The organism is Aureitalea marina (assembly GCF_002943755.1).
GTDB classification, from domain to species: Bacteria; Bacteroidota; Bacteroidia; order Flavobacteriales; family Flavobacteriaceae; genus Aureitalea; species Aureitalea marina.
Genome location: NZ_MQUB01000001.1, coordinates 57672 through 115342 on the forward strand (window position 1 = coordinate 57672; position 57671 = coordinate 115342).

General features: G+C 45.5%; 57 protein-coding genes and 1 tRNA gene (2 of these 58 cut by a window edge). 15 read left to right on the forward strand and 43 right to left on the reverse strand.

Going from position 1 to position 57671, the window contains the following annotated elements; genetic code table 11:
* Positions 1-1006, reverse strand: the 5' portion of a protein-coding gene (gene mptB, locus BST85_RS00295) for a polyprenol phosphomannose-dependent alpha 1,6 mannosyltransferase MptB (RefSeq protein ID WP_342750369.1). It extends 323 nt beyond the left edge of the window; only the first 1006 of its 1329 coding nucleotides appear in the window; the start codon lies at positions 1004-1006; its stop codon lies off the left edge, out of view.
* A 77-nt stretch (positions 1007-1083) separates the two neighbouring features.
* Entirely contained in the window at positions 1084-2193 is a 1110-nt protein-coding gene (locus BST85_RS00300; protein WP_104811430.1) for a TolB family protein, read from the reverse strand.
* A 30-nt stretch (positions 2194-2223) separates the two neighbouring features.
* Here BST85_RS00300 and BST85_RS00305 point away from each other — a divergent pair, with 30 nt between their 5' ends.
* Positions 2224-3444, forward strand: coding sequence for a M28 family peptidase (locus BST85_RS00305; RefSeq protein WP_104811431.1), 1221 nt, complete (start codon positions 2224-2226; stop codon positions 3442-3444).
* Here the strand turns inward: BST85_RS00305 and BST85_RS00310 are convergent.
* The 7 genes from BST85_RS00310 to BST85_RS00340 are packed head-to-tail and all read right to left on the reverse strand — an operon-like array spanning position 3441 to position 11404.
* Complete coding sequence (locus BST85_RS00310) at positions 3441-4355, reverse strand: lipid A-modifier LpxR family protein (RefSeq protein ID WP_104811432.1); 915 nt, start codon at positions 4353-4355, stop codon at positions 3441-3443. The two genes, BST85_RS00305 and BST85_RS00310, sit on opposite strands and share 4 nt — an antisense overlap.
* A 39-nt stretch (positions 4356-4394) precedes the next feature.
* Complete coding sequence (locus BST85_RS00315) at positions 4395-5888, reverse strand: cellulose synthase family protein (protein ID WP_104811433.1); 1494 nt, start codon at positions 5886-5888, stop codon at positions 4395-4397.
* Positions 5885-6577 carry a glycosyltransferase family 2 protein gene (locus tag BST85_RS00320; protein ID WP_104811434.1) on the reverse strand — a complete coding sequence of 231 codons (693 nt, stop codon included), beginning with the start codon at positions 6575-6577 and terminating at the stop codon, positions 5885-5887. Before BST85_RS00320 ends, BST85_RS00315 begins: the two co-directional genes overlap by 4 nt.
* 4 nt (positions 6578-6581) lie before the next feature.
* Positions 6582-8195, reverse strand: a complete 1614-nt coding sequence (locus BST85_RS00325; RefSeq protein ID WP_104811435.1) for a S8 family peptidase — start codon at positions 8193-8195, stop codon at positions 6582-6584.
* Positions 8192-8527, reverse strand: coding sequence for a hypothetical protein (locus BST85_RS00330; protein WP_146090609.1), 336 nt, complete (start codon positions 8525-8527; stop codon positions 8192-8194). The genes BST85_RS00325 and BST85_RS00330 overlap by 4 nt, the downstream gene beginning before the upstream one ends.
* Positions 8528-8531: 4 nt before the next feature.
* A complete protein-coding gene (locus tag BST85_RS00335) occupies positions 8532-10106 on the reverse strand; it encodes a 4Fe-4S binding protein (protein WP_245917601.1) in 1575 nt (524 codons plus the stop codon).
* On the reverse strand, positions 10103-11404 hold the full coding sequence (locus BST85_RS00340) for an NAD(P)/FAD-dependent oxidoreductase (protein ID WP_104811437.1): 1302 nt from the start codon (positions 11402-11404) through the stop codon (positions 10103-10105). Before BST85_RS00340 ends, BST85_RS00335 begins: the two co-directional genes overlap by 4 nt.
* A gap of 188 nt (positions 11405-11592) precedes the next feature.
* Here BST85_RS00340 and BST85_RS00345 point away from each other — a divergent pair, with 188 nt between their 5' ends.
* From BST85_RS00345 to BST85_RS00355, 3 genes are all read left to right on the forward strand, one after another.
* Positions 11593-12468 (forward strand): hypothetical protein, encoded by an 876-nt coding sequence (locus BST85_RS00345; RefSeq protein WP_104811438.1) that lies wholly within the window; start codon positions 11593-11595, stop codon positions 12466-12468.
* 111 nt (positions 12469-12579) lie between these two features.
* On the forward strand, positions 12580-13545 hold the full coding sequence (locus BST85_RS00350; protein ID WP_104811439.1) for a glycoside hydrolase family 113: 966 nt from the start codon (positions 12580-12582) through the stop codon (positions 13543-13545).
* Positions 13542-14798: a POTRA domain-containing protein gene (locus BST85_RS00355; RefSeq protein WP_104811440.1), complete on the forward strand. Its 1257-nt coding sequence runs from the start codon at positions 13542-13544 to the stop codon at positions 14796-14798. Before BST85_RS00350 ends, BST85_RS00355 begins: the two co-directional genes overlap by 4 nt.
* 1 nt (position 14799) lies before the next feature.
* Here BST85_RS00355 and BST85_RS00360 read toward each other — a convergent pair whose 3' ends face one another.
* The 31 genes from BST85_RS00360 to BST85_RS00510 all read right to left on the reverse strand — a co-directional run bounded on the left by BST85_RS00360 (position 14800) and on the right by BST85_RS00510 (position 44036).
* Complete coding sequence (locus BST85_RS00360) at positions 14800-15357, reverse strand: YceI family protein (RefSeq protein ID WP_104811441.1); 558 nt, start codon at positions 15355-15357, stop codon at positions 14800-14802.
* A gap of 3 nt (positions 15358-15360) precedes the next feature.
* Entirely contained in the window at positions 15361-15861 is a 501-nt protein-coding gene (locus BST85_RS00365) for a hypothetical protein (RefSeq protein WP_104811442.1), read from the reverse strand.
* A gap of 84 nt (positions 15862-15945) precedes the next feature.
* The gene (locus BST85_RS00370) at positions 15946-17058 is read right to left on the reverse strand and encodes a helix-turn-helix domain-containing protein (protein ID WP_104811443.1); all 1113 of its coding nucleotides are present in this window, start codon (positions 17056-17058) and stop codon (positions 15946-15948) included.
* A gap of 20 nt (positions 17059-17078) precedes the next feature.
* Positions 17079-17315 (reverse strand): glycosyltransferase family protein, encoded by a 237-nt coding sequence (locus BST85_RS14405; RefSeq protein WP_245917602.1) that lies wholly within the window; start codon positions 17313-17315, stop codon positions 17079-17081.
* Between the two features lie 20 nt (positions 17316-17335).
* Positions 17336-17782, reverse strand: coding sequence for a glycosyltransferase (locus tag BST85_RS14410; protein WP_245917603.1), 447 nt, complete (start codon positions 17780-17782; stop codon positions 17336-17338).
* A gap of 9 nt (positions 17783-17791) precedes the next feature.
* A complete protein-coding gene (locus tag BST85_RS00380; protein ID WP_104811444.1) occupies positions 17792-18529 on the reverse strand; it encodes a DUF547 domain-containing protein in 738 nt (245 codons plus the stop codon).
* 15 nt (positions 18530-18544) lie between these two features.
* Positions 18545-19432 carry a sterol desaturase family protein gene (locus tag BST85_RS00385; RefSeq protein WP_104811445.1) on the reverse strand — a complete coding sequence of 296 codons (888 nt, stop codon included), beginning with the start codon at positions 19430-19432 and terminating at the stop codon, positions 18545-18547.
* Between the two features lie 36 nt (positions 19433-19468).
* Positions 19469-20437 (reverse strand): arsenosugar biosynthesis arsenite methyltransferase ArsM, encoded by a 969-nt coding sequence (gene arsM / locus BST85_RS00390; protein ID WP_104811446.1) that lies wholly within the window; start codon positions 20435-20437, stop codon positions 19469-19471.
* 45 nt (positions 20438-20482) lie between these two features.
* Entirely contained in the window at positions 20483-21295 is an 813-nt protein-coding gene (locus BST85_RS00395) for a purine-nucleoside phosphorylase (RefSeq protein WP_104811447.1), read from the reverse strand.
* Positions 21288-21905 carry a TIGR04282 family arsenosugar biosynthesis glycosyltransferase gene (locus tag BST85_RS00400; protein WP_104811448.1) on the reverse strand — a complete coding sequence of 206 codons (618 nt, stop codon included), beginning with the start codon at positions 21903-21905 and terminating at the stop codon, positions 21288-21290. The genes BST85_RS00395 and BST85_RS00400 overlap by 8 nt, the downstream gene beginning before the upstream one ends.
* Before the next feature lie 24 nt (positions 21906-21929).
* Positions 21930-22985 (reverse strand): arsenosugar biosynthesis radical SAM (seleno)protein ArsS, encoded by a 1056-nt coding sequence (gene arsS, locus BST85_RS00405; RefSeq protein ID WP_104813840.1) that lies wholly within the window; start codon positions 22983-22985, stop codon positions 21930-21932.
* Positions 22986-23007: 22 nt separating this feature from the next.
* On the reverse strand, positions 23008-23346 hold the full coding sequence (locus BST85_RS00410; protein ID WP_104811449.1) for an arsenosugar biosynthesis-associated peroxidase-like protein: 339 nt from the start codon (positions 23344-23346) through the stop codon (positions 23008-23010).
* An 88-nt stretch (positions 23347-23434) separates the two neighbouring features.
* Positions 23435-24190: a DUF481 domain-containing protein gene (locus BST85_RS00415; RefSeq protein ID WP_104811450.1), complete on the reverse strand. Its 756-nt coding sequence runs from the start codon at positions 24188-24190 to the stop codon at positions 23435-23437.
* A 53-nt stretch (positions 24191-24243) separates the two neighbouring features.
* Positions 24244-24657 carry a DUF6691 family protein gene (locus tag BST85_RS00420; RefSeq protein ID WP_104811451.1) on the reverse strand — a complete coding sequence of 138 codons (414 nt, stop codon included), beginning with the start codon at positions 24655-24657 and terminating at the stop codon, positions 24244-24246.
* Positions 24658-24659: 2 nt separating this feature from the next.
* The gene (locus BST85_RS00425) at positions 24660-25220 is read right to left on the reverse strand and encodes a YeeE/YedE family protein (protein WP_104813841.1); all 561 of its coding nucleotides are present in this window, start codon (positions 25218-25220) and stop codon (positions 24660-24662) included.
* 71 nt (positions 25221-25291) lie between these two features.
* Positions 25292-26554 carry an NAD(P)/FAD-dependent oxidoreductase gene (locus BST85_RS00430; RefSeq protein ID WP_104811452.1) on the reverse strand — a complete coding sequence of 421 codons (1263 nt, stop codon included), beginning with the start codon at positions 26552-26554 and terminating at the stop codon, positions 25292-25294.
* Between the two features lie 128 nt (positions 26555-26682).
* Positions 26683-28098, reverse strand: coding sequence for an MBL fold metallo-hydrolase (locus BST85_RS00435; RefSeq protein WP_104811453.1), 1416 nt, complete (start codon positions 28096-28098; stop codon positions 26683-26685).
* A gap of 77 nt (positions 28099-28175) precedes the next feature.
* Positions 28176-28976 carry a sulfite exporter TauE/SafE family protein gene (locus BST85_RS00440; RefSeq protein ID WP_104811454.1) on the reverse strand — a complete coding sequence of 267 codons (801 nt, stop codon included), beginning with the start codon at positions 28974-28976 and terminating at the stop codon, positions 28176-28178.
* A gap of 65 nt (positions 28977-29041) precedes the next feature.
* Positions 29042-29686 (reverse strand): Crp/Fnr family transcriptional regulator, encoded by a 645-nt coding sequence (locus BST85_RS00445; RefSeq protein WP_104811455.1) that lies wholly within the window; start codon positions 29684-29686, stop codon positions 29042-29044.
* 65 nt (positions 29687-29751) lie between these two features.
* On the reverse strand, positions 29752-30882 hold the full coding sequence (locus tag BST85_RS00450; RefSeq protein WP_104811456.1) for a BamA/TamA family outer membrane protein: 1131 nt from the start codon (positions 30880-30882) through the stop codon (positions 29752-29754).
* A complete protein-coding gene (locus BST85_RS00455; protein WP_104811457.1) occupies positions 30879-31325 on the reverse strand; it encodes a Na(+)-translocating NADH-quinone reductase subunit F in 447 nt (148 codons plus the stop codon). Before BST85_RS00455 ends, BST85_RS00450 begins: the two co-directional genes overlap by 4 nt.
* A 63-nt stretch (positions 31326-31388) precedes the next feature.
* Positions 31389-32240, reverse strand: coding sequence for a linear amide C-N hydrolase (locus BST85_RS00460; RefSeq protein ID WP_104811458.1), 852 nt, complete (start codon positions 32238-32240; stop codon positions 31389-31391).
* 66 nt (positions 32241-32306) lie between these two features.
* Positions 32307-33116 carry a cyclase family protein gene (locus tag BST85_RS00465; RefSeq protein WP_104811459.1) on the reverse strand — a complete coding sequence of 270 codons (810 nt, stop codon included), beginning with the start codon at positions 33114-33116 and terminating at the stop codon, positions 32307-32309.
* Positions 33116-35560 (reverse strand): alpha-L-rhamnosidase-related protein, encoded by a 2445-nt coding sequence (locus tag BST85_RS00470; RefSeq protein WP_104811460.1) that lies wholly within the window; start codon positions 35558-35560, stop codon positions 33116-33118. Before BST85_RS00470 ends, BST85_RS00465 begins: the two co-directional genes overlap by 1 nt.
* A gap of 478 nt (positions 35561-36038) precedes the next feature.
* Complete coding sequence (locus tag BST85_RS00480; RefSeq protein ID WP_146090610.1) at positions 36039-36770, reverse strand: hypothetical protein; 732 nt, start codon at positions 36768-36770, stop codon at positions 36039-36041.
* Positions 36771-36830: 60 nt separating this feature from the next.
* Entirely contained in the window at positions 36831-37892 is a 1062-nt protein-coding gene (locus BST85_RS00485; RefSeq protein ID WP_104811463.1) for a bestrophin family protein, read from the reverse strand.
* Between the two features lie 2 nt (positions 37893-37894).
* Entirely contained in the window at positions 37895-39340 is a 1446-nt protein-coding gene (locus BST85_RS00490; protein ID WP_104811464.1) for an arylsulfatase, read from the reverse strand.
* An 85-nt stretch (positions 39341-39425) separates the two neighbouring features.
* Positions 39426-39893, reverse strand: coding sequence for a DUF1572 domain-containing protein (locus tag BST85_RS00495; RefSeq protein WP_104811465.1), 468 nt, complete (start codon positions 39891-39893; stop codon positions 39426-39428).
* A gap of 51 nt (positions 39894-39944) precedes the next feature.
* Positions 39945-40796 (reverse strand): alpha/beta hydrolase, encoded by an 852-nt coding sequence (locus BST85_RS00500; protein ID WP_104811466.1) that lies wholly within the window; start codon positions 40794-40796, stop codon positions 39945-39947.
* 171 nt (positions 40797-40967) lie between these two features.
* On the reverse strand, positions 40968-42758 hold the full coding sequence (locus BST85_RS00505; RefSeq protein WP_104811467.1) for a ribonucleoside-diphosphate reductase subunit alpha: 1791 nt from the start codon (positions 42756-42758) through the stop codon (positions 40968-40970).
* Between the two features lie 3 nt (positions 42759-42761).
* Entirely contained in the window at positions 42762-44036 is a 1275-nt protein-coding gene (locus BST85_RS00510; protein ID WP_104811468.1) for a ribonucleotide-diphosphate reductase subunit beta, read from the reverse strand.
* A 359-nt stretch (positions 44037-44395) separates the two neighbouring features.
* Between BST85_RS00510 and BST85_RS00515 the strand changes: the two genes are divergently transcribed.
* The 4 genes from BST85_RS00515 to BST85_RS00530 all read left to right on the forward strand — a co-directional run bounded on the left by BST85_RS00515 (position 44396) and on the right by BST85_RS00530 (position 47917).
* Positions 44396-44980 (forward strand): hypothetical protein, encoded by a 585-nt coding sequence (locus tag BST85_RS00515; protein ID WP_146090611.1) that lies wholly within the window; start codon positions 44396-44398, stop codon positions 44978-44980.
* 28 nt (positions 44981-45008) lie between these two features.
* On the forward strand, positions 45009-46196 hold the full coding sequence (locus BST85_RS00520; RefSeq protein WP_181039923.1) for a phospholipase effector Tle1 domain-containing protein: 1188 nt from the start codon (positions 45009-45011) through the stop codon (positions 46194-46196).
* A gap of 357 nt (positions 46197-46553) precedes the next feature.
* The gene (locus BST85_RS00525) at positions 46554-47051 is read left to right on the forward strand and encodes a hypothetical protein (RefSeq protein ID WP_104811471.1); all 498 of its coding nucleotides are present in this window, start codon (positions 46554-46556) and stop codon (positions 47049-47051) included.
* Positions 47052-47335: 284 nt separating this feature from the next.
* Positions 47336-47917, forward strand: a complete 582-nt coding sequence (locus tag BST85_RS00530; protein ID WP_104811472.1) for a T9SS type A sorting domain-containing protein — start codon at positions 47336-47338, stop codon at positions 47915-47917.
* A gap of 225 nt (positions 47918-48142) precedes the next feature.
* Here the strand turns inward: BST85_RS00530 and BST85_RS00535 are convergent.
* Positions 48143-48215: transfer RNA gene (locus BST85_RS00535), tRNA-Phe, on the reverse strand.
* Between the two features lie 152 nt (positions 48216-48367).
* Between BST85_RS00535 and BST85_RS00540 the strand changes: the two genes are divergently transcribed.
* From BST85_RS00540 to BST85_RS00570, 7 genes are all read left to right on the forward strand, one after another.
* Positions 48368-49096: a type III pantothenate kinase gene (locus tag BST85_RS00540; RefSeq protein WP_104811473.1), complete on the forward strand. Its 729-nt coding sequence runs from the start codon at positions 48368-48370 to the stop codon at positions 49094-49096.
* Entirely contained in the window at positions 49096-50337 is a 1242-nt protein-coding gene (gene bamG, locus BST85_RS00545) for a BamG family beta-barrel-assembly machinery protein (RefSeq protein ID WP_104811474.1), read from the forward strand. The genes BST85_RS00540 and bamG overlap by 1 nt, the downstream gene beginning before the upstream one ends.
* Positions 50338-50356: 19 nt before the next feature.
* A complete protein-coding gene (locus BST85_RS00550; RefSeq protein WP_104813842.1) occupies positions 50357-51712 on the forward strand; it encodes a hypothetical protein in 1356 nt (451 codons plus the stop codon).
* A gap of 2 nt (positions 51713-51714) precedes the next feature.
* Positions 51715-52284, forward strand: coding sequence for an LPS export ABC transporter periplasmic protein LptC (gene lptC, locus BST85_RS00555; protein ID WP_104811475.1), 570 nt, complete (start codon positions 51715-51717; stop codon positions 52282-52284).
* Positions 52274-52474 carry a hypothetical protein gene (locus tag BST85_RS00560; protein WP_104811476.1) on the forward strand — a complete coding sequence of 67 codons (201 nt, stop codon included), beginning with the start codon at positions 52274-52276 and terminating at the stop codon, positions 52472-52474. The genes lptC and BST85_RS00560 overlap by 11 nt, the downstream gene beginning before the upstream one ends.
* Positions 52474-53727 carry a hemolysin family protein gene (locus BST85_RS00565; protein WP_104811477.1) on the forward strand — a complete coding sequence of 418 codons (1254 nt, stop codon included), beginning with the start codon at positions 52474-52476 and terminating at the stop codon, positions 53725-53727. The genes BST85_RS00560 and BST85_RS00565 overlap by 1 nt, the downstream gene beginning before the upstream one ends.
* Positions 53728-53817: 90 nt before the next feature.
* Complete coding sequence (locus tag BST85_RS00570) at positions 53818-55941, forward strand: peptidylprolyl isomerase (protein ID WP_181039924.1); 2124 nt, start codon at positions 53818-53820, stop codon at positions 55939-55941.
* Here BST85_RS00570 and BST85_RS00575 read toward each other — a convergent pair.
* Positions 55938-56885, reverse strand: coding sequence for a GYDIA family GHMP kinase (locus BST85_RS00575; RefSeq protein WP_104811479.1), 948 nt, complete (start codon positions 56883-56885; stop codon positions 55938-55940). The genes BST85_RS00570 and BST85_RS00575 overlap by 4 nt on opposite strands.
* On the reverse strand, positions 56885-57671 hold the 3' portion of the coding sequence (locus tag BST85_RS00580) for a hydroxymethylglutaryl-CoA reductase, degradative (protein ID WP_104811480.1). It continues 521 nt past the right edge of the window; the window shows 787 of its 1308 coding nt (coding positions 522-1308); the start codon falls outside the window, past its right edge — the gene reads right to left on this strand; its stop codon occupies positions 56885-56887. The genes BST85_RS00575 and BST85_RS00580 overlap by 1 nt, the downstream gene beginning before the upstream one ends.

Below are 57671 nucleotides of genomic sequence, written 5' to 3' on the forward strand. Positions count from 1 at the left end.
CGAATGCCAGTACAATAAGTGGAAGAATCTTACCCACATCGGCGATTATATTCCATCCGATTGTTTGAAAACCTATCCATCGGATGATGTAATAAATACTTGCGTTGAATTCGAAATTCTGAAACCACAAGGCAATGGTCTGTCCAAAGTTATTCAGGAAATCACCGGAGAGAAAGGGTGCAAAAGTAAGTCCAGCCGTGAGCATTACCAGAACAGAGAACAAAACAAAACGGGCAAATCCGGGTCTCCAATTGGGGATCTTGGTAAAGTAGCGCAGGAAAACAGGCAGAAAGAGCAAAGGGATCAATTTGACCGAGACTGATAAACCGATCAGCACAGCTGCCCATATCCATCTCTTCTCGGAGAGCATGTATAAACCCCAGACCATGAAAAAGATCATGACAGATTCGAAGTGCAGATTTCCGGTTATTTCTATCAGGACGAATGGATTGAGGAAAAACCAGAAAATAACCTGCTTTTTCAATCCTATCTTAGACAACAGCTTACTTCCAAACCAGAGGATTCCAATATCCGCCAGGATGATCAGTAATCGCAATACAACGGCAGAACCCAAAATACTCTTACCGGCCAACAAGGCAGCAAGGGCAAAACACAACTGATTCAGAGGTGGATAATTACTAAAATGTCCGGCGTTCAGCTCTCCCATCCCAGCCACCAGTTCTGAAGCCTGAGTGACGACCATATTTCCGGCTTCCAAATAAGCAGTGGGTGTTTGCAAGTAAGGGTTGATACCTTGAACAAGCAATCGCCCATCCCATAGGAACCTGTAGAAATCCTGGGACAGGTTGGGAAGAGTCAGCAGGAAGATCAATCGAAATCCTAATCCCAACCCCATCATCAGGCGAAATTGATCACCCCATTGCCTGATCAGCCAGTAAGTAATTACGAACATCCCCGTGATCAGCCCCATCAAGCTGATAAAATTAGATCGCTCAAGCTTATGTGAGAAAACCCAATAAAGAACCGCCAGCAGGACGGTCATCATCCAGTACTGGCGGTTTTCTTTTAAGTGTTTTATTATTGACCCCATGGGCCGATTAAGATACCGAATTTATTACGAGATCAGTCCACCCACTCAGCTATGAACAGGTTGGTGTCCCGAGTTCCACCGTTGTTCCTGTTGGAAGAGAATGCTAGGTATTTTCCATCATTAGAGAACACCGGGAAGGCGTCAAAGGTCTCGCCATGTGTTACTCGTTCCAGGTTTTTTCCATCCAGGTCGATCATGTAAAGATTGAACGGGAAACCACGCTCGGCCTCAAAGTTGCTAGAGAAGAGGATCTTCTCGCCACTTGGGTGAAAGAATGGGCTCCAATTGGCATTTCCCAGGTTGGTCAGTTGCCTTAGATCACTGCCATCGGCGTTGCAGATAAACAATTCCATCTCTGTAGGTTGAACCAGCCCTCGTGAAAGCAGGTCTTTGTATTCCGCTATCTCTTCCTCCGTTTTCGGTCTGGAGGCCCGGAAGATCAATTTGGTACCGTCTGGAGAAAAAAAGGCTCCTCCATCATAACCCAATTCGTCCGTAACCTGATGCACATCTGTTCCATCTATGTTCATGGTGTACAATTCCAGGTCACCGCTTCTCATGGAGGTGAACACGATCTTATCTCCTTTTGGGGATACTGTGGCCTCAGCGTCGTAGCCAGGTTCATCGGTTAATTGCCCGGTAATGTTGCCCTCCAGATCGGCTACAAAAATGTCGAAGGAATCGTAGACTGGCCAGACATATTTACCATTTTCTCGTAGGGGTACCTCAGGGCACTCATCGTCTATTAAATGAGTTGATCCGTAAACAAAATGCTCGTTGTCCGGCAGAAAATAAGCGCAGGTGGTCCGTCCTTTACCAGTGCTGATCATAGGTGGTTGTCTCTCGGCAAAACTCTCTTCTACATCCATCAGGAACATCTGGTCACAGCCTACACCCCATTCTGTAAAATTGGATTGAAAAACCAATTGCTTGTCATCAAAGCTCCAATAGGCTTCAGCATTGTCACCACCAAAAGTGATCTGCCGAATAGACCTAAAGTGTTTCTCTTCCGGATAGATCAGGCTGTCGGTAGCCTCGGTATTCATATCTACTGAGGTCTCCTCCGTCGTTGTAGTTTTTGTCTGTTCGTTTTTACAACTGTAGAGTCCGAACAAGAATAAAAGAGCTATAAAGAATCTCATTTTGGCCTATTTTTGTGCAAAAATACCAATATGCGTTCAATACTAGTACTCTTTTTATTGTTGCTGATAGTAGCTTGTCAGTCTCCACAAGAACCGGTTAGTATGCAAGAGGATGTGGTCTATTTGGCCTCGGATAGTTTGATGGGCAGAGAAGTCGGTACAGCAGGCGAGTTAATGGCGGCAGATTACATCGCTAGTCGTTTTGAGCAGTTAGGGTTGCAACCCAAAGGATCTGAAAATTATTTCCAGGATTTTGCCTTTAAGCCGAGCCTGAATCCTCACGAGGAGGTGGAAGCCGTCGATACCCTTGGCGATGGTATGGTTTCCGGACGAAATGTAGTCGGTTATCGGGACAATGGAGCAGAATATACGGTTGTTATTGGAGCGCATTATGACCATTTAGGGATGGGTGGCGAAGGATCACTTCACAGAGGGGAGCCGGCCATTCATAATGGTGCTGACGACAATGCCAGTGGAGTCGCCCTAATGATGAATCTGGCCAACAGGCTTCAGGAGGTGAATACCAATTCTAACTATCTCTTTATTGGTTTTTCAGGTGAGGAGAGCGGACTTTTAGGCTCTGCATTTTACGTTAGGAATCCCACCATAGATACAAAGAAGGTCAGGTATATGATCAATCTGGATATGGTTGGCCGCCTGAAGGATAGCACTGTGGCTGTGAATGGTGTAGGTACCTCTTCGACTTTTAAGCAGACCCTGTTTGCCAATAATGATATGGGCTTGACCATTTCTGAATTTGAGAGTGGGATAGGCCCTAGTGATTTCACTTCCTTCTACCTGGCCGATATCCCTGTCCTCTCCTTTTTTACAGGTCAGCATGAAGATTATCATAAGCCAGAGGATGATTCAGACAAGATAAACTACGCAGGGATGGAATTGCTTTCTGATTACATCATGAACATTATCACCGACCTGGATGACGAGGGAGAGTTGGCGTTTAGAAAGACCAAGAATGAGAGCGAAGAGGTCCCGGCCTTTAAGGTCGGTCTTGGGGTTGTTCCGGATTACCTGTTCACAGGGGAAGGTATGCGAATAGACGGTATCAGTGAAGACAAACCTGCGCAAAAGGCAGGACTTCAAAAAGGAGATGTAGTCAAAAAATTAGGTGAGTTGGATGTAACCGATATGATGACCTATATGAAAGCCTTATCTACTTTTGAGAATGGTCAGACCACTGTTGTGACCATAGAGCGGGATGGAGAGTTGATAGAGGTGGAGGTCACCTTCTAGTTAAAACTTCTAGCATAAGAGAGCAGGCCAAACGCATGGTTTTCTGCTAAAGGAGTCTCGGATGTCGTATAGTGATACCCGGCGCGAAAATCGTTCTTCCCCCATCTCCAACAAGCTTCAAGTGCAAATTTAAATAAGTGTTGATTGGCCTCTACCAGAAAAGGGGAGTCGTCTCCCAAGAAGTTGCCTTCCAGCATGGCGTCGTAATAAACAAAGCGGTAGGCGGTTATGAGTCTTATGAATAGTTCGTCCTGCAAGGGCCCTAACTGATGATAGGCCACACTTTCATTGGCCTTGTTCCTTTTTCCGAAGTACAGTGCGACTTCCGGATTGAAGTAAATATCTCTGGTCCCTATGGCCAATCCAGGCTGAGCAGCTATAATCCAATTTAACTTGTTTTTGCTCAGGTTCCATTCTCGTCCGAACTGCGCATATAAATTGGCGTGAAAACTATTTTCGATCTGAGCCGTCCAGGGAGGAGTATCAATTCCCCCATTTTCGTGAAAGAGATTTTGGAATTCTTCGGCTCCTGAAGCTGGCCCGGCAACACCAATGACTCCTTCTGCTATCAAGAACTCCTGGGCTTGAATAAGGGTATATGTTCCACTTAAGCCTAAAAATCCCGCATAAGGCCTATCGTATTGCCTGACAATATCAGAACGGATATCACTGGGCGTGTAGAGCTGTTGTCTGATTCCAGTTGATACTGTTATGGTCTTTTCTAGGGTGGTGTCCCTGTTCAATAACCTCCTGTAGGTGATAAAACTTCCTGTGGTATAGTACCGATCTGTGGATAACCAAAAATCGTTGTCCGCTCTGAATTCGATCTGGCTAGACGCAGATTGTCCGATCAACTCTAAGCCAATAAGTACGAATAGCGAAAAGATTGCAGGGCGAAGAATCCGGGGCATGTGGCTAAAATAGATAAACTTACCCACCGAAATTCTGCCTTAACCCACTTTACTGGTGAGGCTCTTTACAAAGACATAACCAAAGCCAATGAAAAGCATGAGGTGAAAAGGAAAAAGCCCGAAGTCGCCTCCCTGATCTCCAACCACGAATGCACTGTACATACCAAACCCAAAATACAGCATCAGCAACCCTTCCAAAACCACATGTGGTGATAGATTTTGCTTGAGGTATTTGTTGCCTTTCCAGCTGTCCCCCAAGGATTGAATATTAAATTTTGGGGTTCTTATGAATTCACTTCGTTTGCCTAAGTGACCTTCTATGACGGCAATGGAATTGTGTAATGAGAATCCCATGGCGATAGAAAAGAAGGTGAAGAACATCCCGGTGTATTTCAAGAAGTTTTTAAAACCACCTCCGTAAATGACCTTAAAAGTGAACCAATAACATCCGAAGAAAATGACGGTAGATATCACAAAAAAGCTCATCACATAGAAATACCATTTCAAATGCTCGTATTCATTTTTGATATACAAGATGGGTATACTCAATATGGCTACGACTAATATATTCAGGAACATGGTGCTATTCAATAGATGCAGTATACCATGGATCTTGGTCTTGGAGGGAGTATGTTCGTTCTGAAGGACTTTTTTGGCCATTTTCCTGAAGTTCTCAGCTCCTCCTTTGTTCCAGCGGAATTGCTGTGAACGAGCCGCTGAGATCACAACCGGTAATTCTGCCGGGGTTTCGACATCTTCCAGATATTTAAATTTCCAACTGTTCAGTTGAGCTCGATAACTCAGATCGAGGTCTTCGGTCAGGGTATCGCCCTCCCAATTTCCGGCGTCCAGGATACAGGCTTTACGCCAGACCCCTGCTGTTCCGTTAAAATTGATGAAGTGCCCCTGACTGTTTCGCCCAACCTGTTCCAGGGTGAAATGGGCATCCAATGCAAAAGCCTGGACCCGGGTAAGGACCGAATATTCCCTGTTGATGTGCCCCCATCGGGTCTGAACCACTCCGATCTTCTCATTCTTGAAATAAGGAATAGTGTGTTTAAGCCAGTCTGGTTTCGGTAGAAAATCGGCATCAAAGATGGCGATGAAATCCCCTTTGGCAGTTTTTAATCCTTCCTTTAATGCACCGGCTTTATAACCAGTTCTATTCTCCCTGCTAATCTGTTTGATATCCAGTCCCGTAGCTCTCAATTCATCTATATGGTGTCCCGTCTGTTGGAAAGATTCGTCCGTGGAGTCGTCCAAGACCTGTATCTCCAGTTTCTCCCGGGGATAATCTATGCGGGCGATATTCTCAAGAAGTCGTTCCATCACATATAGCTCATTGTATACAGGCAGCTGTATGGTCACATGGGGAACTTCGTTTGGGTTGTTCAGGTCAAATCGTGGCTCGTCTTCTCTTTGCCGTTTCGACCTCAGATAGTTGAACAGCAGATTTAGCTGGGCCAATGCGTAGGCGAATATCATCAGCAAGGCCAGGGAGTAGATAAAAATGACGATGGTTTCGACTATCATTTCAAGCTGTACTTAAAGATCCACCCCAGGATTTTTATACCGGCAAAGATAGCACCTTTCACCGTTCCCGATACTTTAGAAACCCCAATCCTGTTACGATAGGGGACCGGAACTTCCTGGTAGTTCATCTTTTGTCGTAAAGCTTTGAGTTGCATTTCAACCGTCCAACCATAAGTTTTATCTTCCATCTTCAGGGCCATCAATTTATCATAGCGGATCGCCCGAAAGGGTCCCAGGTCCGTAAAGGTCGATCCAAAGAAGAGTTTCATCAAATTGGTGGCCAGCCAATTTCCAAAGATCTGAGGACCGGTCATAGCACCTGCTTCCCTCAATTGAGCAGTACGTGCCCCAATCACCAGGTCTTTCCCCGCAGTAGTTATAGGAGTTATCAACTGATCCATGTATTCGGGATAATCGCTGTAGTCTCCATCCAGGAAAACAACAATCTCGGGTAATTGGGATTTCTTTCGTAGGTAATCCATCCCCTTAAGGCAGGCGTAACCATAGCCTTTTTGATCTTCCCTGAGCACAGTGGCCCCGGCGCTTTTCGCTGCCGCTGCCGTCTGGTCAGTGGATCCGTTATCGATTACTACGATCTCCCTAACAAATTCCGGGATATCTCCTATGACCAAGGGGATCGCTTCCTGCTCATTGAAAGCAGGGATGATAACGTCAATAGGGATGTTCATCCAACTATTGCTTCACGATCATTTTGTGGATAGGGTTGGAACTTCCGGCGATTTGGATTTTCAAGACATAAGTACCTGCGGACAGGGATGAGACATTAACTCGCTCTCCAACCAAGCTTAGTGTTTCCAATTTTTTTCCGTCGAGCGTGTAGATCTCTACCCGTTCAATAGCCCGGTTATCCGGGTTCAAAATGGTGATCTCCGTACGAGCGGGATTAGGGTAGACCAGTACATTGTCTTCACCAGGAAGTTGATCGTCAAGGCCCAACAAGGTATCACAGGCATCCATCAAAGCGACCATACTGTTGTTCACATTTAAGCGACCTCCAGTGGTAGTAATTCCCTCCAGGGATTCGTTGGGGTCTACATTTTCCAGGACCAGATCCCGTACAATTCGGGTAGCCAATTCAGGGTCGTCCATGGCCAAGTCTGCCAGGGTTTGACAAGGTGCTGAATAAAGTAGTGCGATGGTTCCTGTTACATGAGGCGTGGCTCCAGAAGTTCCACCAAAAGTTCCATAATTATTAGTGGTTACAGTAAAAGTACCGGCTCCGGGAGCTCCCAGGTCAATGGTCTCTGCTCCATAACCGGCCTGAGTAACCTTTACATCACTTTGGTTGGTGTTGGTTACGGCGATCAAGTATTCACTTGGACAGGCGGTTGGCACATCGCCAATTTCATCTACATCAAAGTTACCGTTAATAGTGGCTCCGGTACTCAAGATACCGTTCTGCCCAAGCGTATCGTACATCTCACACCACAGTGGAGAATCTTCCGGCTGTCCGAAATCGATTCCGAAAGAGGCATTGGTGGCCACAACAAAGGCTCCTTGTGCACCATCGGTCTCATTGTAGAGGATTCGACTTTCCAGGATATAGGAATAAGCTTCCAGAACAACGGATTCGTTGCCACTGCTTCCACTGATCGGCATCACCTTTACGTCCCAGTTCACACCGGTCACACCAACGCCATTATTTCCTTTGGCTCCAATGATACCATAAACGGCAGTACCATGACTAAGCACCTGAAGTACCCCTGTGCTGTTGTAGGCGTTCCAGCCATTGACATCGTCAATATAACCGTTCTCGTCGTCGTCAATCCCATTGCCTGGAATCTCTTTGGTGTTGATGAAGAGATTTTCGTTAAGGTCCGGGTGGTTGACATTGAAACCATCATCTACCACTCCAGCAACGATGATGTCGCCATTAAGCGTCTCACCTCCAGTACTGATCTCCCAGGCTTCATCTGCATCGATATCTCTATCATTCTCCTGGTAATACTGCCACTGATTGCCAAATAGCGGGTCGTCTGGAGTAACTGAACGCAAGCTGACCTTGTGATTTAATTGTGCGATCCTGACCTGGTCATTCTTGTATAATTCGGCAATGGCTTCGGTCTCGGATAATTTATTTCGGTCTATGGTAATTAGGTGAATATTCATCACCTCTGAAACCTTCTTTTGACCAATGATAGCTGCCTCACTGGACTCCAGGCTAAGTTGATCCGTAGAGTATGAAGGTGCCAATTGCACCAGGATTTCACCCGGCATGTAATTGAGTTCTTGTCCGCTTGCTACCAAGCAGATAAGCATTAACAGTAGTGTAGTAATTCTTTTCATAGATTGGAATTTTTTCTTGTGGACACTTGTTGATCTCGCTGAGCCTCGATCACCAGATCCGATTCTTTTAATTTGACCACCAAATTATCTGTTTTGACGGTCGAGGGATTAAAAGTACATAAATAATTAGAGGATTTGGCGCCCAGACGTTTAACTACCTTCAATTGATAGGAGGAGAAGGCAAATTCCAACTGATCTGAGGTAACCGAGTCTTGAAGCTGAACAATGATCCTGTCATCACCGGCGGCGGTTGAATCTTGATGTTTACAGGACAGGGAAATACAGAGAATTAGGGCAGTGAGTAGCGTCTTCGCATAAAGTGCTCGCATCATTTTATTATTTTGACAAGTGATTCATCAGGTTCACATCGTTGCCTAAAAGTACATCGGTTGGATTGATTCGACCTTCCATTGGACCATTTTCTAGTTTGAGAACTCCTCTTGGGCATACAGCCGAACAAATACCACAACCTACGCAACTCGCTCTGACAATGTTCTCTCCTTTCTGGGCATAAGCTCGCACATCTATTCCCATTTCACAGTAGGTAGAACAATTTCCGCAGGAAATACACTGTCCGCCATTGGTGGTTATCCGGAATTTTGAGAACAGCCTTTGTTGCAGACCTAGGATGGCCGCCATGGGGCAACCAAACCTACACCAGACACGACTCCCGAAGATGGGGTAGAAACCCGTTCCTATCACACCACTGAAGATGGCTCCGATTAAAAACCCGTAACTGCTTCTCAGTGTTTCAGATTGAAAGATAAATATGTTGGAGTTCCCGCTGGAAAAATGGATCCCCAGGAGTGCGAGTATAATCACCAGGTAACCCACAGCCCCATATCGGGCATCTTTTTTCAGTTCATCCCGTTTGAAATACCAGATCAAGCTAAATAAGACAGTCAGAAATATTCCCACGGTCCAAAGAAATTGACCTTTGGTGAGCCAGTATTTATTGGGGTCGTATCCCAAATAGGTGCTCACAACCGCAGTTGTCATAACCACCACAAAGACCAATACACTGTGAATCACCCACCGTTCGATCTTCCATGCTCTGGTACTTTTATCACTTAGGTGTCTGAAGGGATCTCCGGCAGTCTCGGCCAAACCTCCACAACCACAGACCCAGGAACAGTACCACCTCTTACCGTATTTGTAGGTCAGGATAGGTGTGATGACCAGTATGGATACCACCCCGAAGATCAGCATAGCCAGTCCCAGGTTTCCGGCAGAGATAAAGCCATCTATTCGGTATTGTTCGAAGTTGTAGTAATTCAGCGGCCAGACATTTTTTAAGTCATAATAAGGGATGTTTCCATTAAGCCTGGCCATGAATTCCGGGATCAAAAAAGCAAATCCGGTTTGGAAGAACATCACCGAGATAGTCCTTAGTCGCTCATACCGATTGTGCCGATATTTCCAGATGAATTTGATGCCGAATGCCAGGATAGCAATTGTATACAGGGTACCATATACAAACCACTGACTTGCTGCACGACCACTGAGAAGTTGGCTGAGCGGGTCGAATAGGGCTACTATCCCGGTATTGTTTCCATCTGTTCCCAGTCCAAGGTACTGTGGATAGAAATAGAGCACAATGTAGAACCCGGTCAAAATGATTCCTGAAATCCAACCCAGGAATCCTCGGCTGGATACAGATTTGAACCACACTCCATGGTTCTTAATACCCGGTTCAGTGTGACGATACGCACCATAGGAAAAGACGATCACCCCAACAGTGATGCCAAATAGGGCAAGGCTTAGCCAAAGTCCCTTATTTGGAAAGTCGACATTGAAACCTGCCAGCAGCACGATCCCAAGACCGGTAAGTCCGATCAAAGTTCCCAGCTTTTGAAGGTTGTTCAAGGCTTTTGGAGGTTCGCCCGTAAGGGCCATGTTTCGCTGGATCATAAACTCGTTGTTAGATTGTGTTGATAGGCTTGCTGAATGGCAGCTTCCATGCTGCGGAAGAATTCGGGATCGAAATTGGCCATAGACAGATGTTGAACAACATAGTCCGTAGACCGCTCCTCGGTCAACCACCGGTCAAAGACTTCGTGGCGCATTCTGATTCCAAAGGTGTTGATCCCTAGAAATTTTCCCGTGGATTCCTGGGTGCAGATAGTAATGCACTTGGTGTCGTCTTGGTGTTTCCAATGAAAATGTGTTTCGTCCTGCCTGGGTTTGGAGAAGACCCAACCATATGTTTGGTACTCAATGTCGAAGAATTTGGCACTATTAAACCAATGCCCCGGATTGTATGGGGTAGGCTCGCCACAAATGCTCCGGGCTACGGCTTCTCCCATCATTCGGCCGGTATACCAAACAGCTTCGACAGGTCTTCGGTTCCCGATGGCCTCTCGCTGTTGGGCACAATCCCCGATAGCGTAAACACAAGGCAGATTGGTCTGCAACTGACGGTCGACCAATATTCCTTTGTCCAGATCGATAGCACTATCTTTTAAGAAATCAATATTTGGAGATACGCCGGCGGTAAGTCCAACCAGATCACAGGGAATTTCTTCATCGGTCTCGGCTATGGTGATGGACTGCACACGGCCATTTCCACCGGAGCAGATCTCCTTCAGATTGACACCTAATCTCAGATCGATATGATGTTTTTCGATGTGACGGTTGATCATGGCACTTTCACCATCGGGCAGTACTCCATTCCAGAAGCTCTTTTCCCGCACCAGGAATGTCACAGGGATTCCCCTGCTGTGAAGCATTTCGGCCAATTCTATACCGATCAATCCTCCACCAACTATTACGGCCCGTTTGCACACTTTGTTGTTATGGGCATTGCGTTCCAACATTTCCAGGTCCTGGTAACTGTACAAACCCTGAACCCCTTCCAGATCCTGGCCGGGCCAGCCAAACTTGTTCGGCTTTGATCCAACAGCCAATATCAGTTCATCATAGGCAACCCGTTCACCTCCTGTGCATTCCAATTCCTTCTTTTCGGAATTGATTTTGTGCACGTAAGTTCGCTTTAGCTCTATTCGATTTTTCTTCCAGAAGTGATCTTCGTAAGGCTTGGTATGTTCGTATTTCATGTGCCCCATATAGATGTACATGAGTGCCGTTCTGGAAAAGAAATGGTCTGTCTCTGCAGAGATGATAGTGATCTTATGATCGGAAAGCTTTCGGATATGCCGGGCGGCTGTTACCCCGGATATTCCGTTGCCAATAATGACGATGTGCTTCATTTGATCTGAATTGGTTGGAATCTAAGTCGTACTTAAAGTTAAGAACATTACAGCATTGTCAGATTATTTGTCGGATAAAGGAAATAATATCCCCTAGGGGATATTGCCCGCTGAGAATGAAAAATATTGGAAATATCTTGTAAGTCATGCCTTCTCTTGGCCGACATAGCCCTCATCAAAACAATGCTATGAAATTGAAATCCACTTTAACCTTTCTTTTACTCGCAGCCCTTTTTTCAAAGGGATTTGCACAGGATGACCAGGAGCAACAAGGTTCCGTAATCCAGACGTTGACTCCTTCTAAATTGATCGGGAAGGGGCAATGGGACCTAAAATGGTTCAACAATCTGTATACCCAAACCGAAAGCACCTTCACGGAGGGAAGAGAACCCAGGGAGACCTATTTTACCTCTACCTTAGAAGCCTACACGGGAGTAGGGAACAACAAACGTGTAAACCTGGGGTTGATCTTTGAATTTCGTTCCAATGTAGTGGCCGACCGATCTGCCCTGGATGTCTTTCAGTTTGACGGTGAGCGAGGAACGGCAAGAAGTGGCTTTACATCCATAGCTCCTTCGGTCAAATTTGTGCCCATAGGCAGTGTGAACAATTTTTCTATTCAAAGTTCCTTTTTTATTCCATTGGTGGATAATGAAGTGGAAGAAGGGGTGTTCCTGGATCAGAAAGGGTTTATCTGGCAGAATCGGTTCTTCTATGATTACACCTTCCCGGGAGATCAATTTCAACTGTTCAGTGAACTGAATGCCGAGCTCAATTTTGGAGATAATGACGAAAGTTTTGCCAACGATAGCCTGCGGCTTACACCCGGAGTGTTCTTCAGTTATTTTCCTAGTTCAAAATTTACGATACAGGCCTTGGTTCAGCATTCCCAGCTACTGGACCTAGGTAACGATTTTGCACAGGATTTTACTGCCCTTGGAGGCGGGGCCAAATATCAACTAACCCAGGAACTCAATTTAGAAGCTTTGTATACCAATTTTGTCCGTGGGAACAATACCGGGCTTGGAGAGACCTTCAATCTGGGACTGAGGGCGGTCTTCTGATTTTTAGATGTCCTAAAGACAGGGAAGCGATAAAAAGACCTACATTGAAAGGTTCAAAGAGTGATCGTTTTGACCATTTTCAAGCCTATCTGTTTAGTCCTTTGTGCTTTCATGCTTCTTGGTTGTGCCACGCAGAAAACCAAGATCAATGGCGTAAGCTTTGTAGCTTCTCGCGACCAAGTAGAACAAAGGAACGTAGAACCATTGGTTGGACTACATGCAAATTTTGCATCGGTCATGCCATTTGGTTTCCTGCGGTCCAAAGACAATCCAAACATTATTTACAACACCGAAAGGCAGTGGTTTGGAGAAACAAGAGCAGGGGCCAGGCAGTACATTGAGGTGCTTAAAAGCAACGAGATTTCGATCATGCTTAAACCCCAAATTTGGATATGGCAGGGCGAATTTACTGGCTATATCACAATGAAAACCGAAGATGATTGGCAAACACTGGAAAGTAGTTACCGAAAGTTCATCCTGGACTTTGCCCAATTGGCAGAGGAGACAGGCGTGGAGATCTTCTGTATTGGTACCGAATTGGAACAGTTTATCATGAACAGACCAGAATTTTGGACATCACTGATCGACGAAGTTCGCCAGGTCTATACAGGTCAATTGACCTATGCCGCCAATTGGGATGAATACAAGAGAGTCCCATTTTGGTCGCAATTGGACTATATCGGTATAGACGCTTATTTCCCGGTCTCAGATTCTCAAACTCCCTCAGTAGCGGAGGCCCGCGATGGTTGGCAGAACTGGAAAAGTGAGATGCAGGATGTTTCTTCTGCTGCCGATCGTCCTGTTGTGTTCACCGAATACGGTTATCGCAGTATGGATTATTCCGGTAAGGAACCCTGGAACAGTGACTGGACCATTAGTAAGGTCAATCTCCAGGCCCAGACCCAAACTACCCAGGCCCTCTTCCAGGAGATCTGGGAGGAGGACTGGTTCTCTGGGGGATTCGTATGGAAATGGTTCATCAATCATCAAGAATCCGGAGGACCGGATAATGCTCAGTTTACTCCTCAAAACAAACCTGTTGAAGCCGTGATTCGGGAACAGTACAGCCGGAATTGAAGCATCTTTTTTACACTTTTTTATTGGTCTGTGTATGTCAGACGGCTATTAGTCAGACCGTCGAGGAGATCCTCGTAGAAAATAACAAGAAGACCAGAACGTCCTTTATTCGGAAGATATCCTCCGTTAGGAAAGGAATAACCTTGGATTCAACTCAATTGGACGAAGATGTTAGAAGACTGAAGCAATTACCTGGAATAGCACACGCTTACTACAAGGTCAACAGAACGACTTCGGGAAATGTAGAGGTTGTCTTCGGGGTAGAAGAGAATTTCACCATCATCCCTTCAGCCAACTTCTACACCACTAACGACGATGAATTTGCTTATCGCTTGGGCCTTTACGAGTTCAATGCTTTGGGGCGAAACATCATAGTTGGAGGGTACTTTCAACGAGATATCTTCAATTCTTTTGGTCTAGGACTCCGAGCACCCTATTTGTTCTCTCGCAAGTTGGGGATCTCGGTTTTCTATCAGGATCTTACCACCTTGGAACCAGTATTCCTGGATCAGGGAGCAGCAGATTACCGGTATAACAATACAGGAATTGAAGTACTCGGATTGTACGAACCTTCACTGAGGCACCGCATTTCTGCCGGGGTCAATTTCTTTGCCGAGGACTATTCGTATTTGGAAGGAGCTACAGACCCCGACGTTCCTCAAGGTCTGAACGTAGACAAGGTCTTGTTCAAGGGGATCTATGAGTACAACAAGGTGGATTTCTATTACTACCTGCTTAACGGATTCAAAAATGAGCTAAACCTCCAATATGTGATCAGTTCTGACCAGGTCCTTCCCGATTTCTTTATCTGGCGAAACGACTTTATCTACTACAAGCGGGTAGGCGAAAAGGGCAATTGGGCCAACCGCCTTCGCATTGGTTTGGCCACCAATTCCGATTCTCCCTTTGCTCCCTTTGCTGTAGACAATAACCTGAATATCCGGGGGGTGGGAAACACCATCGATAGAGGAACCGGTTCTATCGTCCTCAATACCGAGTTCCGATACACCCTTTTCGAAAAGAAGTGGTTTGTCCTGCAGGGCAATGCCTTTATCGATTCCGGAAGTTGGCGTAATCCGGGAGGGGACCTCAGTGATTTTGGCGATAATCAAAACCTCCGCGTCTATCCCGGTTTAGGGGTTCGTTTTATCCATAAGTTTATCTTCAATACTGTTTTCCGCATCGATTATGGCTACGGAATTACCAAGGATGCCACACGTGGATTTGTCTTCGGGATCGGCCAGTACTTCTGACCTAGCGGGAGGTAAATTGGATGGTTCCCTTTAGACTGAAATGATCGTCTATGGCCTGGTCTTTAAGATTCTCGAAAAAGGATGGCGAATTGAAAGTGACCCCGTATTCGGTTCGGTCCATTTGGTGTTCAAATTGCAGGCTGAGGCCTTGGGAACTCTCCGAGATATTGGCTTTAATTCGCTCTTCTTTTGTGTTGCCTTTGATGGTCAGATTTCCGACCAGTTCCACCTCTCCAGTTGCCTGCTTTAAAGGCTCAGTCAAGATGAAAGTGGCTACCGGGAAGCGTTCCACGTCAAAGAAATCCGCATCGCGTAAATGATCTCTCAACTGTTGGTTCTCCTGTTGTAGCGATCGCATATCGATCACAATGTTCAGGGTGTCAATTACTCCGTCCTTCAGGCTAAGCCTTCCGGATAGAAGTTGTAAGCTGCCTTCGGGTGAATAAGAACTATAAGCCGCCTTTCCCTGCCAGCTGATCTGGGTTGGAGTTGCGACTTCTAAGTGTTGAGCCAAAAGGCTAAATGGGACAATCAAAATAAATAGGATAGACTTTTTCATAACTTAATTTTTTGATGTTAAAAGATTGGATGTGGTATGTATGGTTTGGTAGCCACAGATGCGATCGCCTTCGGGAGTAAGGCCGATAAAATACCAAAGGGCCCAACCACCGAATAGCGAATCGCCAACTCGCCAGTTCTCTGTCCAGACATAAGGTTGTCCTTGCAATAGTTGCTCGTTCTTGGTCCCGAAGAATTTGTCAAAGTCTTTTATTGGGTATTGTTGTCTTAAATTCCATTGATCATTGTAATACAGATAAGCCCCAAACTCAACTATGGTTACCGGACCCTCTTTAGAATAGATTACCGTAGCATGTTTCCAGTAATAGTTGGATTCGATCTGAACGGGATGGTTGACCTTAGGAAAATGCTCTACCAATAACTTTCTCTCAAGCTTATTGATCACCTCCGGGAGAGGAGTTTCGGGACTTGGGGTTCCGTAATTGACCTGTGCCTGGGAGATGGCTGATGTTATGATGAATAGGTAAAGGATAAGCTGTCGCATCTGTTTGAATTTTTGACAAATATGAGATGCACAGGGGGTAGCAGTCGTCTCGATTATCTAATTGAGACCTTTTTTTTGGACTTTTTATTCGTCCAGAAGATGTTTAGGTGATCTTCCAGTCAGCTTCACGGTAGCCCGATTAAAGGAAGCTTTGGAATTAAAACCTACCTCAAAGGCCAGGCTTAGCAGGGTGAGTTTTTTGTTATCAGGATCTTTCATTAATTCCTTCAGCGCATCAAGGCGATAACCATTGATGTAGTCATTGAACTTGGTATTTAATACCACTGAGAACAGTCGGGTGAGTATGTACGGCTTCACCTGCAGTTGTTGTGCTAATTCTCTGAGGTGGAGGTTTGGATTCTTGTACAACTGGTCTTCCTTCATGGCCTTGTCCAGGCGTTTGGAAAGGGTTTGGAGTTCTTTCATTTCCTCATCGGAAGGCAGGTCCACTACTTTAAAGGCCGGTGTGTTTCGCCTGGAAAATCCTTCCAGGCCTAACCAATAGGTAATGGCCGCCATGCCAATAAAAATTGGAAGGTTAAAGGTATTGAATGCGAAATCGAAAAACAGCCAGTCGATCAAGGTGATTCCCATGAACAATATCGTGAATGCCATCAGCACAATGATCACCCGTTTTATCCATTGTATGCTATGAGGGATGAGTTTATATCCATGGACATCAGGTGGGTTATTTAGCAGTCTCCAGCACTGAATGCCGTAATAGATGATTAATCCGGCAGAGACCAAAATCATGGTTGGGTGATGCACCCAGATCACATAGCCCCAGTATCCCAACCAGGATAAACTCTCTCTAGTGCCATCCCAATAAAAATTCTGTGCCTTAATAAAGAAACTCCAGACGGTCTCTATACCGACCGGGATAAAATGGATCCAGTCCTTTTTTTGCCATTGGTAGGCGGGATTCACATAAGTGCGCACAAAGAAGTAGATCAAGGCCCCATAGATCCAGTTGAATTCAAGAAGGATATAATACAAGGGGTCTTCATAGGTTCCCCATCCTAGATAATGCAGGATTTCGACGATGAGTCTATATGAAAAGAATAAGAGGATACCAGCCAGGAAACGAAAGGACAGCCGATGAATGCTGTGGTTTCTCCAGAGTATAGAACCATAGATCACGCCTTGCAATGCCCCGGCACCCAAGACGATCAAGATTAGAATGGTCGCTGTCTCCATTCCCTTAAAGATAGGAAAGATCAGGAAGCGATATGCCGTCTGTAATACTGATGTAGTTGGTTGGGTCCGGCACCTAACCAACGTTTCAGATGGATCACCGTAAAATGGTATTGCAGTTTCCAGGTACCGAGTTCGCCATATTTCCTGGCAGAAGTGGTAATATAATCAGGCAGAACAGTGAAATCCGTTTGCTGATATAGCCTGCCGATAAACTCGCAATCTTCGTATATGGTAAAGTCTTCGTTGAATCCTTCCATCTCCAGGAAAAGTTGACGGTCTACAAATAAGGACTGATCTCCCCCCGGAACATGGGGTGATTAAAACGAGTGAACCACTGCGAAAAACCAAGCACCGGGTGGCTCTTGTCAAAACGCATTCGGAAACACCCTGCTCTTTTACCAGCTTCCCATGCTGAAACGATCAACTGTTCAAATGCGGAGGGAAGTGTGGAATCCGCATGCAAGAAATACAGTATCGGGAACTTGGCAACTCTCGCGCCCAGGTTCATTTGCCTTGCCCTTCCGCGCTGCGAGCGCAGCAACCGAATATCAAGCTCGGGATTATTCTTAAGATAATTCTGGACCAGGACCGTGGTCCCGTCTTCACTACCCCCGTCCACAAGTATCACCTCTTGTTGCACGCTGGAAGAGGCATTTCGAAGTTGATGCAGCAATCCCAGGATGGTTTCGGCTTCGTTCAGTATGGGGACAACAACAGAAAGCATTGGGTCTATCTAGCGCAGCTCATTTAGGTTCCAGTCGTATTCCAAATAAGCGATCTTGGTCTTTGGGTCCAAGGGTGTTTCCAGGTAAGGGTTAATAAAACCGATCACATTCTTTTTACCATCCACCTGGAAGTCCTTGGTGAACCATTTAAAGATCTGGGAGATCCTGGCCTTCTTTCCCTCGTATTGGTTCTTATCGCTGTTCAGGAATTCCCTGGTCAATTGATCCAATTGCGCCTCCAACTTGTTTGGTGTAAAAGCCTCGTTCAGCAATCTGGGACAGGAGACAGAAGCACAATTAATGGCAAAATGGATACGTGGTTCGTCCATCTTTCTCAAAATTTCGTGCTCAACGTCGTTCAAGCTAAGCTCATCCTCTCCCAAGCGGACGATTTTTTGATTCCAGGGAGCATTGATCTCTTTGATGCTTTTTAAGGGATAGTTCTGAAGGATCAACTCGACTGTGTAGGCATTGTAGACATTGATGTAATAGGCTAATTTATCTTCCCTGGACCAGTGATCTCCAGGAGGTGTTTTTTGGAGTAGATCCAGATAGATTTTCAACGCATCTCGATCTTCAACAAAACCGGTATAATTAACCCATCCCGCAGCATCCACATGCTTTTGTAACAGGGCGGTCCACTGATCGTGATTGGGAGCCTGCCCTTTCTCAGTATGTTGGGCCATCATATGGCCGGACAAGGTCATACTCAGGACAAGTAGTCCAATTATCATCAAATTTTTCATAGCTAGAGTCTTCAATTAGTTCTTAGAACTTCCCAATGGATACATTTCCTGGTGCAGGAAATCTTCCGGGAAATTCTCGTCACCGGGGAACCCTAATTCGATATCACGACCGTCATACGGAATGTGGTCTGTACCGAAGAGATAATCCCAACAACTCAGGGTTAGTCCGAAGTTTACCCCATACTTTACATCGGCCGGCAGTTTTTTTGCGTGGTGCCAAATGTGCATCTTAGGGTTATTGAAGACATATTTAAGAACACCATAGTCCCAACCCAGGTTGGCGTGATTCAAATGACCCACGGCCAGGGTAGAGAAGTGAACAATGGCTACATCCCTTGCGTCAAATCCGCCAATGAGTGCTATTGGGATGTATAAGAGAGATTTGTAGATCACCGGTTCCATCCAATGGTATCTGAGGTGAGCGGCAAATCCCATCTGCTTCACACTGTGGTGTACTTTGTGGAAATTCCACAGCCAGGGCACCCGATGCAAAAGACGGTGGGTATTCCACTGCACAAAATCAGAAACCAGGAAAAAGATCAACAGGCCCAGGCCCAGGGGCAAGTCGTCAATATCGAAAAGCTGAAGGCTGAAAGTTGAGAGACCAGCCAGGGACAAGAGATCTTCAAATAACTGAGATGCCGCATTGGACAGGGCGATGAGTACGATCAGGTTGAGCAGGAAAAAGTTGAAGAACATATAGAAGGTGTCCAGCCAAAAGTCCTTTCGGAAGATTGGCTGATCTTTTCTCCAGGGAAATCGAATTTCAAGCGCCCAAACGATCAATGACACCAGTATAAGGCCGTAGAAATAATTCTCCCAGTGGAAGCGGGTGATCTCATCGAGCAGATAATTCCAGTATCCGGAATAGGATTCGGCAATCAAGTCTAAATACTTCTTCATCTGCCTTCTGATTTAAACATCAAAGTTAATGATTAATCAGCAGCAACCTCCTCCGTCATAGTGATAGGTGGAAGGGCTGATAAAGATATCGTCACGACCCAGGTCAGCGAGATTAGCAGCCGTCTTGTCGCAAATGGCAATGGGTTGGTTTTTTAATAGTATATGTCCCTTTTTGTCGTCCAGGTATTCTTGGTCCCCAAAGTAAATAGCGGCCTTCCCTGTAAACACGCAGGGTCCGTCAGCCGGCATGGGATCTTTAATAGCCGCCACTTCTATACTTTCTATGTAGATCATCTCTTCAGTGGGATAGTGCTTGGGATCCAAGATGCGATACGGTTTCCGGGCACGGATCTCGATAGTGCCAAAGCCTGCATCGGTCAAAGCCTTCACATATTCGTCTATGGGTAAACTTCCGCTGAGGCAAAGTGCGCGTAGGCGGTCGTCATTGCGCAGGGCCTCGTTCATGGGTTGCTCACAGACGGGATCACTCATGACTAGTCGTCCATGAGGCTTCAATACCCGGTACATTTCGTCTATGGCTTTTTTTAGATCATCTTCTTTAAAGATGTTGAACAAGCAATTCTGTGCAGCCACATCTATGCTATTGTCCTTTACGGGTAGGTTCAGGGCGTCTCCTTTTTTCAGATCGACGAAACTACGGTCGAACCAGGGATTTTGCTCTTCTGCTTGTATAAAATTACGGGCTGATGCTTCCAGCATCTCATCCACTACATCCACTCCGATCACACCTGATGTCTGACGCGAGAAATAGGCAAACTGGAGAAGTTCCATTCCGCCGCCAACCCCAACATATAGTACTTTGGGATTACCGGTCAGGTCCCTGGCATGAACAGTACTGCCACAGCCATAATTCATCTCCTGCATGATCTTGGGAATGGTCAGGCCCGGTAGCTCCCAGACTGGGTTGGTGGTACAACAAAGGCCCACATCCGGGGTCAGTGCAGCATCCTTATAGACGTCGTGAGTGGTTTGTAGATAGCTCATCAGTATGTTGATTTGTTCTTTTAGGTCGAATTATCCGGATCGAAATTACAAAGAGTGGATCAATTCGGTAAAGAGGGTAATCATATTCGGTTCGGCTTTGCTGGCCATGGCAATAATATCGTCGATATCCACTGGTTGTAGATTATCCGGGTCACATTCGTCGGTCAAAACCGATACAGCGGACACCGGAATTTTCAAGTGATTGGCTACAATGATCTCCGGCACAGTACTCATCCCGACGGCGTCTGCGCCAATGGTTCGCAAGTAGCGATATTCTGCCCGGGTCTCTAACTGAGGCCCCATGACGCTCACATAGACACCTTGGTGCAAAGTGATATTCTGAGCTTTAGCGATCTGGGTTAATTTTTCGTTCATCTGCCGGTCATAGGGTTCCATCATATCGACAAAGCGAACACCCAACTGATCTACTCCTTTGAATGCCAGAGGTGATCCTCCCTGAAGGTTAATGTGATCGTCTATCAGCATAATTTCCCCTTTCTTAAAGCTGAGGTTGATCGCTCCGGAAGCATTGCTCACCAGCAGTCGTTTAATACCCAATTCTTTCATCACGCGAACGGGAAAGGTCACATCGAACAAACTGTATCCTTCGTATAGGTGAAATCGGCCTTGCATGACCACCACCTTTTTCCCTGCCAGGTTACCGTAAATGAGTTTGCCTTTGTGGAATTCGACGGTTGCCGTTGGAAAGTTGGGGATGTGATTATAGCTCACCTCATTGATGACCTCGATATGGTCCACCAGTTTACCGAGTCCGGTTCCCAGTATTATCCCTATTTCGGGATTTTCAAATCCGCGGTCCTGCAAGAATTCAGAGGCCTGTTGTATGCGTTTAATCATGTTTTATATGTTTTAAAAAAGGCTGAAAGACTGGAATATCAATGATATCAGAGAGATAATCGGCATCGTTCCGTTCGCTAAGAAGGCAGACCGAATGTTCGTCCAGATCGGCCAGGGTTTGATCGAGGACTTGGTCGGTTCCCCAAGTTTTGTTCGCGAAGATCCCAGGGACCATTTGACACATGCCCAGCAAATAATAGCCTCCATCTTGAGCTGGTCCCAGTACCACATCGTGCTGCTTCAACTGCTCAAATGCTTTTACAATGTCTTCACTTTCCAGGTCGTAAAGATCGCTACCTATGATGACAATTCGCTTAAATCCGGCCTCAAATCCTTGTTCAAATGCGCTTTGCATTTTTTCGCCCAGGTCCCCGTCTGCTTGTATCCGTTTGTGATATCCGAAATCCTGCCAGAGGTCATCTGTCGCAATTTCATCTGAGTAATGAACCTGTTTTTCTTGTTTCAACCCGGAGGTGATGGATTTGGTTCGTTCCAACAGAAAGGTATATATCGCCAGGGCAGTTTCGTCTCCCACATCCTTGGCCAGGCGCGTCTTAACTTTTCCCAGTTCCGGGTTACGAACAAAAATAATGAGTAATTCCTCGGACATTTAGGTGCTATTTCAAATAAGTGATCAGACTACAGCTCCCTGACAACTACTTCCAGCTCCCGCTGTACATCCGTAGCAATGTTGGGAGATCACGATCTTCCTGTCTTGAAGTAAATCTTCTTGGTACTCGCTAATATGCTTTACCGGACTCGCTACGCCTAAGCCCAACATCTGGTTGAAGTCACAGTCGTACAACCATCCATCCCAACTAACCGATAAGGTATTGGTGCACATAACGTTTTGTACTGCAGCCGGGTTGTAGGCCTCTACCAAAGCATACATATAATCTTCGTAATTGTCTGAGGCGATTAAATAATCCAGGAAGCGCGAAATAGGTAGATTAGTAATGGCAAATAGATCGTGGAACTGAATTCCAAAATCTTCTAATAAGGCCTTTTTAAAATGGGCCTGAAGCCCAGCCTGATCTCCGGGTAGGAAAGCACCACTCGGGTTATAGACCAGATCCAGTTTTAATGGACTATCCGGCATTCCATATCCCACTGCATTCAGCATTTTTAGTGCCTCTATAGAAGCATCAAAGACACCGTCTCCTCTTTGTTTGTCTGTTTTGCCACGGGTCCAATGCGGCATGGAACTCACCACATGGATGTTGTACTTTTTAAAGAACTCCGGCAGGTCGTAATATTTCTTGTTGGCCCGAATGATGGTCAGGTTGGATCGGACAATGAAATCGGAAATCCCGGCCTTGGCAGCTTCTTCCACAAACCACCGGAAATCCGGATTCATTTCTGGGGCACCCCCGGTCAGATCCAGAGTATGAGCCCCAGTTCTTTTGATCACATCCAGGCATTGCTGCATGGTTTCTCGTGTCATGATCTCCTTTCGGTCAGGACCTGCATCGACATGGCAATGCTCGCAGACCTGATTGCACATATAGCCTACGTTGATCTGTAAAATTTCAAGTCTACGCGGCCTTAATGGGAAATGTCCATTCTCCGCTATCTTTTCTGCGAATGTGGGTAATTCTCCATCCTGGAAAATGCCGTTGGACAGTATTTCCAGCTGACGTTTGGCCTGGGCCAATTCGCTGTCTCTTTTTTTTAGGGATTGTGTCTTGATCTTGGTCATAGCATAGGACGATCTATCCGTCCAGTTTATTCACTTTATTCATCATCTGTACCCCATGCACCAGGCTAGCACCACTCTGTATGGCTGCTCCTACATGAACAGCTTCCATCATCTCTTCCTTGGTGATTCCGCGTTGCAGGCCGTCTTTGGTGTAGGCATCTATGCAATAGGGACAGCGTTCAGTATGTGCAACGGCAAGTGCGATCAGAGATTTCTCCCTGGCGGTCAACGCTCCTTCCTGAAACACACTATTGTAGTACTCAAAGAACTTGCTGCCTAAATCTTCTTGCCAGTCGGTGATCTTACCAAATTTTCTGAGGTCCTTCGGGTCGTAATAGGATTGATCGGCCATGATTGGAACGATGGATTAAAGTTGAATTGAGCTCTAAATATAACAACTAGTCCGCGGAAGCCCGGAATACTTACAAAAGAATTAAGAACTAATCGAAGGTGTAGGTTAGTCCAGTACTGAACCTGTATTGAGATGTGGGAATGTCCTGAGCTGGAAAAGGATCGTAAAAAAACCGATAGGTAATGGACAGCAGTAATTTGTCAATGATGTCCAGAGAGAAGGTGGAGTCACTGGAAATTCGGTAGTCATTCAGTTTTCTGAATAGTGGTTGATAGTAGGTTGTACTCACAAAGGACATGCGATCGTTCGGGTAAAGGCTGATCGATAGATAGGCGCTACCGCGAACATCCCTGAAAATATCGCCTGTGCCGTCAGAAAGCTCCTCGTATTCGTACATGACCAGGGTTCCAATGTAAATTTTGTACTTCTCTTTCTCCGACAATTTAAATCTGGGACCTGTACCCAATAATCCCCTGAAGTCGATCAAGGCAACCCTGTTGTACTGAGCTTGTGCAAAGAACTCCCAGCGAATCATGGGCCGGAACTTGTAGTTGTAGCGCAAGTGGGTGATGCCATTGTTGGCAAAGTCCTCACCATCGATCTTTAAGAAATTCACATTGTTTCTCAGTAGAGCCAGATGATTCCCTTTTTTATATTGAACCAAGAGGTCATTGGAGATCCCAAAGAATTCATTCACATTGCGAACCAGGGAGAACTCCAGGCCAATGTATCCGGAAAAACCAGCAGTATCTGTTACTTTTCGAAGATTTTCTACATTCAGGATCTGGGCCTGAACACTATAGGAGAGTGAGGCAAACAGCAGAAGCCCCAAAAAATAGCGCATAAGGTTGAGGTTGGTCTAGGTCTAATTTAGTAAAACCCCAACAAATCGATTACCTAATGTGGTAATTTATCCTTGATCAGGCCGTAGATAAATGTGCCGATAACGGCAAAGAGAATCACGATAATCAGGGAAGGAAATCCGGCTCCAACCAAGGTGAACATAGGGCCGGGACAGGCTCCCGCAAGACCCCAACCCAGACCAAAGATGATCCCTCCGATCAGGTACCGTGGGATACTCATATTCTTAGGTTGAAATTCGATGTTTTTCCCGGAAACTGATTTGATGTGGCGTCGCTTGATCAGCTGTACGATGATCACGCCCAATACCACAGCGGTACCGATTATACCGTACATATGGAAGGCCTTGAACTGGAACATCTCAAAAATGCGGAACCAGGAGGCTGCCTCAGATTTGAACATGGTTATCCCTAAGAGAAGTCCTGCAAAAATATATCCTAGTGTTCGCATACTTAAAAGATTAAAGGGAATAACAAATGAACCATGATCAGGCCGCCTAGGAAGAAACCTATTACTGCTATCAGGGAGGGAAGCTGTAAGTCGCTGAGACCTGAAATTGCATGACCAGAGGTACAACCGCCGGCATATCGGGCTCCAAAACCGACCAGGAATCCTCCAAAAGCCAGGATCAGGAAGGGTTTAAGACTCCGTGCGTTTTCCCAATCAAAGATCTCCGCTGGCAAATAGCTGCTGCCGGCACTGGCAAATCCGTAATCTTGTTGTAGTTGTTCGATCACTACTGGGTTAATATCCGGTATCTGGTTATCGCTCATAAAATTGGCAGCCAGATAACCCCCAATAATAGCACCGACCAGAACCCAGAGGTTCCACTTTTGCGATTTCCAGTCAAATTGAAAGAAACTTGCCTTTTTTCCAGCACCACAAATACTACATATGGTTCGGAGATTTCCGGATACCCCAAAGTTCTTGTCCAACAACAAGAGTATGGTCATAACCAGGGCTATGGCTGCCCCAGAAACATACCAGGGCCAGGGTTGAAGCAAATAATCCATCATGGGCAATTTTTCTGTAAAGAAAGTTTGAACATCAGTCTTCTTCGGTAACCTGGGTTACCAAACTCGGGTCACACTTCTTTTCCTTTCATCATTTTGTTCCAATACAGGTATGGCAGGCCGTATTTCTTTAACATCCATAGTCGCCAATGCTCCTTGGAACTGTCAAACACCAACATCTGTTTCAGTTTGGGGTCTGGAGTAAAATTACCACCGTAATCAAACTCAGCCAGAACCATTTTACCATAACCTGTGACCAGTGGGCAAGAAGAATATCCATCGTATGATTTATTGCCTTTAGCTTTGCTCGCAATTAGTTTAAGAATATTATCTACAACCACTGGGACCGGTTTGCGGATTGCCGCCCCGGTCTTAGCCGTTGGCAGGGCTGCAACATCTCCGAGTCCGAAAATGTTCTCGTATTTATTGTGCTGCAGGCTGTGTTTGTCTACATCCAACCATCCTGCCTCATTGGATAGGTCAGAATTACGAATAAATTCCGGAGCTGCCTGAGGTGGTGCAAGGTGCAACATGTCGTAAGGCATCTCGATAATTGCCTCGCCGGAAAGGCTTTCACCTAATTCGTTATCCTCGTATATTACACATTTATTCTCCCCCTGAGCCGTATGTTTGAAATAGATGATCTGATTGTCAGAATCAATCTTGAATGGGGCATAGAAGGGTTTAAAATGGATGTCATAGCGGTCCAGGACCTTGGTCAAGGTGTCTCGGATAGGTTTCACCCCAAATATCACCGATCCAGGAGTAGCGAAAACAGTATTGATGTCTTTCTTCACCCCAGATCTACGGAAATGATCCGAGGCCAGATAAGCGATCTTTTGAGGGGCTCCACCACATTTTATGGGAGTAGTTGGTTGAGTAAAAACAGCATTACCTTTTTTGAACTTGCTGATCACATCCCAGGTCTTTTCTGGATCCGTGTAAATACTACAAACATTATCTTTTTTTAGTGCTTCGGTCAAGCCTTCGCACAGTGAAGTGTCCACAACTAAACCAGGAGCTACCACCAGGTATTCGTAATTGATCCTTCCACTCGCCCTGGTTTGGACACCGTTTTCGGTTGGAGTGAATCCGGTGGCATAATCCTGTACCCAATCGACCCCGTCCGGGATCAGTTCTTTCATGGGTTTTTTAGTCTTTTCGTAGTCATAGGTACCAGCGCCTACCAGAGTCCATGCCGGTTGGTAGTAGTGGTATTCTGCCGGATCAATAATCGCTATGGTTAAGGACCTTTCCTTACGCTTCAATTGTGCTGCCGTCATGATCCCGGCAGTTCCACCACCGATGATCAGTACTTGATAATGTGATTTCATAGGTCAGGTATTAATTTTTTCAATGTATATCAATTTGCAGACCCTGGAAGTAACCAATGTTACATTAGTCAGATAAGCTGATATTTATCATAAAAAAGGCCCGGATTAACCGGGCCTTACAACCTAACCTATAACAAAGTGGTGGGACATTTGTACTCCGATTTGGGTACGTCGGTCTCGGCAATCGCCTTAAAACCGCCGATCACATCAGTGATCTGATCCCAACCTCTTTGTTTCAATATGGAAGAAGCGATCATGGAACGATATCCACCAGCACAGTGCAATACAATTGGTTTGTCTTTGGGGAACTGGGCCAGGTGTTCATTGATCTGGTTTAGCGGAACGTTAATTGCCCCGATCACATGTTCGCTATCAAATTCACTTTTCTTTCTCACGTCAAAGACCAGTGCCTCGTTCTCCTGGAAGGCCTGTTGGAATTGGTCAGCGTCCATTCGCGCTACCGAATTGTATGGCATCTTCTTATCACTCCAACTCTCAAAACCGCCCTCCAGATAACCGATTACATTGTCGTATCCAACTCGGGACAGACGGGTGATGGCCTCTTCTTGTTTTCCGGGATAGGTGATCAACAGTATCTTTTGCTTTACGCTGGGGATCATTTCCCCTACCCACATGGCAAAGCTTCCTTCCAGCCCGATATTTATACTATTGGGGACAAAACCTTTGGAGAAATCCTCGGCATCCCGGGTATCCAACATCAAGGCTCCTGTTTCGTTGGCAGCAGCTTCAAAGGCCGCTACCGATAGGGGAGACTTGGCTCGGTCCATGACGGTTTCCAGACTTTCGTATCCCTGGATGTTCATTAACACATTCTGCGGAAAGTAACCCGGAGGAGTGGTCAGACCCGTAAGTAGTTCTTTCACAAATTCTTCCTTCGTCATATCCGCTCTCAGGGCATAATTGGTCTTTTTCTGGTTACCCAAGGTATCGGTGGTTTCTTTGCTCATCATCTTACCACATGCAGATCCAGCCCCGTGATTGGGGTAAACAATAAGGTCGTCACTAAGCGGCATGATCTTGTTACGTAAGGAATCGAAGAGGTGACCAGCTAATTTTTCTTCGGTGAGATCTGCGATTACATGCTGCGCCAGGTCAGGACGACCAACATCGCCAATGAATAAGGTATCACCTGTAACAATTCCGTGTTCCTGACCCTTCTCGTCAATGAGCATATAGGTTGTGCTCTCCATGGTGTGCCCTGGTGTGTGGATCACCTTGACCTGGTAATCACCTACCTGGAAGATCTGACCATCTTCTGCAACGATGGCATCATAACCTGGTTTGGCCGATGGTCCAAAGACGATCTGGGCTCCCGTATGTTTTTGCAGGTCCAGGTGCCCGCTGACAAAATCGGCGTGGAAGTGAGTTTCAAACACGTATTTGATCTTCGCATTGTCACGTTTGGCACGATCCATATAGGGAATGACTTCTCTTAGGGGGTCAAAGATGGCGGCTTCGCCATTGCTTTCAATATAATATGCCGCGTGGGCAAGGCAACCAGTGTATATCTGTTCAACTTTCATAGTAGTTAGATTTTAAAAGTTGAATACAAATGTATAGGCCAGAAAGGAGGTGGGCAGTAACTTATGTTACACAGGGATCAGGAGGTTAACTCCATGAAGATGATGTAGATACCCATGATCAGAACAAACCAGCCAAAGGCCGTTTTCAGACGTTTGCCATCGATGAATTTATTCAGCCATATCCCAATGAAAATACCGATCACTGAAATCGCTGTGAAGAGTAGCAGGAATGGCCAATCGATGAATTGATATTCTACATCCCCAATAAAACCGATCAGGGATTTAATAGCTATGATCAACAAGGAGGTTGCCACGGCTTTCTTCATGGGTAACCTTGCCAGCAGGACCAAAGCTGGTATAATGAGGAAGCCTCCTCCGGCACCGACTATTCCGGTAATCAGTCCTACCAAGGTGCCTTCGATCACGATCAGGGGATAATTGTATTTGACCTCGAGTTCCTCTTCTTGCTCCTTCCGATTATCCTTGATCATAGACACTGCTGCCACTAACATGACGATGGCAAAGAAGATCATGATCCCCATTTGTTTATCCAGTATGAATCCATTGATATCCAGCAGGGTTTCCGGGATGGCAGGGACGATAAACTTACGGGTAATGTAAACTGCAATGAACGCAGGGATAGAGAAGACAATGGCCGTTCTGTAATCCACCAGGCCTTTTTGCATATTCCGAAAGGCTCCAACCAAAGCGGCAACACCCACGACAAATAGGGAATAGGCCGTGGCGGTCACTGGGTTGATGTACATCAGGTATACCAGAACCGGTACGGTTAGTATGGATCCGCCACCACCGATAAGTCCAAGTACGACCCCGATCAGTAGTGCTCCAAAATATCCCAGTAATTCAGTTATCTCCAAAGGAAGTTCTTCTTGTATCCGGATACAAAACTAAGACAATGGTTGCGGAAGATATGTAACCTGGGTCACACTTGGTGTTCCAGGTCGATCAGTTCGATGTGATTTCGGCCCAAGTGAATTCGGCCATCCAACTCCAGTTTCTTAAGTAGCCTGGAGATTACCACCCTGGAGGTGTGCAATTCGTGAGCGATCTGCTGGTGGGTATTGTGAATGATGTTCTCGTGAGTGACCGATGCTTTGTCCTGTAAATACTTCAGGAGCCGCCGATCCATATTCATAAATGCGATCGTATCTATTGCCTCCAGCATCTCCATTAATCGATGGTGATAACTTTCAAAAACGAAGTTGCGCCAGGTCTTATACTTGGCGGTCCATTCTTCCATCTTTTGAACTGGAATCATCATTAGTGTGGTGTCCAGCTCTGTTACAGCTCTGATCTCACTGATAGTCTGGCCCAGGCAACAGGACATAGTCATGGCACAGGTATCACCTCGTTCCAAGAAATACAAAAGCAGTTCATCCCCGTCGTCGTCCAGACGCATGATCTTAATGGCACCTTCCAATAGGAGTGGAATGCTCTTAACATATTGACCGATATCCATAAGGGTAGTACCAGCCGGGACTTCTTTTAATACGCCAACCTCCTCTATCTCCTCCAGCAAGGCGAGTTCGAAATGATCGGCATAAGCTTGTCGTAAGGATTTGATCATAATCAGCAAAATTAGGCTTCAGGCATAAAAATCGAATGATATTTCTCAGTTAATGCGTAGACGACTTATCGCAGCCAGGCTGAGCCCACAGTGATATAGAATGCCCAATCCTCAGGTCCACGGGCAATGTCTGCTCCAGCTCGTATGCCCAATCCCCTAGCCAGGAGATATCGAAAGCCTCCACCCAAAGACCAGACCACTTCGTCGTTAACAAAATTATCTCGAGATTGAAAAGCCGCTCCCATACCAGCAAAACCTACTCCGCTCCAGCGCAGATTAAAATTGTAGAGGTGTTCGGTCTCAATTAGACCCGTCACCTGTCCTTGGTAACGCAAAGCGGGTACGCCTCGCATATATACATCCGGTCTAGCGTAGAAGGGTGTCGAATCTGTGACCATACTGCCGTCCAGCCTCAGGGCTGGAACATAACTTTCACTGACCGGCCAATACCAATAAGTGTGAAAATTGAGCCTTCCCCAGTCTTTGGTGCTTCCCAAGAATTCAAAGTTTTGCTCATAGCTCAGATGCAGTTTTAAACCATCCGATGGTGTAAAGGGATTATTCCGGCTGTCGTATTCGGTGATTAGGGAGACACCGCTATTAACCAGATTCAGGTCTATCGGGTCAACTATTTCGTTGCCTGCAAATAGCGGAATATCCACATTCGCATATTTGTATTCGCCTCCCAGGAAAAAGTTGGTTCCTTTTAAGCGAAACAAGGCCCTTTGAATAAAGGTGAAGGACTTGAGCTGAAACTCTAGTTCTCGACCTCTGCGGGTGTAAAAGGACAAGTTGAATTCTCCATAACCTGCGAATCCCTGATATCGAATATGATCGGCATTCCAATATCCAATATATCCTCCGCCAGCTAACCAGGAACCATTGGATGTTAGACCTCCCGCTGCCAAGACGAGATCGGGGCGGTGGGTCGGGTCTTCTTTGGGTATAAAATAGACCGCCGCAAGCACTCCACCGTAGCCAACTGCTGGTTCTGTTATGGGTGAAATAATCGGTAAGACCCCATCAGCTTCCAGGACGAAACGGGTAAAATCCAACTTTCCATCCAGGGTATCTATCAGTATCTTCTTTTTTTCCTGGGCCTGTATCGATTCAATAACCACTAAACTCAGCAGGACCAAGGTCAAATATTGAAAGCCAATTCGCACTATCTTCTCAGAAAATGTGGGTAATTTCATGCGATAGCAAGGGCTTGAGGCTGGTAAGAGAAGATCGCCTCACAATCCATCACATCCTCTATATTTTCCAGTTCGCAGAGTTTTGAGATCACCGCGATCAGCCCGTGGAATTGAAGGTCTTTGTTCATTGGATCCTTTGGTTTCGAATTTCTGCCATTAATAGGTAAGACATATCCACAACCGGAGAGAAATGCCTTTTCAATAGACAGTAATTCACTTGGGCTATAACCGTTGAAGCGTTTTCCAAAGGCTTCATTTACGTGGCCCACATAGGTAAGGGTTGTAGATCCGTGATATTTAGCAAAGTGCTTCCAATAATCCTTATTGTCCAGTAAATTACCAACAGCACATTGGTTACAACATTCGGGATTCAAGTTTCCTTGGTGAAAGGCCTGATAAAGTTTGGAAATGGCTGCTTCAAATCGTGAAGAATAGGTTTTCATAGCGAATCTTTAGGATACACTAATTTACCAAATATTCCCCAACTCAAAAAAGGGTAGAACTGCCTAATCATTTGAAGTAGAAACCTCTTCCACCCTGGTGGGAAAGAGTTCCTCAAAGTAAACCGCCTTGTCCGGAACAGGAAGACGATCGGTAAAATCGATGATATGGGGTTTAGAGTAGTCGTAGAGGTAGTAGTTAGTTATTACCTGATTGCTGAGATCAAATACATTGGAATAAACACTTTTTACCTTACCGTTCTGATGCGATACATCCAGGGTCTGTCTGATCTCTTCTAAACCGGGATTGTCACTGTTCTCCAGAATAGAACAAGCTTCTTCATATCCTGGAATCTCATAATCGGGATCTATTTCCTCGGCCGGGAAATTGCTTATCACCACATAAGATTCCTTGGCCAATTTTCTTCGTGTCACCCCATTGACATTGATCACGGCATAGTCTCCATTCCTATCTGCGATTACCATTTGGGCATGTTTAATAAATGGTATAAAGTACTGGTCCAGATACTCTAAAGCCTCATCTACCGTAGCGGCCTGATGCAACATCTTCTTAAAGACGTGGGTAGGGGAGGCCTTTTTACCTTTTCGGGTTTCTTTTTCGAGTTTGACCTTGTCGATGTAAAGGCCATCAAAGAATAGCCCAGCTTCGTTCATTCCTCCCTGGGCATATTTTCCCTCTCCCTTAAAACCGAAGAAAACTGCTCCGTAAGATTCTTTTTTGCCGGGGGCCTCATACCAATACTTGGCGTCCAGATCGTACCAGTCTTCGTTGTTGCCCACCCAAACACGATCTCCCTTCCAGGCTATCACCACTGTGCAAGCCATGGAAAAGGTGGGCAGCAGCAAGATAGTGCAGGTCAAAACGAAAACTCGTAAAAAGGTCTTGCTGGCAATCATGATACTTGATTTATACTAAAGACGTTTGAGGCGTCAATTTGGTTGTCCAGTGGTCGATTTTGGGAGTTATTCCGACACTCTCGCAACCACCCGCAGGGGTGCGCCACTGCCTCCTTCTATCTTCATGGGGAGGGCCATGATCTCAAAGCCCGATGCGGGCAGATCCTGGAGGTTGGTCAAATTCTCAAAGACAGGAATATTCTCGCCAAGCAGGATCACATGACTTTCAAAGAGGGAAGATTGCCCATAATCAATACTGGGAGTATCCAGCCCAATGGCGTTGATCTTCCTGTTATCCACTAACCACTGAGCGGCTTCCGGGGATAATCCGGGAAAATGCAAGAGAGCTATAGCATCATCTCCGCGCTGATCTGTACCCAGGTATTTCAAGGCATCCGGGTAATGACGGGAATGAGCGGTGTACAAAAGAACAATACTCCCTTCTGGTATTGGAGTGCCTTGATCGGACTCCCAGGATACCAGATCATCCACACTGACCAGGTAATCAGGATTGTCCCAAGCCTTCTTGGAAACGTCGATCTTGATGGCCGGACCGATCAATTTCTCCAGCGGGACTTCATCTACTGCCTGCTTGCCTTTGGCGAAATGAATAGGAGCGTCCAAATGGGTGCCTCCGTGTTCGGCCGTGGTGAAATCATAGGCTGAATAGTAATATCCCTTATCTGTATCCCCGGCAAAGACGGTATCTAGCTCAAATTGCCTGGCGGTTACCCAATAGACTGTTTCATCCGAATAGCTATGGGATAGATCGTAGAGAATAGACTCTTGAGCAATTTGTTCCGTCTCCGATCTTTGACTTTGGTTGCAAGCCAATAATAGACTTGTTAATGCCAATATGATAATGAATTTGTTCATCAGTGGTCGTCGTGATGGTAAGATACCCTATCTAGTGTCATGTATATTTCCTTGCCTTGGGTAGTCAAGGTGAGAATCTCATTAATGTCTTCGGTTTCTCCACTTGCCTCGATAACTCCAAAACCATGCGTCACTCCTGCATCTTCCTTTTCTTCCGGCCATTCCAAAACGATGGTCCAATCAGGATTACTTTGTGTAACATTTAAAAATATGTCTCCGTCTTTGTCTTCAAAATAAACACTGATATTATTATCCGCTACCTGAACATTTTCAAGGCTTGCGGAAGACCAACTATTTGGCATTTGTGGCCGTATTCTGATGGTCTTTTCAGCAGCCATAGGATCGATGCCAAAAAATTGATGGACTATAGGAACAGCAAAGCTGTAAATATTCCAAGCCTGCACAATCATGCCATAATCAGGACTCACTTCGTACATGCTACCCGGAAGGGCGTAGCTAAAAGAATTGGTCATGCGCATGAGGTAATCCAAAGCATGTTCTGGCCTGCCGTAATTATTCTCTGCAACTGCTTGTACGCCGGTTGGTAAGGTCATGACAGCACCAGTGTAAGAGAAAACCTTGCTGCCAGCGAAAGAACCATCATCACGAAGCGCCGATTTGTCTCGATCAATACCCGTTACAAAAACACCGAAAGGATTAATAAATTTTCGCGCTGTATTCAAGGCCAAGCGAGCCTTCTCCGGATCTGCAATCTTCATTTCCATGGGGGTGTTTACCACCCAATTGTGATGTAGAACGAAGGGTCTTGGTGTGGGTGATGGATTAGCCAAGATTAACTCCCTGGTCTGTTCAAGTTCTTCTACTGCCCATGGTTTATCCAGTGTATCCGCCCTCACAATGGCATCTTCGATCAGGCGCAATGCTTGTTCATCTGTTCCTATGAAATCGGCATAGGACTCAAATTCCTCAGACCAGAAGTCTTCGTTGATCTTCCTTGCCATGGCATCAGCCTGGTCCTGGTATTCGGATGCCAAATCCGTCTTCCCCAATTCCCTGGCCATGGACGCCGCATCCGCAAAGGCACGCTGGGTGTAGGCCGCGACATCGATCATCTCACTGTCCAGCCCATGAATCTCCATCATCCCAAAACCATCCGGAAATAGATTACCGTCCAGATCTTTTTCAGACATCAACCATTCCAGTCCAGCCTGCACGGTTGGGAAATACTTTTCCAAATAGGCCCGATCTCCTTTCCACTTGTAGACCTCCCAGACGATTGAGGCGAATTGGGGAGTTTCGTTAATATTTCCCGTGTTGAAAACTACGCCATTGGTGGAGACCTCATGAACGATGCGTCCATTCCCATTGGTCGCCATGGAAATGCTATCCAGGAAGTTCAATGATCGATCAACCACGTCTTCCATCCCGATGGCCATATATCCTCTCAGTGAATATTCACTATCTACGCCAAACCACCAAGGGTAATCCGGTATACCAGCACCAAATCCACTACCGATGCCCGGGATATCCCTAATCAGCCAATCCGCATTGTATTTGAGCCATTCAAAGGTTTGACTCAAGCGCTCGTCAGGGATACTCAGCTTGGTTTGTTCGGCTATCTCCTCATATCTATTTTTCTTAGCTTCAAGCATTTTGAAATACCCTTGTTGTAACTCCTGAAAAGTGTTTTTCGTTTGGGATTCTGAGGTATAGGATCCGGCAATGAAAAAGGTGATAAGCTCTCTTCCGCCTGCAGCTATTTGCAGGTCGTAATCCAAGGTGTTGGAAATTCCATTTCCCTTGTAGTCTGATTTCGCTTCTCCCTGCTGAGCTGAAACTCGATCAGATCCATACATGACCGACCACTCATTCCTGCTATCATTCACTATCCAGGCATCATAACCCGGATCGAAAGCAGACTCATCTTTTCCATCGGTGATGTTTTGACGCTCGGCCAGCCAGGTTGGCATCAGGTCGACGTCTCCGGTGAATTGGAATTTCAGGTCTCTAGCGCTTTCCTGTTGGTTCTGGATCACAAATTGGACCACCATTCCCTCTGTATTGTCCGGTACAAACTGAAATCGATCTACAGATAATCCCATCTCACCTAGTTCAAAATGATGGGAATTCGCCATGGGGTAGTTCCTAAATTCGAAAGCGGCATCTAGTTGAGCAGTATTCCCGTTTTCGGACAGTTGGGCGCGAAAGCCATCCATCAATTTGATTGGGTGATTCCAGATACCGCCCATCTCTCCAGTGATGTGCCATCCCAATTCTGGAAAACTGCCATCCTGATGTCCTACCATGTACAATCGGTTACCGGCGGTAACATAGGGTGATCCCAAGTATTCAGCCTTTCCTGCGATCCAGTTGTCATCCAGAGTATCTTCCAGGGATTTAGCGGGAGAAGCCGATTCTTGTTTACAGCTCGAATTGAAGAATAGAGCTAAGATCAACCCCAAAAAATAAAATCGTTTAAACATGGGTCAAATGATTGAAGTGATAGGTGATGGTTTAAGAAGTAGAATTTACCAAAAAATTGGAAGAATGGAGTTATAAAATTGCGATCGACTCTGTGGTATCTATCCGATCCACCAAAATAAAAGCAGAATGGCTCCAAAGAACAGCAACCCGCTTAACAGAAGGGCTTTTTTATCCTGCCGGTCTTCCAGCTGAGCTTTTTGCCTGATATCGCTCCTGATCTCACTCCATCAGTGTGGATCCAGCTGATCTTGGGTTATACCTGTATTGAGTTGGATGTTCAAGCGCTCTAACTCGATCCCATAGAAGGATTGGAGTTTTTGAAAAGGTGATTTGGCAGTCCGTGAAAATTGAATAAAACGCGCTCCCCGGTTGCTTTTACCAGGTCTGATCACAAATTTCGAACGGGTGGGACGGCTCATATGACATACAAGAACGGCAAATCGGACAGTACATAATATGAGAAATGTCAGGAAAGGTCTAATCGAAGAATTCCGACGTGCTTCTCTCACTTAGTAACTGACGTAGTTTGAAGTCTGTGTTGTCCAACCTCATGATCGGGTAATCAGCCTGATAAAATCTCACACTTTTATCACTTTGCACACTAGCCAATATGATCCGACCCGCCTGCAGGTTGAACAATCTGCCATTGACAAGCGCGTAGGCATTTCCATCTACAGTTTGGAAAGCTACCCAATCGATGCGGGTCTGAGTGTTGGCATTAAGACTGCCTTGAGCAATATAGTTCGGATGATTACGGGAGCTGGCAATGACCGGATGGTCGTCCAGATTGCGTCCACGGTTTAGGGTCAAGATCGTGAAATAGGTGATACGATCAGTATCCAAACCTTCAAATAAATATTCGTTGTGGGGTCCTTTTCCAAGACTGGCGGTATGACCAATGATAGAATCCGTGTCCAGCTGAAATTCTAGAATTTCATTGCCATTACCGGGACTCTTGTACTTTGGAGTGGGGAAGGGAGTCAGGTTTAATGGGGTGTCGTATTCCAGCAGCAGATCTACTAATTGAACTTCCATGTTCAATGCGGTGGTGTCCCAAAGACCAGGGTCCTGATAAGATGCTGAATGTTCCTTGACTTGCTCAGGGCCCCAATAGACTGCTTTTTCTTTTTTCTGTTCGGAATCTTGACAGCTCCAGGCCAGAACAGCCATTAATCCAATGGTCGATATAGTTGAAAGTGTTCTTCTCATGTCCAATAGACGGCCTGAGAAGATTGATGGTTGCCTGTGCGATGTAAATTCAGCTAAAAGCTACATCTGAGTATCATAAACCATAGGGAATTGATCGGGTATCTCCTCCTTGGTTTCTCCCAGGTTTTGACGCAGATCGATCTCTATTCCCCTGGAAATGGTCGAGATAGGCACATCATTGGCCGAACCTTCGAAGGGATTCTCACCTGTTCTTCCAATGCGCTCCATGGTATGAAACACCCAGGCAACAGCCAGATAAAAGGGGATGGACAACCACACGAAATGCGTCCCTACAAAAGGATGATTCTCCATCATATCTTGTCCAATCTCAGAGAATTGTGGTACAATCGCGAGGGGTAACAACAACAGGAAAACCCACATAAAATAGTGGTTGAGGGTGGCAAAATGCCTGGGATACGGGAAATTCTTGATACGCTCTGATTTACCTTGCAGGGTAAATAACTCTTCCAAAACACCTTCTAATTGAAGGAAGGAAAATTCCCAGATCAGACCACGTTCCTTTAATCTTCTTAGATGATGAGACTGTCTGTAGAGAATAGCGGTTTGCTTGTTTCCCTTACTCAATACATAATCCATATCCTCTTGGTCCATGTAGCAGATCAGATCGTCCTTGAGAGAAGTGATCTTTTCTGGCGGCGGCATATCCTTATGCCATTCCCTATTGGATTTTTCCCTGTGTAAGGTCTCCCATTTTCTTGGTTCACGCATGGCGTGCCTAAGAGCCGTCATCCAGGCAATATGCCGATAGGTCAGGGTTTTGATCTCTTCCTGGATCTCTTCATCACTTACCTCATCTTCACAGTATTCGTTAGTCACCATATCCTGAACGAACATGGCAAATGTGCGGGAAGTATTGACGACCCCGCCCCAGATCTTTCGGGCTTCCCAGATGCGTCCGTAAGCTGCATTGTTCTGAAAACCGATCACAAAAGCCACGGCCGTGCCGATCAGGGCCAGAGGTGTCCAGGGAATTTTTAGCCATTGTAAGTCGAAAAACTGGTGCAAAACAATAGGTACTACTATGATCAATAGGAAAAGAAAGGTGGAGAATCGGGTCCACTTCGCCATATCCAGTATTTTATAGACTCTACGTGTATACATCGTTATTTGCTTGGATTATATGGGTCCTTTTGCCCTGTTGGGATGGGAGGGTTTTGTTTTAGTGAGACCACATGTTCCTGTAATTGATTAAGCGCAGCTTTGGGAACCCAGGTATGTGGGAATAGTACATTATTTCTCTCCTGTGGGTCTTCCAATAAATTGTATAAGCGAGGCATGGTATAAGTGGTCTTTGGAGTATTCCAGGCTTCCTGTTCTTCAAAATGAAGTTTCCAGTTTCTCCACTTCACTCCAAAGATGTCATTTCCCATATAGACGATGAATCCTTCTCTTCCGGATTTATCTGTTTTCTGCATGAGGAATTCGCTTACATCTATACCATCGATAGATCTGTCATTGGGGATTGTGCCTCCGGCAATCTTGGCGATGGTAGGGAATAGATCCATGGCATGAACGATCTCATCACTTGTCGATCCTGCAGGGATCTTACCGGGCCATTTAGCTGCAAATGGGACTCGCAGGGCGCCTTCATACCCTGTAAAGAGTGTTCCCCTCCAAGGTCCGGCAGAACCCTGAATGGAGGTTTCTACAGTTAAATTGGTGCTATTGGGATTTAGTGCTTCCGGTCCGTTATCTGCCGTAAAAATGAAGAGGGTGTTTTCCGAGATGCCCAACTCATCGATCTTATCTATTAATTCGCCTAAGTAGGAATCAATTTGCAATAATAGATCTGCCCAAGGACCATTCCCAGTCTTTCCTTGAAAGTCGGGATGCGGCATAGTGGGAAAGTGTGTAGCTGTATACGGTAAATAGACAAAGAAGGGTTTGTTCTGCTGAACACTACTTTCCATAAAATTCAGTGCCCGGTCTGTGAGGTCTCTATCGATAAGTGGTCTGTAATCCAACCGATACGGGCGAACCTCCTTAGGAGTTTCCCCTTTTTTTCCATCCATTACATACGTCTCTGCTACCCCGCTTTTATCAAATCCCACCATAGAAGAATAAGTGGACTCATCTGTAGAATTTGGAATGCCATACCATTCGTCAAAGCCTTGATCCGTTGGAAAACGTCCAGGGGTTCTTCCTAAATGCCATTTTCCAAACATACCGGTCGCATAACCTGCATCAGACAACATCTCAGCCATGGTGACTTCCCACTGCACCAGTCCGTAAACTCCCTCTCCAACAGGAACGGTTGCGTTTCCACTTCTTACAGCATAACGTCCTGTCATGAGGGCAGAACGGGATGGAGTACATTGTACTTCCACATTGAAATTGGTCAGTCTGAGACCTTCCGCGGCCACTTGATCCATCCTGGGAGTGGGTGTTCCTCGAACAATTCCTCCACCATTAAAGCCGGGTTCTCCCCAGCCAAAATTATCCAGGAAAACGATGACCACATTGGGCTTGTCTTGATCTTGAGAATAACTAAGTTGGACACCGGTGCAGACCAAAATACAAAGCCAAATAGTTTTTGAAAGTCGTTTCATGAGTGTAGATTGAAAGTTAATTGGTTAGACTCTTAAAATAAGAAAAAAGGAAAAGACTATTCAACAAGTGAAATCCTTATGAGTACTAACCTTCCCGAATCATTCTTTTGATGATGTTGATCTGCCCCAAATGGTAGTAGGTGTGTTCTATCAGACCGTTGATATTCCTAAAATTGTTGCCGTACTTGCCAGTATCGAATGGGCCTTCCAACTGTTCGGCCGGCAAGGCATCTATTATATCGGCCAAAGTTTCAGCCTCTGCGAATACCTTCTGTTGTAATTGTTGCCAGTCTTCTTCAGAATTAACTGGTGGGCAATCGTAGCTGAATTTATCGTGGGCATCCAATTTGCCACCCTGGAAGACCTTTAAAACTGCCGAGACATAATAGTTCACATGAAAGGTGAGCATGGCAAGGGTGTTTAGTGAACCAACCCGGGTATTTGCTTCCCGGAAATCTACCCCTTCCAAAGCATCTTTCAGGTTTGAACCAACATAGCTGGGTCCAAAGTGAAGTCCTCTAAAGTGTCTGGCCAGATCGTTAGATAGCGACATAATGGTGGTTTTTGTCCAAATTAGGCAAAATCCAAAGATTAGCGGAAAATCCTATCTGTAGATATCGCCAAGCGTTTGTGGGAGCAAAACTTTCCAGATGCGTTCTTCATGTCCCCCTTTATAGACCTTGAGATCGACAAATGAATTACTTTCCATGTATTTGGATTCCAGTAATTCGGACTCTTCACGGAATGCATCGTCCTCTTCAGAGCCATATTGCAGGTATAGATTGGGATAGGTCACATCGGCATTCCAAGGATTATCATTGGCATTAGAGCCTACGGTGGAATACAGAATGTAATTCCCTATGATCTCTGGTTGTTTGTTGAGGAGATTAGCGCCAAATCCAGCACCGTTGGAGACTCCATAGAATATCCGATCCTTCATTTCAGGCTCTTGACTAAATTCCTTCTCGATAGTGGGGATGAACTCTTGGGTAAAGTAGTTCATATGCCTCTGGAAGATTTGATCCAAGGATGGGTCTACATCTCCCCAATCTTCAGATTCCACGTACTCGAAGAATCTGTACTGCATAGCAAAGGTGTTACCATTCTCATCTTGTCCCATTCCAATTTTCGATTCCTTAGAATTGGAGTGACTTCCTGCGTATATCATTGGAGGAATGACTTCAGCCAAAATAAGCGAGTCGAGGGTTCGCTTCAAATAATCGTCCGCTCCACCAAACTGACCGTCGGCAGCATATAGAATGGGATATTGCTTAGCAGGATCAAAGCCTGCCGGAAGAAAGATATCATGCTTGCGAAACTCGTTGAGTTGCTCGCTGTAGAGGGAGTCGGTATAATACCGTGACTCCGTGATTCGATCGTTGGACGGTATTTGCTGACAACTAAATGACAGACCAATGAAGGTAAGTAATAGGGTAAAATGAAAGAAGGGTTTCATAAGACGATGGTCGTTTTATACAGGGCTAAAATTACAAGACTAAAAGGGATCGAACGTCCTATTTGTGTGAAGGAGTGTTAACGAGTGCTAAGTTGTTTCTCTGATGCAAAACAGCCGAAGGAATTGCTCCTTCGGCTGCCACTTACAATTGCAATGTCGGACACTTCAGTCCTAAGCTTCACAGCTTGCACATTCTTTCTTCTGACGGAATTTCTGTGCCGCATTCATACTGTGTTGATAATAGAGTGACTTCACACCCAATTTCCAGGCTGTAACGTGGATCTTATTGATCTCCTTGGTAGGCATATCCGGATGCACAATGATATTCAAGGATTGTCCCTGATCGATGTGGTTCTGTCGGTTGGCTGCCTGATAGATGACGTGCATTTGATCGATCTCTGAATAGGTCTTAAAGACTTCTTTTTCGTGATCTGTCAGGAATTCCAGGTGTTGAACAGACCCATCCCGGTTTCTGATGTCCTTCCAAACTTCCGGAGTGTCCATGCCTTTCTCCTGCAGTAATTCCACAAGGAAAGGATTCTTAATGGTGGTTTTGATCTTGGCAATATCTTTTACATAAATATTGGACCAGATAGGTTCTATACCCTGGGAAACCTGACCCAGTATAAAGGCAGAAGAAGTTGTAGGCGCAACCGCATTCAGGGTAGCATTCCTTCTTCCATAACCCTCCAGAACCTTGGGCTCACCAAAACGCTGAGCCAATGACTCTGATGCTTTATTGGATCGCTCTTTGATCGCGGCAAAGATCTCACTGTTCAGATCGTAGGCTTCCTGGCTATCGAAGGGATATCGCTTGGACTGTAGCAGTGAATGCCAGCCCAGTACTCCCAGACCTAAGGCACGATTCTCCTTTGCGAAGTTATATGCCCGCTCCATAAAGAGGAAGGTCTGTTGGTCGTCCTTATTTGGAGAATCTCTATAGCTTTCCAGCTTTTCCAGGAACTCGGTGATGATGGCATCCAGGAAATGCACCATGGTCTCTACTGCATCGGTGTCCTTCCACTTGTCATAATGCAGCACGTTGATGCTGGACAAGACGCAGACAAATGACCAGTCGTCATTGGACGGTAGCATGATCTCCGTACACAGGTTACTTGCGTAGATGGGTAGATTCTTGTCCCGGTATACATCGGCAGCGCCATTGTTGGCATTGTCCGTAAAGAAAATGTAAGGATATCCCATTTCTCCTCTGCACTGCAGCACCTTGGCCCAAACCGTTCGTTTCTCTACATCACCATCTATCATGGATTGCATCCACTCATTCGAAACGGTTACACCGTGGGTCAGTTCCTGAATGGGATTCCCTTCTGTTCCTATCTCCAGGAATTCCATGATATCTTGGTGATCAATCGGTAAATAGGGTGAGAATCGGCCTCTTCTCACAGATCCCTGACTAACCACATCCACCATGGATTCGAACAGACGCATGATGTGAACTGCCCCTGAAGCCTCCCCATTGTTCTTGATAGGTGCTCCTCTGTGGCGGATCTTACCAAAGTAGCCTGATGTTCCCCCTCCGAGTTTGGACATCATTCCAACCTCAGATTGGGTGTAAAGAATGTTCCCAATGTCGTCATCGATGTGAGACCCAAAGCAACTAATGGGCAGCCCACGACGCTTTCCAAAATTAGACCATACCGGAGATGCCAGGGAATAAAATCCTTCTGACATATAACCGTAGAACTTATCACTGAATCCTGGTATACCCAAAATGGATTCTGCTCTGTCTGCTATTTCGCGAATCCGGCTCTCCGGGGTTGCACCTGGGGTAAGATATCCCGCAGCAAGGAAATGTCGGCTGTGTTCATTTAGCCAATCAAACCCTCCAACACTGGTATTTGCGTCAGCTTGGTTAAGTGCTTCTTTTCGGGCGTTAAGTAGATCTTGACTAGGGCTTGCCTTTTGGGCAATATTTTGGTCGGGGGATTTTTGTGTCTGCATAGATTAAAAAAGGTCGTCGGAGGTTATACTTTGTGTTCTTTTGCTGTAATTGATGGAGCGCTTCACGAAGAAGTCACCGTGTTTGGTGCCAATGATCTCGTCGTCAAACCACTCGGTTTGCGCTACCAATTCCTGGTCCACCTCGAAGATCTTCTCGATTCCGATGCTTTCCAGGGAATTGTTGAATCTGTTCTTCAGGAATTCAATGACCACGTCTTTTGGCAGGAATTCCAATTCACCTGCTTCGAAAATCCAGTCTACGATGTCGCTTTCAGCCTCGAAGGCTTGCTTGCACATCTCCTGAATGTTCGTCTGATAGCCATCAGCAAACCATTGGGGGTTCTCGTCTCGTAGAACTTTGATCAGATCGATTCCGAAATCGCCATGGATTTGTTCTTCCTTAGAGGTGGCTTCCACCACATTGGAGATCCCTTTCAGCATGTTCTTATGTTTATTGAAGGCCATGATGATGAGGAATTGAGAGAACAGGCTCACGTGCTCAATGAAGAGCGAGAATAGCAATATGCTTTCGGCAAACTGTCGGTTGTCTTCACTTTTGGAGTTTCTCAAGGACTTCTCCAGATACTGAACCCGTTTCATGATGACGGGAACTTTCTTAAGGGATTTGAACTCCTTGTTCAAGCCTAGAATCTCAAGCAAGTGCGAATAGGCATCGGCATGACGTACCTCACTCTCGGCAAAGGTGGCTCCAACAGCTCCAATTTCAGGTTTGGGCATGCGGGCATACAGATTTCCCCAAAACGATTTAACTGCAACTTCGATCTGGGAAATGGCCAACATAGTGTTCTTGATAGCATTTCGTTCGACCTCGGTCAAGCTGGATTTGAAATCCTGGATATCACTGGTGAAATTGAATTCAGTATGGATCCAGTAGGAATGACGAATAGCCGGAACATATTCGTACAGTTGCGGGTACTCATAGGGCTTTAAGCTCAGTCGTTTTTCAAAGATGTCGGACTTGCGCTCCTGTGCTCTTTTATTCCGATACAGGATGTAGGCCTTGGCCGCATCGGGGAAGGCACTCAACATCAATTTGGTCTCGACCATGTCTTGTACCTCTTCGACCATGGGAATGTAGTCGGCGTCCTTCTCTTTTCGCTCCAAAAGCCCCTGATAGACAGCTATTGCTACGTTTTGCGCGTCCTCGTAACTGCCGGTGTCAACGGCCTTCATGGCCTTTAAAATGGCTTGTGTAATTTTCTCAAGGTCAAAGCTAACCTCAGAGAAATCTCTCTTAATAATGTATTCTATACTCATAATGTGTCGCGTGGAATCAATCGAATCTGAGTATAAATTTTGCGATTTAATCAGTATGATTTTTACATCGGCTTAAGAGTTTCTTAACTAATTATAAACAATTCAAAATGGGCCGATGCACTCCCGAAAACGTTGGAGTGAATCAAAATTAGGATCAACGAATTGACAAAAAATGAGGAAGTTTTTCACATAGATTGGGCAAGATTTGCTCAACCGAAAACGCAAATGAGGGACAAACCACCTTACGGTTTGATCAGTTTCGTCCATGGCGGGAACGAGTTTTCTTGAAATTGGTCGATCATCTGATTTGAAGATTCGAAATTGTTCATGATTTTTGTGTAATGCTTAACTCTCGCATTTTGATTCGCTGTTGCTGCATTGCATTTAGTACACTCCTGTTCATTCTATCCAGTTGTTCCTCTCCGGTGCGGGTATTGGATTATTGGACGAGTGAGGATTTTCGGGATTATTCTAAGAAGAGTTTTGTGGTGGCCGTCAAAGCGGATGATCCGGCTAATCGTCAGCTCTTTGAAGATCGTATAGCGGATAAAATGGACAATGGCAGAATTGAAGCCATCACTTCCTATACGGTTTTACCGGATCAGGTCATTACCAATCTTGATGAATTTTTGAATTCGAATCAGTCTCTTTTAGACAGTTTGGGGATTAGGGGGGTAGTCTTTGCAGCCGTAAAAAATGTCATCATTAGTGATAAGCCGGGAGAGCAAGCTTCCGAAAAACAGAAGCAAGATCCGGAAAACTCGCCCTTGTCCCGGACTTATGTCTTAGAATCCAGGATAATCGATCTGAAGCGTTCTCCGGATAATCAACTGGTCGGAGTTAATCTTGTGTCCATAACTGATCCTACGTCGGCTGATAAGCTGGTCAGCCGATATAGTAAAGTTGTCAGTAAGCATTTTAAAAAGAGTCCTTCAAATGAGTAGTAGGGTTTCTATAAAATACGCTGCGCTAATGGCGGTCATATTCAGTTTGATGTTATGCTCGTGCAATACTCGCAATGCCGTTTCCCACATTCCTAAATTGGAAGAAGACAAGCCTAGGAAATTGCTTGTTTTTCTGGATGGGACGAGCAACAACGAAGAGAGCCACACCAATATTTCCAAGCTATACAACTTGGTGACCTTGCAGGACAAACCTGCCATGAATGCCATTTATTTAAGAGGTGTTGGCAACGGAGCAGATGTGGTCGGGATGGCATTCGGATCTGGTATTCGGAAAGAAGTGTGCAAGGCCTATTTGTTTCTAGCCGAGACTTATGACCAGGATAGGGGAGATGAGATCTATCTCTTTGGGTTTAGCCGAGGTGCATATGCTGCGAGAATGTTGGCCGGTTTTATTCACTCTGCCGGACTGGTAGATCTCAAGCAAATCGAAAAGTCCGATAGGCAAGACTTCGTGCGAAAAATGTTCGATGCCCATAAAGGACAAAAATCCTTGGATCAGAGGCGGGCCGATGTTCGGAAGGTGAGTGGTCAGGATGCAGCTCTGCAGGAAGTCAAGATCGAATTCATGGGCCTATGGGATACAGTTGCCTCTCTGGGTTTACCTGATTACGATGACAATTATTATGTGCCTGAGACCAAATTCCTGGACCAGCTTTGCAATGTGAAAAGAGCTTCCCAGGCCCTTTCCCTCAATGATAATAGAGGCTCGGTTTTTACACCGGCCTTACTTACCCATGGTATTCTTGTAGAGAACTGCAAAGAAGTAAACTTGGATGAGGTGGTCAATGAGGTCTGGTTCTTTGGAGCCCATTCTGATGTTGGAGGTGGCTACTTTAACTCCTATCTCAGCGGAGTTTCTCTCAATTGGATGATTCGGGAAATTGAAGAATTTGACCTGTTGCCTCCAAATACATCAGTATACGAAGATCGTTTTGGTGAGACCAACGATCCTCGAAAGGGCTTTTCTAAACTCATATATACCGATAAGAGCAGAAAGTTGGTCTATTTTGCTTCCAGAGATGGATTTCGGGATGAAAAGTTAAAGATCCATCGGTCCGTCCTGGAGCGCCTGGAGTATAGGGTAAAGACCAACGAGATCAACTTGCTGGCCTTCTTTGGGGATTGTTTCTTTCTTAATACCAAAGGAGGCTATACCTATAAACAGGATGCCGCTTGTTTTGAGGTAGTGGAGTGAATGGGGTGATTGGCGAATAGCGATTCGTGATTCGAACGATTATTTTTGACTACTGACTACTGACTACTGACTACTGACTACTGACTACTGACTACTGACTACTGACTACTGACTACTGACCCTTGCCTTTTCATGAATTCCGTCAACACTATTCATGAATCCTTATCAAGGTCCTATTAATTACTTGTGTTTTGTTTGTAACCGGAATAAATTGCTCTGGGTGGGGAATGGTGCCTCAAGGAAGAATGAGTGAAGTATTAGGAGTCAAGAAAGAAACGATCGACTGAATCCTTGTTGCCGAACCTACATGATAAAAATCATTGTCTAAGTTGAGGTTTCAGAGTTACCTTTCAGGTTATGAAAAAGGTATATCGGTTGTTGTTGCTGTGCTGCTTATTGACCGGTCTTAGTCTCAATGGGCAGATTGTTCCTGATAGGGAAAACTTATTTGTTCGGATCTATGATCAAAACGGAAACAAGTTCGACAAAGGGAAGGTTCTCTCTATGAGTGCAGATACGCTTTACTTATTTCGAAGAAAAGTAGTTAAAGCCACAGCAGTAGATCAAATTGGAATGATCAAGACTAAGCGATCTGTTGGACATAATGCAGCAATGGGTACGGTTGCGGGCGGAGTGATCCTTGGATTGGCGGGAGCAGCTAGTTCAGGCGACGAATTGTTTTTTGTCTGGTCCGAAGAAGAGGGAGGTCTTGGTGGATTAGTGCTTGGAGGTGCTGTGGGAGCAGGAATTGGCGCTTTTACCGGGGCGCTGAAGAATTCCAAGACTTTTATAATTAACGGTGACCCTCAAAATTGGCGAGTATTTGTTGATGCAGTATCTGAGGCAAGCGAGTGAGTATTCTTGAAATAGAGTAGGAGATTCTTGAATGATAATCAACAGATGTTGGCTGTGCCCGATATTATAACTGAGTTTGGGTAATTTGTTAATGGGAGGGGGTGCAATCCCCCTAGGTAAAAATGACCTGAACCATCAAGCTCACCTTCGCGATATGCAACAACACGGGCGGTTCATTAGTTTCATAAAAAGCGGATTTTATGGCCAACTATTTGGTTCTAAAATTTGCTTTTCCGTATTAAAATACTGAAATTCAGGGTTGTGAATATTGAAAAAGCACCTATATGAAAACTATTATTCCAACAATTGCATGCCTTTTGTTTCTTACGCAGGTTGAAGCTCAAACCACATTTGATCTAGATTGGCAGCAGGGTGTCAATGGCGCCAATGCCAGTTTTACCATTGAGATCGATGATACGGTGCGCTGGACCTGGGCAAATGGATCCCCACATTCCGTGACCAGTCTTGGAGGATCTACCGAGACTTTTGACAGTGGCATTATCTCGGGCCAGAATACCGAATTTTCATGGCAGTTTACACAGGAAGGTGAGAATCCTTATCAGTGCGATGTTCACGCTGGCAGTATGTTTGGAACTATTTCGGTCGTGCCGAAATTGTCCGTACAAGATAAGTTTCAGCAAAACGTAAAATTCTATCCCAATCCGGTTATAGAGGAACTCACAATTGCTTCCCTCTACCGTTTAGACTCCTACGAGATCTATGATATTTCCGGAAAGAAAGTTGGCTGGGGTACAGGAGAAGGTACTTACACCCAATTAAATGTGTCTTATTTGGATGCGGGTGTGTATTTCATGCGCGTCTATTCCGATGATTTAAAGGCGACGATACGTTTGATTAAGCGGTAGCTTAAACTTTTCGCAGGGGCCAGTTGGTGCGGTGACTTTATATGCTCCAGGATTCATTGGACTCCGTCCAATGTTCCTTTGGTTCCACTTTTGAAAATATACAACCCTACAATCGCTGTGCGATTGCGGTTTGCCGTTTTATTCCGACCGCCAGCAAGCAAGCTTGCGCGGTCGCTATAAAACAACAAACCCGCACTCTGATGAGTGCGGGTTGTGTGCTTTAAGTGGTACCTCCAGGAATCGAACCAGGGACACACGGATTTTCAGTCCGTTGCTCTACCAACTGAGCTAAGGTACCATGCTTATTCAGCGGGGGCAAATATAACCCTATTTTCACTTTTGCAAAGGATAAATTTAAAAAAAATAGGTGGGACGGGCAGCTTCAATTTAATAGAGCATTAACAAGAGGGGTGGAGGTCAAATTGTACATTTACGCCTTTAAGTCACTGTATGCAATTAATCCTCGATGTAGGAAATACCCGAATCAAGTGGGCACTGTTTCGGCAGAGGGAGTTGATAGAACAATGGGATTGCAGCCCTGAGCAATTCAGATCGATCCTTAGCGATACCCGAAAGAAATACCCGGAGGTCAATCGAATTCTGGTTGCTTCGACCGGGCAACTGGATTCTAAACAAGTCAAAGTACTCAACAGCTGGCATAAACCACATTGGTTATCACACCAGTCTGTTCTGCCCTTTGAGAACAACTATCTCACACCGGAAAGTTTAGGATTAGATCGTATAGGATTAATGGCTGCCGCTGCTTTACATCATTCGGACAAGAATGTCCTTGTAGTGGATGCCGGAACTTGTGTTACTTACGATCTTCTGTATGCGAACAATGTGTATACGGGAGGGGTGATATCACCGGGCTTGTCCATGCGCTATCGGTCCATGCACCGGTTCACCGCTAAACTCCCCTTGTTGGACCCTGAGCTTCCTGACTTGGACGGTGGAGGCAGTACAGCCCAATCCATGCATTTGGGTGCAGTGAAGGGGTTATTGCTGGAGATAGATGGCTTCATTGACCATTATCGGCGCGAAGTCCATGATTTAATGGTGATTTTAACAGGCGGAGATGCCGATTTTTTGCGAGACAACTTAAAAAATGACATCTTTGCGCACTCCAATTTTTTGTTGGAAGGTCTTAACTATTTACTCGAACTCAATTCCGATTAATGTCGAAGCGGATTTTTGCTGTTTTTTGTTTGTTGATTGCTGGAGTGGCCTTAGGGCAGACCGGTACGGTTTCACCCTACTCATTTTACGGTCTGGGTGAAGAAAAATTCAAGGGTACGGTAGAGAATCGTTCCATGGGAGGTATTGGGGTTTACAGTGATAGTATTCACCTGAACCTACAGAATCCTGCTCACCTGGCAAATCTGGGGCTGGTCAATTTTACCATGGCAGGTAGTTTTAGGTATAACCAGTTGAAAACTGCTGTAGACAGTGATAATGCCCAAACGACCTCCCTGGATTATATGGCATTGGGAATTCCCATGGGGAAAGTAGGTGCCTCCTTTGGACTGCTGCCATTGACAACTGTTGGCTACAGGATTCGTTCAGAGGCGGATAATTCAATTGTGCAACTAAACGGTACTGGAGGTATAAACCGGGTTTTCTTTGCTCTGGGCTATAATGTATTTAAAGGCTTTAATATCGGGGCCGAGTTGAACTATAACTTCGGAAATATCGAGAACGTTGATGTAGTAGACCGGGACGATCTGCAGTTTGGGACGCGCGAATTCAACAAATCCGATATTCTTGGGCTCAGCTACAGTTTTGGGGCTACCTACAAGACCATGGTCTCTGAACGCCTGGAATTATCCACAGCGATAGCTTATGCACCTGCGTCCAGATTCACCGCCGAAAACGAAAGAAGACGAGCAACTGTGGTTGTGACCAATTTTGGAGATGTAGTAGAGATAGATAGCCGTGAGATCCCTGTTGGGGATACGGATTTTGATTTTCCGAGCAAATTTGACATTGGAGTTGGGATTGGAAGGCCAAAACATTGGTATCTGGGAGCAGAATTCACTGCACAATCCAACAGTAACTTCACCAATAGATCCTTCGAATTGGAAGACACAACGTTTAAGGATGCTAAAAAATACCAGATCGGTGGTTTCATTATACCGAACTACAATGCCTTTGGAAACTACTTCAAAAGGGTTGTCTACAGAGGTGGATTCCGTTTCGAAGAGACGGGATTGAACATAAATGGCCAGGATATTAATGAGTTTGGCATATCTTTTGGATTAGGTCTGCCAGTGGGACGATTATTCTCCAATATCAACATTGGATTTGAATACGGAGTCCGCGGAACGAAAGATTTTGGCTTGATTCAGGAGAATTTTTTCAATACTTTCATAAGTTTGTCACTCAACGACAGATGGTTTGAAAAAAGATTTTATGATTAACGCGATAATTACGGAAAAGATGAAGAAGAAAGTTTTACTACTCGCAGCGTTATTGTTGGTTGGACTAGGCAAGACCTGGGCGCAGATGGACGATTGTGCTATCACGCTCTCCTTGTTTGTAGAACCTGCCAAGGCAAAGAATTACGATGCTGCCCTTCCGCATTACGACAAAGTCGTTGCTGAGTGTCCTAAGTACTCCTTAGCCACTTATCAATACGGTGAGAAGATGTTCAAACATTTCATCGAGAAAGGTGACAAGGCCAAAATCGATAACTATATCCAGAACTTCAACCTGCGCATGGAATACTATCCAAGCAGAACCAAACAGGGAAATGTAATGGCTAAGATCGCTCAGTTGAAGTTTGACAATAGTATGGGGTCCAAGATGGACCAGTTTAATGCCTTCGATGAAGCCTATAAAAAAGATGCGGCCAGCTTTAATAGTCCTAAGAGTCTATACACCTATTTTTCTCTGGCTGTAGATCTTTTCAATGAAGGCCAAAAAGATATTCAGGAAGTCTTTGATCTTTACGATGTAGTAATCAATAAGATCGAATCTGAAGAGAGCTCTCTAGCTAAGAATGTGACCACCCTCAGTGAGAAAGAGGATGGCGGAACGGCCCTGAGCTCTAAAGAAAAGAAAAGACTGAAGGCTTCAGAGACCAACCTGAAAGCTTACGGTAAGGTTAAGGGAAGTGTAAATGGTAAATTGGGTAATATCGCAGATTGTGAAAACCTGATCCCATTGTACGAAAAAGAATTCCCGAACAAGAAGGACAACATCAACTGGTTGCGCTCAGCGGCTGGTCGTCTGAACGCTAAAGATTGTGAAACTCCTCTGTTCTTCGAACTGGTCCAGCAACTGCACACCCTAGAGCCTTCTGCAAAGTCTGCTTTCTATCTGGGACGTCTGGCAGACCGAAATGGTGATGCCTCTACAGCTTTGGAATATTATAACCAAGCTGCAGAACTAGAGACCAATCCAAGCGACAAGGCGAAAGTTTACTATAGCATTGCCGAGAACATGCGTAAGAAGGGTTCTTATGGTAAGGCGAGGAGTTATTACAACAAAGCCTTGGCAGAAAAACCTTCCATGGGTGTATGTTACCTGAAGATCGCCCAGATGTACTCTAAGAGTGCCAACAATTGTGGTAGCAATGTATTTGAGAAGCGTGCCGTAAACTGGCTGGCGGCTCAGATGGCCGATAAAGCAGCTAGAGTAGATGCATCCATTGCTGGAAACGCCAGAGCGGCTGCTAGCAGCTACAGACAAAGAGCTCCTAGTAAGACGGACATCTTCAGTGAGAGTATGGCAGGACAAACTGTTACCTTCTCTTGCTGGATAGGATCTAGCGTTAAAGTTCCTAATCTATAAGGATGTTTTCCTTAAAATATATCGTAAAGAGCGTGATGGCGACTGTGGTGGTCATCGCGCTTTTTGCTTGTGAAGGGAATTACAGCAATATTCAGAAGCTCAATCTGAAGGACAACGAGCCGGTTGGTATTGGGAAAGGGGTCAATTTCAAGTATACAGATTCCGGGGCGGTTGTGACCAATATGCTTACCCCGGTTTTCTACGATTACAGGAACATGGAATTTCCCTACCAGGAATTCCCTGACGGGGTAACTGTTTATTTTTACGATGACGGAAAGAAGACCACAGTTACCTCAGACTACGCCATTAGCTATGAGTCTACCGGGATAGTGGATCTGCGTCAGAATGTGGTTATCCTGACCCACGATAGTATTGAGCTCAAAGCCCAGCAACTTTATTGGGACCAGAAATCCCAATGGGTCTTTACGGATCAACCCTATACCATTACCTTTGCGGACGGCTCTTTTAATAACGGAGGGCGTTTTGACAGTAGCCAGGATTTTACCAATTTCCTTTCCAGGGATAACGATGGGATCCAGTTAATCGATAATTCAACTACCGATGGGGACTAAACTCTATAAAATCTTCGAATACGCCTATATCCTGATGGCCATCTTCTCCATTTATCTGGTGATCACCAACTGGGAGACGGATCGCGATCGGGCCTATCTTTTTGTATTCTTTGCATTTGTGGCTATTTTTATGTTCTTCTTCAAGCGCCGGTTCAGGCGTAACCTGGAGAAGCGCAGACAAGACCACTGATGGAGATACAAATTCTGCTGATCGTTCTAATGCTGATCCTCTCTGCCTTTTTTTCGGGTATGGAGATCGCCTATGTGTCTTCCAATAAGATCCATATCGAGATCGAGAAGAAGCAGCAGAACTTTCTCGCACTTATCCTGAATCGGATAACCCGAAGACCGTCCAAATTCATTGCCACCATGCTGGTGGGTAACAATATTGCCCTGGTCATCTATGGGTTCTTTATGGGCGAGCTCATCATGCGTTATATCGACCTGGAAGGGGGATGGGCGCTATTGGTTCAAACCTTGATCTCCACCTTTGTTATTTTGATCACGGCGGAGTTCTTACCCAAGGTATTCTTCCAGATCTATTCGAACACCTTGGTGCGTATCTTTGCCTTACCAGCCTATATCTTTTACCTGCTGTTCTCGGTTATTTCCGAGTTGGTCATCTGGATTTCGGATATGGTACTAAAGGTCTTTTTTAAAACAGAAGGGGATATCCTTCCCCATAGCTTTAGCAAATTAGAGCTGGGCCATTATATCTCGGAGCAAATGGAGACCGTGGACACTCAGATCGAGGTCGATTCCGAGATTCAGATATTTCAGAATGCCTTAGAATTCTCTGAGGTTAGGTCCCGAGAGGTTATGGTTCCGAGAACGGAAGTAGTTGCGGTAGAATTACACAGCTCAACTCGCGATCTGACCAAGATGTTTATCGAGACCGGGCTGTCAAAGATTTTGGTCTACAAGGAGAACATAGACGATATCCTGGGTTATGTCCATGCCTTCGATATGTTCAAAAAGCCGGCAACCATCAAAAAGATATTGATGCCCGTGGTCTATGTGCCGGAATCCATGCTGGTCAAAGATGTACTCAATGTCTTAACGCGGAAAAGAAAAAGCATAGCCGTGGTCATAGACGAGTACGGAGGAACTTCCGGGATAGTTACCGTAGAGGATATAGTAGAAGAGTTATTCGGGGAGATTGAAGATGAGTTTGATCAGGGCGAAATGGTCGAAGAACAGATCGACGATCAGATCTATCACTTCTCTGCTCGACTGGAGGTAGATTACATTAACGAAACCTACAAGATCGACCTGCCGGAGAGCGAACATTACGAGACCCTCGGGGGGCTTATCGTCAGTTATACCGAGGAGATTCCGGAGAATAATGAGACCGTTACCATAGAGGGATTCGGTTTCAAGATCCTCGAGGTGACCAACACCAAGATCGAACTGGTCGAACTCCGTGTGCTTCAGGACCTTTAAGGCCTAATCTGAAAGGGTTTATTTTTTTGCCTTGTTCTTTTTAAAAATGGGTGGAAAATGGTATTTTCGCCCCCTATTAATTCGCATGATATGGCTGTTTTAAATAAAATCAGACAACGTTCTATCTTTCTTATCGTGATCATTGCCTTGGCCCTGTTCTCTTTCGTGCTGGCCGATGTGATCCGAAATGGAGGTTTTTCGAGCAACAAAGCGCAAACCACGATAGCAACGGTAAATGGAGAGGATATTCCGAGAGAGGATTTTGTCAAGCGGGTAGAGGCTTATCAGCGTTCGCTGGGGCCAAATGCCAGTACCACCCAAGCAGTAAACACCATTTGGGAGCAGGAACTTCGCAAGACCTTGATCCGTCAACAATATGAGAACTTAGGTCTTACTGCTGGTCAGGATCAGTTGGATGATGCCTATGCTACCTTCCTTGCTGGTAACCCAAGTTTCCAGGATGAGACCGGTCAGTTTAACCTGGCTTTGGTAGACCAATATGTCGCCTCCATCCAGGGTAATCCGCAGGCGATGGAAGCCTGGCAAGAGTTTGTAACCACTACACGAAGCAGCATACTGGAGAACACCTACATCAACATGGTGAGAGCTGGTATGATCGCAACCTTGGCTGATGGGGAATTGGCTTACAGACTGGAGAACGACAAGATCAATATCGAATTTGTACAGGTGCCTTATACCCAGATTGCCGACGAAGACGTACCGGTTTCTGAAAGTGAGATCGAAGCCTATATTCGCGAACATCGCGACGAGTTTGAAGTAGATCCAATGGTCGATCTTCAATACGTGTCATTTGTTGAGGAGCCATCAGATGAAGATGTGGAGGCTGCTCGTGTGGCAATCGCACAGTCATTAGAGGATGAGGTCATTTTCAACAATGTGACCAATGCTAACGATACTATTCCAGGGTTCCGCAATACCACCGATTACGCCGATTACCTGGCCAATAATTCTGAGACTCCTTTTGACAATCGCTGGTTGTTTGAACGTGATCTGCCTGCATCCGTAAAGGATTCCGTTTTCAACCTTGAGAAGGGAGAGATCTACGGACCTTACCAAGTAGCCAATACTTTCAAATACAGTAAAATGGCCGATGCTGCCCAAAAATTTGACTCTGTCAATTCTAAGCACATTCTTATCCGTTACCAAGGAAGTTTGAGAGCGGCCTCTGATGTAACTCGTTCTAAGGAGGAAGCTGAAGTGCTGGCGGATAGCTTACTGAGTGTGATCAAGAGGGATAAAAGTAAGTTCGAATCGCTGGTGGCCGACTTCTCAGATGATGCTACTACTAAAGAGAACGAAGGAGAGCTAGGATATTACGGACCAGGTTTCATGGTCCCTGCTTTTGATGAGTTCATCTATGGAAATCCAGTGGGTTCCATTGGGCTGGTGGAGACCGATTTCGGTTATCACGTAGTTAAAGTGGAAGATCAGAAGAATCTGCAAAGAGCTGTGAAGATCGCAACCCTGACCAAAGAGATCGAACCATCCGAAGGAACATTGAACCAGGTATTCTCTAATGCTACTGGTTTGGAAGTTGCCGCCCAGGATGGAGATTTCAGAACGGTTGCAGAAGAACAAGGTGTTGCTGTTAGACCAGTGAACAGAGTTGGAAAAATGGACTCCAACATCCCTGGATTAGGTAACAATCGATCAATGATCAATTGGGCCTTTGAAGAAGAGACCAAGGTAGGGGATGTTAAACGTTTTAATGTGCCTACCGGATATGTTATCGCGCAGCTAACGCGGAAGAGTTCAGAGAAGGCACTGATGAGTGTAGCTGAGGCATCTGCCCGTGTTACTCCGATCATCCGCAACGAAAAGAAAGCCCAAAAGATCCGTGAGGGTCTAAGTGGATCGACCTTGGAAGAGATCGCATCAAGTCAAGGGGTTACCGTAAAGAATGCAACTGCTGTAACCATGGCCAATCCAACACTAGCCGGTGCCGGAACTGAGCCAATGGTAGTTGGTACGTCCTTTGGGAAGGCTGCCGGGGAGCAAACAGCTCCTATCGATGGAAACACTGGTGTGTTTATCGTAAAGGTATTGGCGGTTAATGAGGCCCCGGTTCTTGATAGTTATGAGTCATACGCCAACCAACTCAATACATCTATATCGCCTCAGGTGGCGGGTAATCTGTATCAGGCGTTGCGCACCCAGGCTGATATCGAAGATAACCGATCTACTTTCTATTAATTGATAGAAGAAATTAGCAATATAAAAGCTCCCTTTTTAGGGGCTTTTTTTATGAGATCATTGAAGCCAATTACGGTGTTATAACCTTTGGACTGGAAATATGCTGGAGTTGTTAGATCCCCTGCGGCCAGAACGAAATCTCCGCCCCAACCACCGAGACTTTTTATTTGCCCGGGATAATCCGGAAACATACGTTTCTGAACCGGTTTCATTCCGATAGCTTGAGAGATCAACATCTCGTGCTGTGCCATAAGCGGCTGGAATGTTTCAATATCCGGACAGGCTACCATTGATTTGGTTAGCTGGCTAATTTCTTGGATGAAGCCATCTTTTTGGGTCATAGCCCGGTACTGGATAATTGCCTCCCGGCTGTCTTGTTTTCTGTTGAGGTGGACAAAGAATAGCCTGTCAGTAAACGACCAATCCAGGTTTATTGGCTGGACCTCGGGTAATTCTTGGGTCCGTCTATACAAAATAGGTTCATTCTGCAATGCGACGGCCACATCATATCCACTGCCGCCAAAGGTCATTTCGGACAATTCCTGGGCATCGATCTCTGCCCACTGGGCCAAGTTGGCTATTAGCGAGGAGCTACTGCCAAGACCCCAATCGCGCGGAAATTGTATTTGACTAGTGAACGAATAGCCTTGGGCTCCACTAAATAGTTCGGGTCGTTTTTTACGAATGTGTTGAAATAGCTGATCCAATCGATCTGATATCGGATCCGACCCTGTCTTAAAGGAATAATCAGCAGAGAAGTTAGAGAACCAGGTTTGACCATCGTTGTCCTTGCTGATCCAGGAAAATCCTTTATCCTTATGTTTGGTTACTTCCAGTGATTGCCCAAAGATCGTAGGTAAGGCCAAGGCCAAGGCACCATCCAGTACGGCGTATTCTCCACTGATCAGCAGCTTGCCGGAACTGTAATAGGTGCTCTGATTCATTATTCCCTGTTTCGGCTGATAAACTCTGAAGCAGCCTGAAAAGAGACTGCCTCCTTTTTGAAATGTTCTATGGCCAGTTCCTTTTCTTCCGGTGAGGCTCCTAATTGATTTAGGATGTTCATCAGGTGCATTTTCATATGTCCCTGTTGTATGCCGATGGTAACCAATGATCTTAAAGCAGCGAAGTTTTGGGCCAATCCGGCCACGGCAACGATCTCCATCAGTTCCTGGGCACTTGGTTTGCCCAATACATCCAGACTAAGTCTGACCAATGGATGAAGCGAGGTCAGTCCGCCTACTGTTCCAAGAGCCAGAGGTAGTTCGATCCAAAATTTAAATTGACCATCAACCACTTCAGCATGAGTCAGGCTGGTATATCGTCCAGATCTAGCCGCAAAGGCGTGTACTCCTGCTTCCACAGCCCGGAAATCGTTCCCGGTGGCCAATACCAAGGCATCCACTCCATTCATTATTCCTTTATTGTGGGTTACAGCCCGGCTCACTTCAACCTCGGCTATTTGGACTGCCTGCACCATTTTTCGTGCAAATTCGTCCCCGGACAAACCATTGTTGGCTAACTGTTCTAACGGACAACTCACGCTGGCCTTCACCAAACAATTGGGTACATAATTGGACAGTATGCTCATCACTACTTCGGGGCGTTGAACACCAAATCCATCCCAGTCTTTGGCCAAAACTCTGAGGGTGGAAGCGATCTGTTCTAGGCAGCTGTTGATAAAATTAGCTCCCATAGCGTCTTTAGTCTGAAAGGTTGCGTGCAACTGA

What these genes read in the sequence shown, in the direction of transcription:
- BST85_RS00370 (WP_104811443.1), bottom strand. Translation starts at nt 17,058, where the DNA reads ATGGAGACAGCGACCATTCTAATCTTGATCGTCTTGGGTGCCGGGGCA.
- BST85_RS00425 (WP_104813841.1), bottom strand. Translation starts at nt 25,220, where the DNA reads ATGGATTATTTGCTTCAACCCTGGCCCTGGTATGTTTCTGGGGCAGCC.
- BST85_RS00340 (WP_104811437.1), bottom strand. Translation starts at nt 11,404, where the DNA reads ATGAAGCACATCGTCATTATTGGCAACGGAATATCCGGGGTAACAGCC.
- BST85_RS00395 (WP_104811447.1), bottom strand. Translation starts at nt 21,295, where the DNA reads ATGATTAAACGCATACAACAGGCCTCTGAATTCTTGCAGGACCGCGGA.
- BST85_RS00315 (WP_104811433.1), bottom strand. Translation starts at nt 5,888, where the DNA reads ATGATAGTCGAAACCATCGTCATTTTTATCTACTCCCTGGCCTTGCTG.
- BST85_RS00465 (WP_104811459.1), bottom strand. Translation starts at nt 33,116, where the DNA reads ATGAACAAATTCATTATCATATTGGCATTAACAAGTCTATTATTGGCT.
- BST85_RS00310 (WP_104811432.1), bottom strand. Translation starts at nt 4,355, where the DNA reads ATGCCCCGGATTCTTCGCCCTGCAATCTTTTCGCTATTCGTACTTATT.
- BST85_RS00560 (WP_104811476.1), top strand. Translation starts at nt 52,274, where the DNA reads ATGGGGACTAAACTCTATAAAATCTTCGAATACGCCTATATCCTGATG.
- BST85_RS00360 (WP_104811441.1), bottom strand. Translation starts at nt 15,357, where the DNA reads ATGAAAAAGTCTATCCTATTTATTTTGATTGTCCCATTTAGCCTTTTG.
- BST85_RS00540 (WP_104811473.1), top strand. Translation starts at nt 48,368, where the DNA reads ATGCAATTAATCCTCGATGTAGGAAATACCCGAATCAAGTGGGCACTG.
- BST85_RS00435 (WP_104811453.1), bottom strand. Translation starts at nt 28,098, where the DNA reads ATGAAAGTTGAACAGATATACACTGGTTGCCTTGCCCACGCGGCATAT.
- BST85_RS00410 (WP_104811449.1), bottom strand. Translation starts at nt 23,346, where the DNA reads ATGGCCGATCAATCCTATTACGACCCGAAGGACCTCAGAAAATTTGGT.
- BST85_RS00430 (WP_104811452.1), bottom strand. Translation starts at nt 26,554, where the DNA reads ATGAAATCACATTATCAAGTACTGATCATCGGTGGTGGAACTGCCGGG.
- BST85_RS00320 (WP_104811434.1), bottom strand. Translation starts at nt 6,577, where the DNA reads ATGAACATCCCTATTGACGTTATCATCCCTGCTTTCAATGAGCAGGAA.
- BST85_RS00490 (WP_104811464.1), bottom strand. Translation starts at nt 39,340, where the DNA reads ATGAAACGACTTTCAAAAACTATTTGGCTTTGTATTTTGGTCTGCACC.
- BST85_RS00520 (WP_181039923.1), top strand. Translation starts at nt 45,009, where the DNA reads ATGGCGGTCATATTCAGTTTGATGTTATGCTCGTGCAATACTCGCAAT.
- bamG (WP_104811474.1), top strand. Translation starts at nt 49,096, where the DNA reads ATGTCGAAGCGGATTTTTGCTGTTTTTTGTTTGTTGATTGCTGGAGTG.
- BST85_RS14405 (WP_245917602.1), bottom strand. Translation starts at nt 17,315, where the DNA reads ATGGAAGGATTCAACGAAGACTTTACCATATACGAAGATTGCGAGTTT.
- BST85_RS00350 (WP_104811439.1), top strand. Translation starts at nt 12,580, where the DNA reads ATGCTTCTTGGTTGTGCCACGCAGAAAACCAAGATCAATGGCGTAAGC.
- BST85_RS00460 (WP_104811458.1), bottom strand. Translation starts at nt 32,240, where the DNA reads ATGATTGCCAGCAAGACCTTTTTACGAGTTTTCGTTTTGACCTGCACT.
- BST85_RS00495 (WP_104811465.1), bottom strand. Translation starts at nt 39,893, where the DNA reads ATGTCGCTATCTAACGATCTGGCCAGACACTTTAGAGGACTTCACTTT.
- BST85_RS00335 (WP_245917601.1), bottom strand. Translation starts at nt 10,106, where the DNA reads ATGATCCAGCGAAACATGGCCCTTACGGGCGAACCTCCAAAAGCCTTG.
- BST85_RS00525 (WP_104811471.1), top strand. Translation starts at nt 46,554, where the DNA reads ATGAAAAAGGTATATCGGTTGTTGTTGCTGTGCTGCTTATTGACCGGT.
- BST85_RS00330 (WP_146090609.1), bottom strand. Translation starts at nt 8,527, where the DNA reads ATGATGCGAGCACTTTATGCGAAGACGCTACTCACTGCCCTAATTCTC.
- lptC (WP_104811475.1), top strand. Translation starts at nt 51,715, where the DNA reads ATGTTTTCCTTAAAATATATCGTAAAGAGCGTGATGGCGACTGTGGTG.
- BST85_RS00510 (WP_104811468.1), bottom strand. Translation starts at nt 44,036, where the DNA reads ATGAGTATAGAATACATTATTAAGAGAGATTTCTCTGAGGTTAGCTTT.
- BST85_RS00480 (WP_146090610.1), bottom strand. Translation starts at nt 36,770, where the DNA reads ATGAGAAGAACACTTTCAACTATATCGACCATTGGATTAATGGCTGTT.
- BST85_RS00470 (WP_104811460.1), bottom strand. Translation starts at nt 35,560, where the DNA reads ATGTTTAAACGATTTTATTTTTTGGGGTTGATCTTAGCTCTATTCTTC.
- BST85_RS00485 (WP_104811463.1), bottom strand. Translation starts at nt 37,892, where the DNA reads ATGTATACACGTAGAGTCTATAAAATACTGGATATGGCGAAGTGGACC.
- BST85_RS00500 (WP_104811466.1), bottom strand. Translation starts at nt 40,796, where the DNA reads ATGAAACCCTTCTTTCATTTTACCCTATTACTTACCTTCATTGGTCTG.
- BST85_RS00550 (WP_104813842.1), top strand. Translation starts at nt 50,357, where the DNA reads ATGAAGAAGAAAGTTTTACTACTCGCAGCGTTATTGTTGGTTGGACTA.
- BST85_RS00420 (WP_104811451.1), bottom strand. Translation starts at nt 24,657, where the DNA reads ATGCGAACACTAGGATATATTTTTGCAGGACTTCTCTTAGGGATAACC.
- BST85_RS00570 (WP_181039924.1), top strand. Translation starts at nt 53,818, where the DNA reads ATGGCTGTTTTAAATAAAATCAGACAACGTTCTATCTTTCTTATCGTG.
- BST85_RS00300 (WP_104811430.1), bottom strand. Translation starts at nt 2,193, where the DNA reads ATGAGATTCTTTATAGCTCTTTTATTCTTGTTCGGACTCTACAGTTGT.
- BST85_RS00455 (WP_104811457.1), bottom strand. Translation starts at nt 31,325, where the DNA reads ATGAAAACCTATTCTTCACGATTTGAAGCAGCCATTTCCAAACTTTAT.
- BST85_RS00400 (WP_104811448.1), bottom strand. Translation starts at nt 21,905, where the DNA reads ATGTCCGAGGAATTACTCATTATTTTTGTTCGTAACCCGGAACTGGGA.
- BST85_RS00345 (WP_104811438.1), top strand. Translation starts at nt 11,593, where the DNA reads ATGAAATTGAAATCCACTTTAACCTTTCTTTTACTCGCAGCCCTTTTT.
- BST85_RS00415 (WP_104811450.1), bottom strand. Translation starts at nt 24,190, where the DNA reads ATGCGCTATTTTTTGGGGCTTCTGCTGTTTGCCTCACTCTCCTATAGT.
- arsM (WP_104811446.1), bottom strand. Translation starts at nt 20,437, where the DNA reads ATGAGCTATCTACAAACCACTCACGACGTCTATAAGGATGCTGCACTG.
- BST85_RS00385 (WP_104811445.1), bottom strand. Translation starts at nt 19,432, where the DNA reads ATGAAGAAGTATTTAGACTTGATTGCCGAATCCTATTCCGGATACTGG.
- BST85_RS00445 (WP_104811455.1), bottom strand. Translation starts at nt 29,686, where the DNA reads ATGATCAAATCCTTACGACAAGCTTATGCCGATCATTTCGAACTCGCC.
- BST85_RS00530 (WP_104811472.1), top strand. Translation starts at nt 47,336, where the DNA reads ATGAAAACTATTATTCCAACAATTGCATGCCTTTTGTTTCTTACGCAG.
- BST85_RS00325 (WP_104811435.1), bottom strand. Translation starts at nt 8,195, where the DNA reads ATGAAAAGAATTACTACACTACTGTTAATGCTTATCTGCTTGGTAGCA.
- BST85_RS00505 (WP_104811467.1), bottom strand. Translation starts at nt 42,758, where the DNA reads ATGCAGACACAAAAATCCCCCGACCAAAATATTGCCCAAAAGGCAAGC.
- BST85_RS14410 (WP_245917603.1), bottom strand. Translation starts at nt 17,782, where the DNA reads ATGCTTTCTGTTGTTGTCCCCATACTGAACGAAGCCGAAACCATCCTG.
- BST85_RS00450 (WP_104811456.1), bottom strand. Translation starts at nt 30,882, where the DNA reads ATGAAATTACCCACATTTTCTGAGAAGATAGTGCGAATTGGCTTTCAA.
- BST85_RS00575 (WP_104811479.1), bottom strand. Translation starts at nt 56,885, where the DNA reads ATGAATCAGAGCACCTATTACAGTTCCGGCAAGCTGCTGATCAGTGGA.
- BST85_RS00365 (WP_104811442.1), bottom strand. Translation starts at nt 15,861, where the DNA reads ATGCGACAGCTTATCCTTTACCTATTCATCATAACATCAGCCATCTCC.
- BST85_RS00305 (WP_104811431.1), top strand. Translation starts at nt 2,224, where the DNA reads ATGCGTTCAATACTAGTACTCTTTTTATTGTTGCTGATAGTAGCTTGT.
- BST85_RS00380 (WP_104811444.1), bottom strand. Translation starts at nt 18,529, where the DNA reads ATGAAAAATTTGATGATAATTGGACTACTTGTCCTGAGTATGACCTTG.
- BST85_RS00565 (WP_104811477.1), top strand. Translation starts at nt 52,474, where the DNA reads ATGGAGATACAAATTCTGCTGATCGTTCTAATGCTGATCCTCTCTGCC.